We start from the raw sequence: 56,425 nt of genomic DNA on the forward strand, positions 1-56,425 counted from the left end.
TGGGATCGGTCAGTGCGTCGATGATGATGTCATTGCCCATCCAGTCCACGCCGACCTTGCCGACCACTTCGGCGCGGGCAGGAACGAAACCAGACCCAGATAAAGCGATAAATGCGGCAAAGGTGGCTGCAAGGCGGGCAATCGGGTGCATGGCGGGCTCCAGTCGGGCAATCGTGATCAGCAGATAGGCACGCCCCGCATGATTGCAAGCTGCGCGGGACAGACCTTGACCTGCCGCAAAAGAAAAGACAGTGTCACCTCCATGATCAATCGCGCCACCCAGCTTGTGATGACCCACACCCTTCGCCCGGCAGGGTGCGTGGACCGTCGGCATATGGCCTGATCATTTCCCCGCAACCCTGCCAGGACGGCAGGGTTGGCGACAGTCTTCTCTGCCTCGGCTTCTCCGAAGGACAGATGACATGACGCAAGACCGTTTTCCGATCGCTTCCGATGCGCGATGGCCTGAGGGCCTGATCATCCGCGTCCGCACGCCCGTCGATGCGGAGGGCATTGCCGCGCTGCACAACCTTCCCGGATACCGCTTCGGTACGCTGCGCACGCCCTATCACAGCGCCGACGACATCCGCAAAGGCATCGAAGGGCAGCCCGCCACCGTCACGGCGCTGGTGGCCATTCTTGGCGAGCAGATTGTCGGCGATATCGGCCTCACGCGTTTTGCCAGCCGGCGCGCGCATGCCGGCAGCATTGGCATGGGGGTGCATGATCGCTTTACGGGGCGCGGCATCGGCCGCGCGCTGCTCGGCGAAATCGTTTCCATCGCCGACAACTGGCTGAATCTCCGGCGGCTGGAACTCACAGTCTACACCGACAACGCGCCGGCTGTCGCGCTCTACCGGCGCTTCGGATTTGCGGTGGAAGGCACGCTTCAGGATTTTGCCTTTCGCGACGGCGCCTTCGTCGATGCCCACACCATGGCGCGGGTGAGACGCTGAACACCAGCGGGAGCCGCCGGACAGCCCCGTCAGCCTCACAGAGCCCCACCCGGCACCAATCAGCCTGCGGCAGGCCTTCATCCTGTCGCGCTGTCTTCGCTATCAACACAGACACATCGTTACGCGATGCGTCCGGGTGTCGTTATTCACTCTTGCCGGAAATCTAGTGGATGGGACGGGCGAGCGGCACCGGCACCGAGCCGGTGGAGATGAAATCGTCGCCGCGGAGCGTCTGGTTGTTGGCGACCCGCTGCGGCAGGGGCTGACGCGCGCCGCGCGGCACGTCGACCACGGTGGGCGCACCGGTCGACTCGACAGATTTCGCGACCTGATCAGGTGCCTTGTCCTCGGAAAGCTGGCTGTCGAGGAACTGGAAGGCGACGCGGGCCCCTTCCTTGGCGCGGAAGCCAAGTGCCGTCAGCGTTTCGCTACCCTTCTGACAGACATCCGGCTTTTCGACACAGATCGCGCTGAGATAGGAATAAGCTTCCGTTGCCGCGTTGATGGCATCCGAAACCTGGAACGTTTTTTCTCCGGCAGTCACGGGATTCGGGTTCGTGCTGAAATAGGACAGCACGACCAGACCCATCGCAAAGAAAACGCTACCCTTGATCAGAAACCACATCTGCTTTCACCCGCCTGACCGGCACTTCCTCAGACCCTTGTCCGAGGCACAACACCGAGCCTAGAGGCACTGGAAAAACGCGCTATTACAGCAACTGCTCAACTTCTTCTCGAATTTAAATCGCATTCTAACGATCATCCCCGGCGGAAGGTTCCATACCCGTTCCGTTCGCTTTTTAACGGATGACGTTAACCTTCATTACCGCGCCTCCCCGGGAAAACAAAGCGAAACTTTCAGGCCACCTGCATCAAAACCTAACATTTTTGCTAAAATAAGGCCTGTTCTGGCGCTTACGGCACGTTAACCACAACGATAGATGCCTCAAAGCGAAACATCTAAAACGGCAAATTGCGCCGTGCGGTGCCCTCCAGCCGCGGGATTTTTATCCTTTCCTTAAGCCACTGCCGCCTATGGTCGGGCCATCAAGAGTTCGCGGTAAGGTACAGGCGTGCGCGTATTCCATTCCATTGGCAGCAGAGCCATTCAGGTGCTGGATCACCTGGGCGGCCGCTGGCTGCAGCAGCTGGGTGACCGGGAGGTGGCACATGCCACTGACAGGACGGCCCTGCGTCTGCTGATGCTGGGTGCGCTCACCGCTCTCGTGCTGGTACCGTCCGTCCTGTCGATGATCGCCAGCCCGGCGATTGCCCTGCCGCTCGGCGTTTCCCTGGTGCTCGTCTGCCTGCTTTCTGTCTCCGCCGCCGCCGTCACGCTGTCGCGGACTGGTCGCACGGACACGGTCGAATGCAACAGCGCCGATCTCGCCTTTGATGCCTGCCCCGGCCTGGTGCTGCTCTGCGATCCGCAGGGGATGATCCAGCGGACCGGTGGCCGCGAGCGCGACCTGCTGCCGTCTTCCCTGCGCGACCGCGAGGGACTGGCGCTGGCCGAAATTGCCCACGTCTCCGATCGGATCGCCGTGCTGCAGGCGCTGGACGCGCTGCGCCAGGGTGCAGCGAGCGCCAGCGTCGATCTGCGCATCGAGCAGGGTTTTACCGTGCAGGGCGGCCGCCAGTTCCTTGGCGTCCGCGTCGAACTCAGTGCGGTCGCCGATCAGAGCGGCGAGCTGCGCCAGGTGTTTGTGCAGATCCGCGACATCACGCAGGAACAGTGCCTGCGCGACGAGGTGGAGGCCTGCGCTGCCGAAGTGCGCGCCGCCAACGAGGCGAAATCCCGTTTCCTCGCCGCCGTAAGCCATGAGCTGCGCACGCCGCTGAACGCCATCCTCGGCTTCTCCGACGTGCTGGCCGGCGAATATTTCGGGCGTCTGGAGAGCGAGCGGCAGAAGGAATATGTCGGCCTGATCCGCCAGTCCGGCGCACATCTTCTTTCCGTCGTCAACACCATGCTGGACATGAGCCGGCTGGAAGCCGGGCGCTATGCGCTGGTCACCGAACCCTTCCGCATCGGCGATGCAGTGGAGGCCTGCCGCGCCATGCTGGATCTCCAGGCCCGCAACAAAGGCGTGACGCTGACGACCCGTGTGACCCGCGGGCTTGCCGACCTCAACGCCGACCGCCGGGCCGTGCAGCAGATCCTGATCAACCTTGCCTGCAATGCCATCAAGTTCACACCGGCCGGCGGCGTCGTGACCATTGATGCGGTGGCAGCCGAGAGCGGTGTCACGCTTATCGTCAGCGATACCGGCATCGGCATTGCCGCTGACAAGCTGTCGCTGGTCGGCCAGCCCTTCATGCAGGTAGACGATGCCTATAACCGTGCCTACGAAGGCACCGGCCTTGGTCTTGCGCTGGTCAAGGGCCTCGTGGCCCTGCACGGTGGACAGTTCCAGATCGAAAGTCGCCTTGGCGAGGGAACCGTGGTAACGGTGACCCTGCCGGCTGCGGGACAGGAGGCGGAAGCGCTTACGCCGGACGCCAGCGAACCGCTTGAATTCCCGCCGCGCCTGGCCCATCTTGCCATGGGGTCCGTAACGAGTAGACAGGGATTGGCGCATGACGGCGCGAAAGCGAAAATCGCCTGACCGCAGAAAGGCTTCGGCTCGCAGGCCGAGCCTTGTGGTCCAGGTCTTTTCGGCAGCCGGCAGCCAGATCGCCCGCTATCCCCGCACTGTCTTCGGCACGCTCGGTCTTTGCGTCGTCTTCTCCTTCGTTGCCGGCAATGCGCTTTGGTACCAGCCGCGCAGCCACCCCTCGCCGTTTCTCGCGACGCGGGATCCCGGCGACATGGAGGCGATCGCCGGCTATCGCCCCAATCGCTTCCCCGCACAGGGGGATGTGACGACCTTCCACATTGCCCGCGCGCCGGAACAGCCGGATCAGGCGGCTGCCGCCACAGAACCCCCGGCACGACCCATCGCGGCACCGGTGGCTGCGGTTCAGCAGGTGATCCCGCAGACGGGCGCCACACCGGTCGCAGGCGATTCGACGCCGGCCGTCATTCCCCACGTCGTTCCGCAGCCGCGGCCTTTGCTGAAGGCGCAGGCGGAGGATCCGGTGGCAGCTGCCATTCGCGCCGCCAGCGACCTGCAGGCCCCGGTTGCCCCACCACCACGACCGCCTGCCGATATCGCTTCGGTTTCACGCGCCAAGCAGGTCGTGCAGGATCCCCTGAAGCCGGTTCCGGTTTCCGCCAGCGCGGAAGTGCAGCGTGTGCTCGAGATCCAGCGCGGACTGCAGAACATCGCCTATCGTGACGTGACCGTTGATGGCGTGGTCGGCGACACGACAAAGGCCGCCATCCGGCATTTCCAGAAGCATTACCGCTTGCCGGTCACCGGCGAGCCGTCACAGGCGGTTCTCGACAAGCTGAAATCGATCGGCGCACTCTAGGTTTTTCACCCGCCACGCTGCGAACCACCTCCGTCAAAGCCAAGCGGCGCGGCAACAGAGCCTCACTTCGGATGTTCCTGGGCAAAGACGAGCATCATCCAGGACACCGGCCCGAGAACGGGATGGGTGTGATGATCGCGCGGCAGCGCCTGTCCCTTGCCGACCGCCACCTCGTCGCCGCAGGTCTTGCAGCGGTAGATGCCGGAATTGAGCGGCACCTGTCCGGGCTGCCACTCCTTGTCGAAGGCCGGCACATTGGACGAAACCAGATGCTGCTGGTATTTGTATTTCGCCATTTCCCCTCCTGTGCATGACCGGGCGGTCGCTTCTGCCGCTCACGATGATGCTGATAGAGGCTCAAGCTTGCGCGAAAGCCACGAGGATGCTGCAGCGCAATCGATAAGATATGCTGAAGACCGCCGCATGACTGTCCCGGCTCCCGCCCATGAAGCGCATGCGATGCCCGTGCGCGTATCAAGCGTGTCGATGCGCCAATCGCCGGTCGCTGGCTTGTATTGCCGGTGACGTTGGCGCAGAAGGCTCACAAATTCCGGTCCATGACAGCGAGGGCAGCATGCGTCTCCGATCCGATATCTTCGTGTCCGCCCTGCTCAGGCGGGTGTTTTCCGCCGGCGGCTTTGCGGCGGTGGAACAGCGCGGCGCCGAACAGGCCGGCGCCATCTTCATCCGCCACCGGTTCCGGGACGGCACGGAAGACCTCTACGGTCCGGCACCGCAGATGCTCGCCGACGACGACGGGGAGCGTCGCTTCGAACGCCGCCTTCAGCGGGTGGAGGCCCCGGACGTGGACACGCTCATCGCACGCGAACGCCGGTTCGACAGCGATCTCTGGCTGATCGAACTGGACACGGAGACGATCGAAGGGCTTTTTGGCGTGGTGAACGCCGACTGACCGACCGCGCCCGCGATCCGCCGGATGGCAGGCCATCGGCCCCGGATCAGGGTCGCAGCCGAACCATCATCCGCCGATCAGTGCCAGCCACTCGTCTTCGTCCAGCGTCTGGATACCGAGTTCACGGGCCTTGTCGAGCTTTGAGCCGGCGCCCGGCCCGGCCACGAGAATATCAGTCTTCTTCGACACCGACCCGGCCACCTTGGCTCCCAGGCTTTCGGCGCGCGCCTTGGCCTCGTCACGCGTGAACTTTTCCAGCGAGCCGGTGAAGACGACGGTCTTGCCGGCCACCGGGCTGCCGGTCGCCACCACCTGTTCCATGGCTTGCGGCGTGACCTCCTGAAGCAGGCGAGAGATCACCTCGACATTGCGTGGCTCCTTGAAGAATTCGACGATGGCGCGCGCCATCACCTCGCCGATGCCCTCGATGGCATTCAACTCCTCCCAGGCGTCGCCGGAGAAGGAGGCGGACTGCTGCATGGCGCTTTCAAAGGCTGCATAAGTGCCATAGGCGCGCGCCAGAAGCTTCGCCGTGGTCTCCCCCACATGGCGGATGCCGAGCGCAAAGATGAAGCGGTTGAGCGCAATATCGCGGCGATTGTCGATCGCATCGAACAGCTTCTTCACACTCACCTTGCCGAAACCATCGATGTTTTCAAGCTTGGTGAGCGGGGACGCCTCCTGACGCTTCTTCAGCGTGAAAATGTCCGGCGCGGTGCGGATCTGCAGGGCGGGATCCTCCGCCTCGAAAAAGAAATCGATCTGCTTCGAGCCCAGCCCCTCGATGTCATAGGCGTTGCGGGAGACGAAATGTTTCAGATGCTCCACCGCCTGGGCACGGCAGACGAAGCCGCCGGTGCAGCGGGTGACCGAATCGAGGCGTCCGGTCTTCTCGTTTCGCTCGCGCACCGCATGGCTGCCGCAGACCGGGCACTTTTTCGGAAATTCGTAAGCCACGGCATCCGCCGGCCGCTTCTCCAGCACCACATCCAGCACCTGCGGAATGACATCGCCGGCGCGCTGCACGATCACCGTGTCGCCAATGCGGATGTCATGCGCTTCCGGACGGATGCGGTCGCCGGAATTGCCGATGCCCCTGATGTAATCCTCGTTGTGCAGGGTGGCATTCGTCACCACCACGCCGCCGACGGTGACCGGCGTCAGGCGCGCGACGGGCGTCAGCGCGCCGGTGCGCCCCACCTGGATGTCGATATCATCCACCGTCGTAAAAGCCTGCTCGGCCGGGAACTTGTGGGCGGTCGCCCAACGCGGCGAGCGTGAGCGGAAACCGAGCCGCTCCTGCAGCGCCAATTCATCCACCTTGTAGACGACGCCATCGATATCATAATCGAGATCCGGACGTTTCAGGCCGATCTCCCGGTAATGCGCGAGAATGTCCGCCACCGAAGACAGCCGCTTCATCAGCGGATTGACCGGAAAACCCCAGCGCGCAAAGGTTTCGACCATGCCCAGCTGGGTGTCGGCCGGCATCTCCGACATCTCGCCCCAGGCATAGGCGAAGAAGCGCAGCTTGCGGCTTGCCGTCACCTTCGGGTCGAGCTGACGCAGCGAACCGGCGGCCGTGTTGCGCGGGTTGACATAGGTCTGCTTGCCCTCCGCCTCCATCTGGGCATTCAGCGCCAGAAAATCGCTCTTGGCCATGTAGACCTCGCCGCGCACCTCCACCACCGCCGGAACGCCGGCCGGCAGCTGCTGCGGGATTTCTCCGATGGTGCGGATATTGGCGGTGACGTTTTCGCCCGTCGTGCCATCGCCGCGGGTGGCGGCGCTCACCATGCGGCCGTTCTCGTAGCGGATCGACATCGAGAGACCGTCGATCTTCGGTTCGGCGGTGAAGGCAATCGAATCGTCCGGCAGGCGCCCGAGAAATCGATAGACGGAGCCGACGAAATCCTGAACGTCCTCGTCGGAAAACGTGTTGTCGAGCGAGAGCATCGGCCGGGAATGCGTGATCTGGGCGAAGGCCGAAGCCGGGGCAGCGCCGACGCGCTGCGACGGGCTGTCGTCGCGCACGAGCTGCGGGAAGCGGGCCTCTATGGCATCGTTACGGCGCTTCAGCGCATCGTAATCCGCGTCGGAAATCTCCGGCTGATCGCCCTGATGGTAGAGAAGGTCGTGGCGGGCGATCTCGGCGGCAAGCCAGGCAAGCTCCGCCCGCGCCTCGTCTTCGCCGAGCGATTCGACAGATGTGCGATGATCGACCATGGGTTCTTCTCCATCCGCAGGCGTCAGGGGGTTTTAGACGAAAGCGGTCCTTGGCAAAACGGGAAAGGCGCGCGGCAAGGCCTCATCCACATCGTTGCGGTCGTCCGACCGGCAATGACGACAATGTGTCGTGGCGTGTGTGGACAGGCAGGAAAGCGCGGCGCTAACGAGTGCAGTGCACAATTCCTCTCCTGAACTCTTCTCCCGGAGTTTTCCCATGGCGCACTCCCTGCGCGACACCGCCTCCCTCACCCCCTCCTCCGCTCTTGTCGACAATGACCTCACCTATGGCACCGTCACCCGCGTGCTGCACTGGGGCATGGCGCTGCTGTTTGCCTGGCAATTTGTCGGAATGACCTTAAAGCTCGTGCTCGGACGAACGCCGCTGGTTGGCGTCTTCACCGGCACGCATGCCTCGGTCGGCACCATCCTGATGGCGCTTGCGATTCCGCGCGCGCTCTGGGGCATCTCAAATCTGGCCCGCCGCCCGCCGCACGGAACAGGCTTCGTGGCGCTTGCCGCGCGCCTTGGCCATCTCGGGCTCTACGCGCTGATGCTCATCGTGCCGCTGCTGGCACTGCTGCGCGCCTATGGCTCGGGCCGTGGCGTGGCCGTCTTCGGTCTGCCGGTGCTGCCGGGTGCGCCTGAAAAGGTGCAATGGATGGTCGATGCCGGCCATGCCGCCCATGGCCTGCTGGCCTGGACGCTGCTCGCTTTGGTCGCCGGCCATGTGGGCATGGTGATCGTCCACCGCTACATCTGGAAGGATGACGTGCTGCATCGCATGGCAGGGCGCCGCGCCGATGCGTTCTCCGCGAAATGAGGTCTGCGATGCCAAGGTAACAACGGCCCGTCTGGTTGCGACCGGGCGGGCCCCGGCGATCCGGCACCATGCATTGCCGGGCCAAACAGGCGCAAGCCCGCGCCGTGTCAGCCGTTCCCGGCCAGCAGGCGCGCTGCGGCGGCGCGTGCCTCATCCGTGACGGAGGCGCCCGACAGCATGCGGGCGATCTCCTCGGCCCGATGATCCGGCGACATGGTGGCGACGCGGGTGGCGATCTTGTCCGAACCGTCGCTGGCAGGCCCCTTGGAAATCAGGAGATGGGTCGCCGCCCGCGCCGCCACCTGCGGCGCATGGGTGACGGAGAGAACCTGCACCTTGTCCGACAGCCGCTTCAGCCGCTGGCCGATGGCATCGGCCACCGCACCGCCAACGCCGGTGTCGATCTCATCGAAAACGAGCGTCGGCGCAGAGCCTCGGTCGGCAAGCGCCACCTTCAGCGCCAGCAGGAAGCGGGAAAGCTCACCCCCGGAGGCCACCTTCATGATCGGCCCGGGCCGCGTGCCGGGATTGGTCTGCACGTGGAATTCGACGGTATCGATGCCTTCCGCCGCCGCATTGTCCGGATCGGCGGTGACATTGACCATGAAGCGGGCACGCTCCAGCTTCAGCGCCGGCAGTTCGGCCATGACGGCGTCAGCCAGTCCCGTGGCAGCCTTGTGTCGCTCGGCAGACAGCGACCGCGCGGCCCGGTCAAAGGCAGCATGTGCCGCTTCGGCCGTCTTTTCCAGCTGACCCAACCGCTCCTCGCCCGCATCGAGATCGGCGAGATCGGCCACCATCTTTTCCGCCAGCGCCGGCAGGTCGGCCACCGCCACGGAATATTTGCGGCTGGCGGCGCGCAGGGCAAAGAGACGCTCCTCGACACGCTCCAGCTCGCGCGGATCGAATTCGGTGCGGCGAAGGGCGGCCTCCACCTCCATCTGCGCATTGGACAGATTGTCGAGCGCCGAATCGAGCAGTTGTACCGTTTCTTCCAGAAGACCCGGGGCCTCATGGCTCTTGCGCTCGAGCCGGCGCACCAGCGAGGCGATGAGCGGCACGGGCGAACCGTTGCCGTTCAGGAACTCGGAAGCCTCGGCAATGTCACCGGCGATACGTTCGGATTTCTGCATCCGGGCGCGATGCTCGGCAAGCTCGTCCTCCTCGCCGTCGCGGGGGCTCAGCGCCCGCAATTCCTCGACGGAGGCGCGCAGGTAATCGGCCTCGCGGGCTGCGGCTTCAACGCGGGCGCGATGCGTGTTCAGGGCCCGCTCCGCCTCCCGCCACGTGCGATAGAGGACGGATACCTCGCCCACCATCTCGGTCAACCCGGCAAAGGCATCCAGCAGCGTGCGATGGGCGTTGATGTCGACGAGTGCGCGGTCATCATGCTGGCCGTGAATTTCCACCAGCATCTGGCCAGTCTGGCGCATCAGCTGCACGCTGACAGGCTGGTCGTTGATGGAGGCCTTGGTGCGTCCATCGGCCGACTGCACACGACGAAAGATCAGGTCACCCTCGTCATCCAGCCCGTTCTCGCGCAGAAGAAGACGCGCGGGATGATTCGCTGCGATATCGAACACCGCCGTCACCTGGCCCTTGTCCAGGCCATGGCGCACGAGGCCGCCGTCGCCACGGCCACCGAGCGCCAGCGACAGGCTGTCGAGCAGAATGGATTTACCGGCCCCCGTCTCGCCCGTCAGCACGGACAGACCACTTTCAAAGCCGAGGTCCAGCCGCTCGATCAGGACGATATCACGGATCGACAACTGGATAAGCATGGTCTTCCCGTTCAGGCGCCGATCAACTTGGCTCCGGCGCGCGAAATCCACGAACCGCGGTTCTCACGCGGCTCCAGGCCGCCGCCCTTCAGCAGTTTGAAGGAGTCGGTATACCACTGGCTGTCCGGATAGTTGTGCCCCAGCACAGCGGCCGCCGTCTGCGCCTCTTCCGTCACGCCCATGGCATAATAGGACTCGACCAGACGCGCGAGAGCCTCCTCGACCTGGTTGGTATTGCCGTAGTTTTCCACCACGTTGCGGAAGCGGGCGATCGCTGCCAGATATTCCTTGCGCTCGAGATAATAGCGGCCGATCTGCATTTCCTTGCCGGCCAACTGGTCACGCGCAAAGCGGATCTTCGCCTGCGCATCCTCGACATATTCAGACTTCGGATAGTTGTTGACGACCTTCTGCATGGCGTCGATCGTGCTGCGGGCCATCTTCTGGTCCTGTGTCACATCGACGATCTGCTTGGAGTAGGACAGGCCCACCAGATACTGCACGTAGGCCGAATCTTCCGACTGCGGATATTGCTTCATGTAGCGGTTGCCGGTGGTAACCGCATCGTCGTAGCGCGCCAGACGATACTTGGTGAAAGTGCTCATCACCAGCGCCTTGCGCGCCCAGTCGGTGAACGGATTCTGCTTGTCGATCGCGTCGAACTTGCGGCTGGCTTCGGCCAGATTGCCCGCCTTCATGTTCGCCAGGCCCTGGTTGTAGAGCTGCTCCGGCGGATCCACGTTCAGGCCAAGCTTGGTGATGTCGATGTCCGGGTCTGACTGGCAAGCGGTGACCAGGACACTGGTACCGACCAAAAGCAGGGACACCGCAGCAATGCGCGCCGTGTTCCTTATTCCAACAGACTTCGTCTCAGTCATTCGACAGTTCCCGATTGTCACGCGATGTTACATCGTCCGCCCGAGAGGCCTTGTAGCCATAAAGGAAGCGGCAGAGCAACGCAATGATGGCGCTTTGACGCAAATTTATGGCGGCAGGAAGGGCCTGTTTGCAAAAAGAAAGGCCGCCTCGAAGGAGACGGCCAAGCCCTCAACCTGCCCGGAGCTTCTCAGCCGGCCCAGGGTGCAAATTCTGCGGTGCTGACGGCGACAAACTCGCGGGCACGCACCCGCTGGCTACGCATCGGCGCCTCCACGATCTCATAGGCCGAGCGGTCGCTGAGCAACGCCTTCAGCGCGTTGGCGTTCATCTTGTGGCCGCCGCGATAGGAACGGTAGCAGCCAATGAACTGCGCACCGGCGAGAGCCAGATCGCCGACGGCATCAAGCGTCTTGTGGCGGACGAACTCGTCCGCATAACGCAGGCCCTCGACATTGACGACCGTATCGTCGTCGGAAATCACCACGGAATTTTCGAGCGAGGAGCCAAGTGCGAAACCGGCCGCCCACAGGCGCTCCACATCGCGCATGAAGCCAAAGGTCCGCGCGCGCGCCAGCTCGTCACGAAACACCTGCGCTGTCAGTTCGCCCTGCCAGGACTGGCGGCCGATCAGCGGCGAGGCAAAATCGATCTCGACTTCGAAGCGCGTGCCATCATGGGGCCGAAACTCAGACCAGGAAGCGCCCGAATCGATGCGCACCGGCTTCAGCACGCGGATGTAGCGACGCTTTTCACCGAGATTGACGATGCCGGCCTGCTCGATGGCTTCGATGAAGGCGATCGAGGAACCGTCCATGATCGGCATTTCCGCGCCGTCCACTTCCACCACCAGGTTGTCGAGACCAAGCGCATAGAGCGCCGCCATGACATGTTCGATGGTAGCAACGGAACGGCTGAGCGAGGTGCCGAGCACGGTGCAGAGATCGGTATTGCCGACATTCGAGGAAACAGCGCGATATTCGGCCGTGGTGCCATCGGCGAACTGACGGCTGAAGACGATCCCGGTACCTGCTTCTGCAGGCTGGAACGTGATCGAAACCGGGCTTCCCGAGTGAACGCCGATTCCCGAAAGCGTCACGGGAGCGGCGATTGTCGTCTGAAAGCCCAGAAGTCCGATGGTCATGTGTCTTGCCTTTGTCATGCCGCACGCCCAGAAGCCGGGGATGCAGTTTCTTTCCGGTTTCTTAAATCCGCCTGGACGGATGAACCGATCTTTCTCGATTATGTACATACGGCGACCGCACGCCCATTCCAAATCACTGTTTCTTTCGCTCTGTTACGAAGTCACCCGTTTGATTTCACGGAGTTTTTCGCAAGGCATACAGAAAGTGTGAACAGGGATCGGGCTGCACGTCAGACTGTGGCTTGACGATGGCGTCACACTTTAAATACTGTGTAAAAAAGCGTAAAAAACAACGAAAAACACGGAGGAGACGCTCATGCCGACAGCAACCGAGGCGCCATGGCGTCGTTTCAGGCCAAAGCCGCAGATGGCAGCATGTATTTCATCTGCGATATACATAACATTCGCAATTTCCGGCCTCTCCTTGACTTCACCGGCCGTGGCGGCGAGCCCCTGCGGCCTGCGCGTCACCGACGTCGCAATGTCATCACAGCAGCCCGCCGTCAGCGGGCGGGACGACTGTGCCGGCAGCGGCCATGACAGTCTGTTAACCATGTCCGGACTCGATGTGGGTACCTCGACCCCCGCTTATGGCGAGGACGGCTACATCCTGTCTGCACGCGTCGGGCTGCGTCCTTGCGATGACGGCCAGAAATGCATCTTTGCCGCACGCGACCAGCAGAGCAAACGCACCCTCGCCTTTCCCGGCAGCGAGTCGCTGAACTTCAATGTCGCGCTGCAGTCGCAGCAGACATTCCGGGTCAGGTCGCTGAAGATCCGCAATCCGGATCGAACGACACAGTCCATCATGTTCGTCGGCAAGCTCCCCTCCGGGAGCACGACTGCCTATGCCGTGACCGTGCGCGGCAACATGCCGGATCTGCAGACCTTCATCTTTCCCGACAGCTTCGGCGATGTGGTCTCCGTCAGCTGGAGCCCCAAGGGAACCCAGGTCACCGATATCCGCCTCACCCACTGAGCGGACTTTTCAACAGGCCGTGCTTCAACAGAAAATGCCCGGATCGCCGAAGCGGTCCGGGCATTTTCTTCTCAGGCTTGCGAGGCGGAGAGATGTGGCCCGGTTCGTCACCGGGCCTCTGGCCGTCAGGTGGACTGACGGCGCAGGAAAGCCGGAATTTCCAGCTGATCGTCTTCATGATGCGCGCGCGAGGACGGAGCGGCGCGACCATGGTCATCGAGGTTGCCGCGGCGCGGCGCATAGAGGCTTGCCTCCGGCGACAGCGGACGACGCTGCTGCGAGGATGCCGCCGGCGCCGACGTCATTTCACCGACATTGGCTTCGTCGTCTTCGCGGCGGCCGAGCGAGTTGGTGATCCGCTTGAGGAGGCCCATCGGGCCACGCTCTTCGCCGGCAGGCTGAACCGGCTGGCTGCGGTGTTCCATCTCGGCCTTCACGACCGGCGGGAAATCCTCGACGCGCGGCATGCGAACCTGCTCGGGCGCGGTGCGAATGACGGGCGCGGCCTGTTCCATCGGCTGCGGCGCCATACGGGGAGCCGCAGGCATCTGCATCGGCTGCGGCTGCGGCATCATCGGTGCGGGCTGCGGCTGGGCGGCATAGACCGGAGCTGCCTGCTGGACAGGGGCCGGAGCCGGCGCCTGGACGGGACGGTTCATGACCGGCTCGGCCGACTGAAACAGGCGGCTCTGCGGGCGGAATTCATCCTGAGCGGCAACCGGTGCAGGCTGGTGATGAACAGGCTGCGGGGCCGGAGCCGAGGGCTGCAGGCTGGAGATCGACAGTTCGCGTTCCATCTGGGCTTCCGCCTGACGGATCGTTTCGGCAACCGGGTCAACCGGGACGGAACGGGGTGCCTGCGCCATTGCAGGCTGGGCTGCGGCCGGTGCCGAAGCAACGGCCGCGGAGGGACGGATAATCGGCTTCTGCGCAGCGCGCATTTCAGCGGCACGCAGGTCGTTTTCGGTCATGGCGCGGTCGATGCCGGTGGCAACGACGGACACGCGGATCACGCCTTCCAGGGCTTCGTCGAAGGTCGCGCCGAGGATGATGTTGGCGTCCGGATCGACTTCCTCGCGGATGCGGGTGGCCGCTTCGTCGACTTCGAACAGGGTGAGGTCACGACCGCCGGTGATGGAGATCAGGAGGCCCTGCGCACCCTTCATCGAGGTTTCATCGAGCAGCGGGTTGGCAATCGCGGCTTCGGCGGCCTGCATGGCGCGGCCCTGGCCGGAAGCTTCGCCGGTGCCCATCATGGCGCGGCCCATTTCGCGCATCACGGAGCGAACGTCGGCGAAGTCGAGGTTGATGAGACCTTCCTTCACCATCAGGTCGGTGATGCAGGCAACGCCGGAGTAGAGCACCTGGTCGGCCATTGCGAAGGCATCGGCAAAGGTGGTCTTGTCGTTGGCAATGCGGAACAGGTTCTGGTTCGGGATGACGATCAGCGTATCGACCGACTTCTGCAGTTCCTGGATACCCATTTCCGCCAGGCGCATGCGGCGCTGACCTTCGAAGTGGAACGGCTTGGTGACGACGCCGACGGTCAGGATACCCTTGTTGCGGGCGGCCTGGGCCACGACCGGTGCCGCCCCCGTGCCCGTGCCGCCGCCCATGCCGGCGGTGACGAAGCACATATGTGTGCTGCTGAGATGATCGATGATTTCATCGAGGCATTCCTCGGCGGCCGCGCGGCCGACTTCCGGCTGCGAGCCTGCGCCGAGGCCTTCGGTTACCTGCACACCCATCTGGATGATGCGCTCGGCCTTGGACATGGTCAGTGCCTGGGCATCGGTATTGGCGACGACGAAATCGACGCCTTCCAGGCCCGCGGTGATCATGTTGTTGACGGCGTTGCCGCCGCCGCCGCCAACGCCGAAGACGGTGATCCGAGGCTTCAGCTCGGTGATATCCGGCTTTTGCAGATTGATGGGCATGTAACCGTTCCTTCTTTCTCTGGCCGCCTCGCCAAGCGGGCCGATTCTTTCAACTGGGCTGACGCTCTCGCCTGTCCTCAAGCGTCAGAAACTTTCCTTGAGCCACTGCCCCATGCGGGCGATGCGGCTGTTGCCATTGCCTAGCGAAGCCAGAAGCCCGCCCTGCCCGGCATGTGTTTCCATGTCCGCCACCTGCGGATAGATCAGCAGGCCGACCGCGGTAGAAAAGGCCGGACCCTTGGCTGCGGCCGGCAGGCCCGAAACCCCCATCGGGCGGCCGATCCGCACATTGCGGGCCAGGATCCGGCGAGCCGTTTCCGGCAGGCCCGTCAGCTGGCTCGCACCGCCCGTCAACACGACACGCTTGCCGACGATCGGGCTGAAGCCCGACTTCTGGATGCGGTCGCGAATGAGCTCCAGCGTTTCTTCCAGGCGGGCCCGCACGATCCGGGTCACCAGGGATCGCGGCACCTGCGTCGGCAGGTCGCGGTCGTCCTCGCCGATCGGCGGCACGGCAATCATGTCGCGCTCGTCCGCACCGGTACTGATGGCGGAGCCATGCACCACCTTCAGACGTTCGGCATCCTCGATGCGGGTGGACAGCCCGCGTGCGAGGTCCGTTGTCACGTGATGGCCACCAATGCCGATCGCATCGGTATGCACAAGCTTGCCCTCGGCAAAGACCGAGATCGTCGTGGTGCCGCCGCCCATATCGATGGCCGCACAGCCGAGTTCCACTTCATCGTCCACCAGAGCCGCCAGACCGCTGGCATAGGGCGTTGCCACAATGCCTTCGACCGACAGATGCGCGCGGTTGACGCACAGCTCCAGGTTCTTCAGCGCCGCGCGCTCGGCAGCCACCACATGCATGTCGACCCCGAGAAGATCGCCGAACATGCCGAGCGGATCGCGAATGCCGCGCTCGCCGTCCAGAGAAAAGCCCGTCGGCAGCGAATGCAGCACGGCACGCTCCTGACGCAGCGACTGGTGGCTGGCTGCGGCCAGAACCTTGCGCAGGTCGGAGGCTTCCACTTCCTGGCCGCCAAGATCGATCGTCGCCGTATAGACATCGCTGGTGATTCGTCCAGCAGAGACATTGACGATAAGACTGTCGACCGTCAGCCCCGCCATACGCTCGGCAGCATCGACGGCGAGACGTACGACGCTCTCGACCGCATCCAGATCAGCAATCACGCCAGACTTCACGCCGCGCGACCGCTGGTGACCGATACCGATGATTTCAACGCTATGCGTGCGATTCGGCAAGATCTGACTTTCCGCACGCGGCGTCAGACGGCCGATCATGCAGACAACCTTGCTCGAACCGATGTCGAGCACCGACACGACGTGCGAACGCTTCGACGAAAGGGGCTTCAGACGGGGCAGGCCGAAACCGGCAGAACCGAACAGGCTCACGTGTCACCCCCCGTCTTCAGAAGTGCCTTGGTGCGCGCGGCAACGGCGGCGGCACGGCGCTCGGCAGCCCCTTCCGTCAAGCGGACCGTGGTGCGGTCGGGCAAGCGCAGGTCGACTGCGGCGACATCGCGCTCCAGCAGGCCCTGGGAGGCCTGAAACTTTGCCAGCAGCGTCAGCGCCTGCTGCACGTCCGTCTCCGGCAGACTCACCACCACGCCATTGTCGAGATGGAGATCCCAACGGCGGCTGGCAACCCGCACATAGGCGCGGACGCGATGCTTCAGGTCCGGCCATTTCGCCATTTCCTGCTCGAAGTCCGCAGCAGCCGTTTCGGCATCGCGGCCAACGAACAGCGGGAGCGACGCAAACTTGTTGTCTCTCAGCGGCGCAATCACGCTGCCATCCTTCTCGATCAGCGAGAGTTCGGAGCCATGCTGCCAGATGCCGAAGGCGCGCCGCTCGCGCAGCGTCACCTCGATCGTCTTCGGATAGATCTTGCGGACCTCCGCATATTCCACCCAGGGAAGCTCACCGAGACGACGACGGGCGCCCTCCACATCGAGCGACAGAAGCGACGTCGCACCATCGAGACCCAGCATCTGCAGGATGTCGATCTCGGAGGTCTGGACATTGCCGGAGACCATGACCTTTTCGATGGCAAAACCGGCGGCGGACGTCGTGGCCTGCGCCACATCCTGCGTGTGGCCACCCACCGACATGCCGTAAAAGCCGACCGCGCCGAACATCAGAAAAACGGACGCCGTGCCGGTGTGGCGCGGAATATGAATGCGGCCCGTCGCAAGGCTGACACAGAAACGAACGACGCGACGCAGCGGGCGCGGCAGCACCATCCGGTCATCGGCGACCGGGTACTGCGACGGGCGCCCGCGAGATACCGGGGCTTTCTTGTCTCTCAGCGCGAACACGATGCGTCCTCCACCATCCAGCGGACGAGATCACCAAAGGAAAGGCCGGCATGAGCGGCCATTTCGGGCACCAGCGAGGTTGGCGTCATGCCGGGCTGGGTATTCACCTCCAGCCAGACAAGCTCACCATCCCCGGTCGATTGTTCGTTGAAGCGGAAGTCGGACCGACTCACACCGCGACATCCCATCGCCTGATGCGCCTTGAGAGCGAGTGTTTGTACGTTTTGGTAAATATTTGGTGAAATTTCCGCCGGGATGACGTGACGCGAACCGCCGGCGGCATATTTCGCATCATAATCGTAAAAGGCACCAGAGAGCGGCACCACTTCGGTAACCCCCAGCACCGTGTCACCCATGACGCCGCAGGTCAGTTCGCGACCAGCCACATAGCGCTCCACCAGGACGCGATCGCCATAACGCCATTCGGACGAGCCCAGCACCTGAGGCGGATGCGACTGCCCCTCGCGCACGATCACGACACCGAAAGACGACCCTTCGCAGACCGGCTTGACGACGTAAGGCGGCTCCATCGGATGTGCGGAACCGATCTCGTGGCGGTCCAGCACCAGACCGGCTGCGACGGGAACCCCGGCGGCGGCGGCGACAATCTTCGCACGCGCCTTGTCCATGGAAAGAGCCGAGGCCAGAACGCCGGAATGCGTATAGGGAATCTGAAGATATTCGAGAATGCCCTGAATGGTCCCGTCCTCGCCGAACGGACCGTGCAGGGCATTGAACGCCACATCGGGACGCAGATCGGCAAGAACAGCCGCAACATCACTCCCGACATCGATGCGGGTCACGCGGAAACCTTCAGCCTCGAGCGCCGCTGCGCAGGCATTGCCGGACGACAGACTCACGGGGCGCTCGGAGGACAATCCCCCCATCAGAACCGCCACATGCTTGCCACCCATAAATCGCTCCCTGAACGCTGCCGTGATCGCCCGAGAATCATTCCCGCTGCAGCCTTATTAGAGCCTGAACATAGTTAATGAATCGTTTACTTTGGTTAACCCGCGAGGCGGCAGCGGGGGGCGGCACAGGGCTTGCGGTCCCCCTGCATGGCGTCAGAAAAATGCGCAAAAAAAGTTTCATTCGCAGGAAAACTGCTTTATGGCAGCGCAAACCCTTCCTTTTAATGCTCCTGCTCAACCTCATTGGAAATGATGATGACAAATGCGATGCCAAAGGCGTCGCCGGCAGCAGCGCCGTTGACACCTGCTTTGAACTCCCCTGCACGTGTCCTGACGGCGAGCCTTGTCGGCACGACGATCGAATTCTTCGACTTCTATGTCTATGCGACGGCGGCCGTCCTGGTGTTCCCGACGCTGTTCTTTCCGAACAGCGACCCGATGACCGCCCTGCTGGCCTCCTTCGCCACCTTCTCCATTGCCTTCTTCGCGCGCCCCTTCGGCGCCGTGGTGTTCGGCCATTTCGGCGACCGCGTCGGCCGCAAGACCACGCTGGTGGCCGCGCTGCTCACCATGGGCATCTCCACCGTCGTGATCGGCCTGTTGCCCTCCTATGAACAGATCGGCGTTATCGCGCCGCTGCTTCTGGCGCTGTGCCGTTTCGGCCAGGGCTTCGGTCTCGGCGGCGAATGGGGCGGCGCGGTGCTGCTTGCCACCGAAAACGCACCGCCCGGCAAGCGCAGCTGGTATGGCATGTTCCCGCAGCTCGGCGCGCCCGTCGGTCTCTTCCTGTCCTCGGGCATCTTCTGGCTGCTGCTGCACGTCATGCCGCAGGAGGCGCTGCTGAGCTGGGGCTGGCGCGTGCCTTTCCTCGCTTCCATTCTCCTGATTGCCGTCGGCCTCTGGGTTCGCCTGTCGATCACGGAGACGCCGGCCTTCCAGAAGGCGATCGACAAGCATGAGCGCGTCGAGGTACCGGTGGCCGAACTGTTCCGTCACCACAAGCGCAGCCTGCTGCTCGGCACCTTCGTGGCGCTCGCCACCTTCGTGCTGTTCTACATCGGCTCGGCCTATCTGCTGTCCTACAATGTGAAGGTTCTGAAGATTCCCTTCACCGATGCACTCGAAGTGCAGCTGCTGGGCTCGGTGGTGTTCGGCCTGTTCATTCCGCTCGCCGGCAAGCTGGCAGACCGGGTGGGGCGCCGCGAACTGCTGATTGCCGTCACGGTGCTGATCGGACTGTTCTCCTTCCTGCTGCCGACCCTGATGACGAGCGGCGAGACGGCGATCTTCATCTTCTCGGCCGCATCCATGGCGCTGATGGGCGTCACCTACGGCCTGATCGGCACGGCACTCGCAGCGCCGTTCCCGACGGCCGTGCGCTATACCGGCTCGTCCATCACCTTCAACCTGGCCGGCATCTTCGGGGCATCGCTCGCCCCCTACATCGCCACCTGGCTGCAGACGACCTATGGCATGACCTATGTCGGCTATTATCTCGGCCTTTCCGCGGTGATCACGCTTCTTTGCATCCTGCTGTCAGGCAAGGAAGAAGTCTGAGCCACGGCGAAGACCGGATGACAAAAAAGCCCGCGAAGTCTCTGGCTTCGCGGGCTTTTTCGTGGGAAACCTTGAACAGAATTCATTCCCCGGGATGAAGATGCGTCCTCCGCCGTTCCCGCCAACGGTCAAACAGCATCCAGCCCAGCCCAACCACGCAGATCGCGCCTGGCAGTATATAAAGATAGAAGGCTGTCGCAAACGTCATAGGCGGAGCTTCCCCAGCTGTTGCCGTGCCAAGAAATGTAATGTCAACGCTGCAGAAAGCCAAGCAATCGTCGACACGACGATTGCGGCTATGGGGCCGGCCAGCGACACACTGCCCGAAAAGGAAGCCATCGGTGCAATGAGCCCAGCCCCAACCGAGGCAGTAGAAAGGCGGTCGAGCGCATTGGCCGCCAGCTTTCTTCGCTCATTCTGGACGAGAACACGACGCCGCTCTTCCTGAAGACGAAAGTCGGCGTCGCTCATGATCACTCCGTCGTCACACCCTGGAACGGCCGGATCTCGCGGCCCGGCATGAAGATGCCGAGGCGCTTGATTTCCCATTCCAGCTTGATGCCGGAGGTTTCGAACACGCGCTGACGCACGGTTTCGCCGAGATATTCCAGATCGTAACCGGTCGCGTGGCCGATATTGATCATGAAATTGCAATGCAGCGAGGACATCTGCGCGCCGCCATTCATCAGGCCGCGGCAGCCGGCATCGTCGATCAGTTCCCAGGCGGAATGGCCGGGCGGGTTCTTGAACGTCGACCCCCCGGTCTTTTCCTTGACCGGCTGCACCGTCTCGCGGTGCTGGCGCACGGCGTCCATTTCGGCGCGGATCTTGGCGCGGTCGTCCGGATAGCCTTCGAACACGGCATGCGTGAAGATCAGGTCGGCCGCAGCCGTCGAATGGCGGTAGGTGTAGCCCATGTCGGCATTGGTGAGCACGTGCTTCTCGCCCTTGCGATCGACGGCATGCACTTCGACGACGCGTGCGGCGGTCTCACTGCCATTGGCACCGGCATTCATGCGCAGCGCGCCACCGATCGAGCCCGGAATGCCGTAATAGAAGGCAAAGCCGCCGATGCCGTTATCCATGGCCATCGCCGCGATATACTTGTCGGGGCAGATCGCGCCGGCCGTGATCCGGTTGTCGCCGGCAAGCTCCAGCTGGCCAAATCCCTTGGCGGAGAGACGAATCACCACGCCCGGAATGCCACCATCGCGCACCAGAAGGTTGGAGCCGACGCCCACGACCGTCAGTGGCACATCGTCCGGAACCAATTGCAGGAAGGTCACCAGATCGTCCACGTCATGCGGCTGGAACATCAGTTCCGCCAGACCACCGGCCTGGAACCAGGTCACGCGCTCCATCGGCGCGTCGGGCGTCAGCCGGCCTCGCAATGCGCTGACCCCGGACCCGAGAGATTCCAGCAGCTTTTCCCCATTCACCTGTTTCATGCAGACTGTCCCGAAATACTTTCCAATTCCCGTGGCAAGGCCGCCGCCCATTGCGTGATATTGCCAGCCCCAAGAAGAACCACGAAATCACCCGGTTTTGCAATGCCGGCAATCAATCCCGGCAGCGCATCCGGTGTCGGAAGATAGCGGGCATCGCGGTGACCACCCGCGCGGATGCGCGACACAAGCGCTTCGGAATTCGCCCCTTCGATCGCATCTTCTCCCGCCGCATAGACCGGCGCAATCAGGATGCTGTCGGCATCGTTGAAGCAGGTGACGAAATCCTCAAACAGGCTGGAGAGGCGGCTGTAGCGGTGCGGCTGATGCACCGCAATGATACGGCCCTGGCAGCTTTCGCGCGCGGCCTTCAGAACGGCGCGGATTTCCACCGGATGATGCCCGTAATCGTCGAACACGGACACGCCGTTCCAGGTGCCGGTCAGCGTGAAGCGGCGCTTGACGCCGCCGAAGGCGGCAAGGCCCTTGCGGATATCCGCTTCGGAAATGCCGAGACGGTTGGCCACGGCCACCGCCGCCGTGGCGTTGGAAATGTTGTGACGGCCAGGCATCGGCAAGGCCAGATCCTTGAACTGGAAGACGCGACCGGTGCGACGGCGGCGGATCTCGATATCGAAGATCGAGCGCGTTCCTTCCATGCGCACGTTGGAGAAGCGCGCATCGGCCTGCGGGTTCTCGCCATAGGTGACGATCTTGCGATCCTCGATCTTGCCGACCAGCTGCTGCACTTCCGGATGGTCGATGCACAGCACGCCGAAGCCGTAGAAGGGCACGTTTTCCACGAACTGGCGGAAGGCGGCGCGCACGGCATCAAAGTTGCCATAATGGTCGAGATGCTCGGGATCGATATTGGTGACGACGGCCACATCGGCCGGCAGTTTCAGGAAGGTGCCATCCGATTCGTCGGCCTCCACCACCATCCACTCGCCCTCGCCCATGCGGGCGTTGGTGCCATAGGCATTGATGATGCCGCCGTTGATCACGGTCGGATCAAGCGAACCGGCTTCCAGCAGGGCGGCGACCATCGAGGTGGTCGTGGTCTTGCCATGCGTGCCGCCGATGGCGATTGCATTGCGGAAACGCATCAGTTCCGCCAGCATTTCGGCACGACGCACGATCGGCAGGGATTTTTCGCGCGCGGCGACCAGTTCCGGGTTGTTCTTGCGGATGGCGGTGGACACGACCACCACCTCGGCATCTCCCAGATTATCGGCCTGATGGCCGACAAAGACGGGAATGCCCTTGTCGCGCAGGCGCTGGACATTGGCGCCATCCGACTGGTCGGATCCTTGCACGCGGTGACCGAGATTGTGCAGCACTTCGGCAATGCCGCTCATGCCGATGCCACCGATCCCGATGAAATGGACCAGCCCGATCGCCTTCGGCATCTTCATGCGCGTACTCCCCTGAATTTCGAAACATCCTGTCCGTCGGCAATACCGACAACCAGATCGGCGAGCAAGCTTGCCGCATCCGGGTGTCCCACCTTGCGGGCCGCAGCCGCCATCTGCGCCATTCGCTCCGGTTCACGCATGGCAGCCGTGATCATGCCCGCCAGTTTTTCCGGCGAAAGTTCCGCCTGCAGCACGACGTCCGCGCCCCCTGCCCGCACCAGCGCCGCGGCATTGGCGGCCTGGTCGTGGTCAAGCGCATAAGGATAGGGCACGAGGATTGCCGGGCGGCCGATCACGGAAATTTCCGAGACGGTGGATGCGCCGGAACGGCTGATCACCAGATGGGCTGCGCCGATTCGCTCGGCCATGTCGCCGAAGAAGGGCGAGATATCGGCCGCCATCGCAAGCTTGCCCATGCAGCCTTCCACCTGCTGGCGGTCTTCGGGGCGTGCCTGCTGGGTCAGCCGGATACGTTTGCGCAGGCTTTCCGGCAGAAGCGCCAGCGCGGTCGGCACGGCCCCGGAGAAGAACTGGGCTCCCTGGCTGCCGCCAAAGACGACCAGATGAAACGGATCATCGCCCACGGACGGCACATAGGCCTGCTGGGCGGCGACCAGAACCGCCGGCCGCACCGGATTGCCGGTCGTGACCGTCTTCGCGGCATGGCTGCCCTCGCCCTGCGGCAGAAAGCCGCCGGCGATCGCCCGCACGCGGGCGGCAAGCGCCTTGTTGGCGCGCCCCATGACCGCGTTCTGTTCGTGAATGATCGAGGGGATGCCAAGCCCGGTGGAGGCCAGCAGCGGCGGCACGGTGGGATAGCCACCGAAGCCGACGACGGCGCGCGGCTTCAGCTTCCCCATCAGCCGCCGCGCCGAGCGCAGCCCCTTCCAGAGCGTCAGCAGCGCCTTTGCCACCGCAACCGGATTCTTGGACCCGAAGGTCGCCGATGGTACCACATGGATCTCGTCGGCCGGAAAGGTGCCGGCAAACCGCTCGGCCCGCTTGTCGGTCACCAGATGCACGCTGTAGCCGCGTCGCCTCAACTCATGGCCCAAGGCCTCGGCCGGAAAAAGATGGCCGCCGGTCCCGCCGGCGGCAAGCAGAATGATGCCCTTGCTCATGCTGTCCCTTACTCTGCGGGTACGCCGTGCGAAACGCGGAAGAGACTGCGCTCCTGCGCCCGCTTCTCGGGGCGATGGCGCGTGAGCGCCAGAATGAAACCGGCCGTCACGCAGATGGCGACCATGGACGAACCACCATAGGAAATCAGCGGCAGCGTCATGCCCTTGGCCGGCATGAGTTCGAGATTGACGCCGACATTGATCATCGACTGCACGCCGATCTGCAGCACAAGCCCGGCCACCGCAAAGCGGTTGAACTCGTTGCGCTCGCGATAGGCATGGGAAAGGCCGCGTACGACGATGAAGGCGAAGATCGCGACCAGCACCATGCAGAAGATGATGCCGAACTCTTCGGCTGCCACCGAGAAGATGAAGTCTGTATGGCTGTCCGGCAGGATGCGCTTCACGATGCCCTCACCAGGACCACGGCCGAACCAGTCGCCACGGATGATCGCCTCGCGGGCGGTATCCACCTGGAAGGTATCGCCCTCACCGGTCATGAAGCGGTCGATACGGCCGGCGACGTGCGGAAAAATATGATAGGCGGCAAAGATGCCGCCGACGCCGAGGCCACCGAGCAGGAAGATCCACAGCCAGGGCATGCCGGCCATGAAGAACATGGCACCCCAGACGGTGCTGGTCAAAATCGTCTGGCCAAGGTCGGGCTGGGCGATCAGAAGAGCCGCCACGATGCCGTAGAGGATCATCGCAAACAGATTGCCCGGAATGTCCGGCTGGCGCGAATGCTCGGCAAACAGCCAGGCGCAGACCACCACGAAGGCGGGTTTCAGAAACTCCGAGGGCTGGATGGAGAGCGGCCCGACCGAGAACCAGCGCCGCGCGCCCTTGATCTCGACACCGAAGAACAGGGCCAGCACCATCATCGCGATTGCGAGGATCAGAATGATCACGGCGGTACGGCGGACCTGCCGCGGCGAGAGGAAGGAGAGCCCGATCATCACCGCGAGCGAGGGCAGCAGGAAGGCCGCGTGGCGTTCCACGAAGTGGAAACTCGGCAGGCCGATGCGTTCGGCAACCGGCGGCGAGGCCGCAAAGGACAGCATGAAGCCGATCCCCATCAGCAGGATGAACGTCGCCAGAAAAAAGCGATCGATCGTCCAGAACCAGTCTGCGAGCGGCCCTCGGTCTGCGCGGCTTACCATCTCACGTCCCCTTGTTCGGCTCGACCAGCATGGACACGCCGTCAAGCTCTGCCACGAGGGAGACGAAGGTCTCACCCCGGATCTCGAAATTCTTGAACTGGTCGAAGCTCGCACAGGCGGGCGACAGCATCACCGCCGAAGGCGCGCCATCCTGAATGGCATCATGCGCAGCATGGGCGACGGCCCGGTCCAGCGTGCCGGAAATCTCGTACGGCACCGCCTCCCCCAGCGTGGCGGCAAATTCTGCCGCAGCTTCGCCGATCAGATAGGCTTTCACGATATGACCGAAGAGTGGTGCTAGGCTTGTGATGCCACCGGCTTTCGGAAGGCCGCCGGCAATCCAGAAAATGCGCTCGTAGCTCGACAGTGCCGGTGCCGCAGCCTCCGCGTTCGTGGCCTTGGAATCATTGACGAAGACGATCGGCCCCTGGCGTCCCACCGGCTGCATACGATGCTTGAGGCCGGGAAAACTCTTCAACCCTGCCCGAACCTCCTCGACCGTCAGGCCGACCGAAAGGCAGGCGGCAATGGCGGCAGCCGCATTCTGCGCGTTGTGCGCGCCCTTGAGGGTGTCGATTCCGGCCAGATCGGCAACGATGGTGGTCGCACCGCCCTTTGCCTGGATGATGCAGCCAGCCTCGGCATAAAAGCCATCGGCGAGAACGCTGCGACGGGAAATCCGGCGGACCCCGACTCCGGCGCGCTCGATCCGTTCGGCAATCAGGCTGCAATAGCTGTCGTCAATGCCGACGATCGCCGTACGGCTGCCGGCCACCAGCCGCTCCTTCACCTCGGCATAATGCTGCATGGTGCCATGGCGGTCGAGGTGGTCGGGTGTGAGGTTCAGCAGGATGCCGGCCGTCGGGTCGATGGTCGGGGCAAGGTCGATCTGGTAGGAGGAGCATTCCACCACGTAGAAGCGCCCGGCCTTCGGGGGATCCAGCGTCAGGATGGCCGTGCCAATATTGCCACCAAGCTGGGTGTCGCGACCGCTGACACGCAGAATATGCGCAATCAGTGCGGTCGTGGTTGACTTGCCGTTGGTGCCGGTGATCGCGATGAACGGGCAGTCAGGCGCCTGCGCCCGCCGCTCGCGCACGAAAAGCTCGATGTCACCGATGATCTCGACGCCTGCCGCATGGGCAAGATCCACGCTCCAGTGCGGCTTGGGATGGGTGAGCGGCACACCGGGCGACAAAACGAGGGCAGCCTGTGCCGCCCAGTCGATGCCGCGCAGATCAGCCGTCACCAGTCCTGCCGCAGCTGCCTTTTCCACGCTGTCCGGATTGTCGTCCCAGACCGTTACCTCGGCGCCCCCCGCCACCAGCGCATGCGCGGTGGCAAGGCCCGAGCCGCCGAGACCGAAAAGAGCAACCTTCCTGCCGGAAAATGTGGTGACGGGGATCATGGTCTCACCGCAGCTTCAGGGTGGAGAGACCGAGGATGGCAAGGCCGACGGCGATGATCCAGAAGCGGATCACGACCTGGCTTTCCGTCCAGCCGAGCTTTTCGAAATGATGGTGGATCGGCGCCATCAGGAAGACGCGCCGCCCGGTCATCTTGAAGAAACCAACCTGGATGATCACCGACAGCGTTTCCATGACGAAGAGGCCGCCGATGATCGCCATGACGATCTCGTGCTTGGTGGCAACCGCTACGGAGCCGATCAGGCCACCGAGCGACAGTGATCCGGTATCCCCCATGAAGATGGCGGCCGGCGGCGCGTTGAACCACAGGAAGCCGAGCCCTGCCCCGATCACTGCCCCCAGGATAACGGCGAGTTCGCCGGTACCGGGCACGAAGTTGATCTGCAGGTAATTGGCGAAGATCGCATTGCCGGCCAGATAGGCAATCACGCCGAAGGAGGCCGCCGCAATCATGACAGGAACGATCGCCAGGCCATCCAGACCGTCCGTCAGGTTCACGGCATTGCCGGCCGAGACGATGACGAAACCGCCGAACAGCACGAAGAAGATGCCGAGATTGAGGGTCAGTTCCTTGAAGAACGGAAATGCCACCGACGTGCCAAGCGTCGAGCCGGCCGGGCTGTTGGCAATCGAGGTGCGCATCATGAAATAGACGGCAATCGCGGCGATCAGGAATTCGAGACCGAGGCGGGCGCGGCCGGAAAAGCCCTTGTCCGTCTGCTTGGTCACCTTGAGATAATCGTCATAGAAGCCGATGGCGCCGAAACCGAGCGTGACGAGCAGCGTGGCCACCACATAGATGTTGGAAAGATCCGCCCACAGCAGGGAGCCGCCGACAATTCCGGTCAGGATCATCAGGCCGCCCATGGTGGGCGTGCCGGCCTTCTTGAAATGCGTCTGCGGGCCATCGGCGCGAATCGGCTGCCCCTTGCCCTGCCGGATGCGAAGCGAGGCAATCATCTGCGGACCGAACATGAAGACGATCAGGGCCGCCGTCAGCATCGCCGCGCCGGTGCGGAAGGTGATGTATCGAAACAGGTTGAAGATTTGAAAGGTGCCCGCAAGCTCCACAAGCCAGATCAGCATTTGAGGTCTTTCTTGATGCCGGTCAAAGTTGGCGCTCCGTGTCAGGCAATGCCGGGTAGTTGTCAATAAGTGCGGAAACGATCTTCCCGAAGCCGAGGCCGAGGGAGGATTTCACCATCAGCACGTCACCGGGAATCACATTGCGCACCACGAAGTCGGAAAGTTCGGCGGTTGTGGGGCAATGCTGCACATGAACGCTGTCGGGCAGCGCATCGCGCAGCGCCGTCATCTCCGGGCCGGCAAGCCACACATGTTCAATGCCGGCCGCCAGCAGCGGCCCTGCCAGCTCCTCGTGAACCTTGGCGGAAAACTCGCCCATTTCCAGCATGTCGCCAAGAACGGCGATGCGGCGTCCGGACTCGTCCGGCTCGGTGGCCGCCAGGATCGAAATCGCTGCCCGCATGGAGGCGGGATTGGCATTGTAGCTCTCGTCGATCAGCGTCAGGCGCCCATCGCCAAGCTGAAGGCGATGGCGCTGGCCGCGCCCCTTGACGGCGCGAATGCCGGCAAGCGCATCGCGCGCCGCTTCGAGATCGGCACCGAACAATGCGGCGACGCCGAGCGCAATCATCGCGTTTTCCGCAATGTGCCGGCCGGGTGCGCCGATATGCACTTCCATCGTCTCGCCGTTGACGACTGCCCAGATGGTCGACCCCTCGCCGGTGCCCTCGAAATCCGCCAGACGGAAATCGGCCTTGGCATGCTGGCCAAAGGAGAGGACATTGGTCACACCATTCGCATGCGCCATCTGCTCCAGATAGCTGAAATACTTGTTGTCCCGATTGAGAAGCGCAACCCCGTTCGGCTCAACGCCTTCGAGAATTTCCGCCTTGGCAGCAGCGATCTCGTCGAGGCTCTTGAAATTGCCGAGATGGGCCGGCGCGATCGTGGTGATGACGGAAACATGCGGCCGCACCATCTTCACCAGCGGGCGGATCTCATCCGGATGGTTCATGCCGATCTCGAACACGCCGTAATCGGTGTCCGCCGGCATGCGGGCCAGCGTCAGCGGCACGCCCCAGTGATTGTTGAAGGAGGCGACGGCAGCATGCACCCTGCCGGACGGCGCCAGTACGTTGCGCAGCATTTCCTTGGTCGTCGTCTTGCCGACGGAACCGGTGACGGCAACGATCTGCGCACGGCTGCGGACACGCGCGGCCACCGCCAGCTTGCCAAGCGCTGCCAGCACATCCTCCACCACGATCATCGGCGTGGTAAGACGGCCGAGCGCCGGCAGCTTCGCTTCGCTGACGACGATCAGCGAGGCGCCGTTGGCGACGGCCAGCGTCGCATAATCATGGCCATCCACCCGCTCGCCCTTGATGGCGAAGAAGGCTTCACCGGGTGTGATAGAGCGGCTGTCGATGGAAATGCCGGTTACGCCGGCGGGGCCGGAGCCCACGGGGCGGCCGCCCATCACAGCCATCATCTCAGCGGTGTTCCACAACCAGGTCACGTTTTCAGCTCCTCCATTGCCTTTCGGATTTCGACGTGATCGGAAAACGGCAGAACCACCGAACCGATCTTCTGCCCCTCCTCATGTCCCTTGCCAGCCACGATCAGCGTGTCACCGGCACCCAGCAGCGAGACGGCATGGCGAATGGCCTCGGCGCGGTCACCGATCTCGACGGCGCCGGGTGCCGCTGCCATAATCTCTGCCCGGATTGTCACCGGATCCTCGGACCGCGGATTGTCGTCGGTGACAATCGCGATATCGGCAAGCCGGGTGGCAATCTCGCCCATGATCGGGCGCTTGCCCTTGTCGCGGTCCCCGCCGCAGCCGAAGACGACGATCAGACGGCCGCTGGTGAAGGGGCGCACAGACTGCAGCACATTGGCAAGCGCATCCGGCTTGTGGGCATAGTCGACATAGGCAAGCGCACCCGCCTTCGTCTGACCTACCAGTTCAAGACGCCCGGCCGCACCGACCAGCGTTTCGAGCGCAGCCATCGCCACCGCTGCCGGCGTGCCCGTGGCCATGGCGAGGCCGGCAGCCACCAGCGCATTCGCCACCTGGAAATCACCGGCCAGCGGAATGTCGATTTCGAAGATCTCGCCCTCGGCATGCACCTCGATGCGCTGCTTGTGGCGGAAATGCTCTACCCGCTTCAGCGCGAGATAGGTGCCAGCGCGCCCCACGGTCAGCACGCGCTGCCCTGCCGCGTTCGCCGCCCGGATCGCCTCGCCCGACCAGGGATCGTCGGCAAAGATCACCGCCGGGCTTCCCTTCGGCAGCACGCGGTCGAACAGGTGCATCTTCGCGGCCATGTAATCTTCCATGGTCGGATGGTAGTCGAGATGATCCCGTCCGAGATTGGTGAACGCTGCCGCAGCAAGCCGAACGCCATCCACGCGGAACTGGTCAAGACCGTGGCTGGAGGCCTCGATCGCGGCATGGGTCACACCGTCTGCCACAAGGGTGGCCAGCAGGGCATGCAGCGCCACCGGATCGGGCGTCGTCAGCGCCCCTTCCTCGATGCGCCTCGGGGAGATGACGCCGGTCGTGCCGATCTGGGCAGCGGCAAGGCCTGCATGCGCCCAGATCTGGCGGGTGAAGGACGCAACGGAGGTCTTGCCGGCCGTGCCGGTGACGGCCACCATGGTTTCGGGCTGGCGGCCATGGAAACGGGAAGCAGCCAGCGCCAGAAATCGACGGGGCTCGGACACCACCAGAACGGGAACCGGCGCTTCGACCGGATGGGCGGAAACGACCGCCACGGCACCACGCGATACCGCGTCCGCGACATAGGCTGCGCCGTCACCTTTGGTCCCGGCGACCGCGACGAAGACGGAACCGGGCGCTACGGTCCGGCTGTCGGCAGAAAGGCCGGTCACATCCAATGCGCCAGCCTCACCCTTCAGAATCTCGTTAATCTCCGGAAAATCCCCCCCGGAGAGTGCATTCAGCTTCATAGGTACCCTCTCTCACCTGCGCCCCCTCGGGAGCCGCGAATCGTGGGGTCCATTCATTATGGCCTAATAGGACACAAGCATGGCGGTGCCATCCTCGCCGAAGCGCGGTTTTACACCGAGAATTGCAGCAGAGCGGCTGATGATCTCCTTGACCATGGGAGCCGCGCTGTTGCCGGCCAGCACCGCATGATCGGTTTCACTGCGCGGATCATCGATGAAGGTCAGCACCACATATTGCGGATCGTAGATCGGAAACGCCGCGAGAAAGGCGTTGAAATTGTGGTCGTGGTTGTAGCGGCCGTTGATCACCTTGTCGGCCGTGCCGGTCTTGCCGCCGACGTTGAAGCCCTCGACCAGCGCGTTCTTGCCCGACCCCTTCACACCGTTCCAGCGAAACAGCCAGCGCATGTTGGCACTGGTCTGCGGCTTGATGACGGTCTTGGCCACCTCCTCGGCCTGCTCGCGCGTCCGCGGCAGGAAGGTCGGCTCGATCAGCTTGCCGCCGTTGACAAGGGCCGCCCCGGCAACGGCAGTCTGCAAGGGTGTCGTGGACACGCCATGGCCGAAGGAGATGGTGATGGAGTTGATCTTCTTCCACTCGCGCGGCTGGCCGGGCATGGCCACTTCGGGCAGTTCGGTCTGCATCTTGGTGAGAAGGCCAAGCTTGGTCAGGAAGTCCTTGTGCCCGTCGATGCCAACGACATCGGCGATCTTGGCGGTGCCGATGTTGGAGGAATACTGGAAGATTTCCGGAATGCTGAGCATGCGGCCCTGGCCGTGAAAATCCTTGATGGTGTAGCCGCCGATGCGGATCGGGTAGCGGGCGTCGAACATGTCATTCATGTTCACCTTGCCGCTATCGAGACCCATGGCCAGCGTGAAGGACTTGAAGGTTGAGCCCATTTCGAACGTGCCGTTCGACATCCGGTTCAGCCAGCCATCCTCACCGCCGGCAGCCGGATCGTTCGGATCGAAATCGGGGGCCGATGCCATGCCGAGGACTTCGCCGGTGTGCACGTCGAGCACAACGGCGCCGGCGCCCTTGGCGCGAAACTTGGTGATGCTTTCCATCAGCACGTCGCGCAGGATCGACTGTACGCGCAGATCGATGGACAGTCGCACCGGCTCCAGCGGCTGGCCGCTGGTCATGCCGACGGCAGCGAGATCGGCCAGTCCCTGCGTATCGACATAGCGTTCCATGCCGGCCACGCCGCGGTTGTCGATGTTGACGAAGCCCACGATGTGGGATGCCGTCGGACCACCCGGATAGAAGCGGCGCTTTTCCGGACGGAAGCCGATTCCAGGGATGCCGAGCGCCAGGATCTGGCTCTGCTGCTTCGGCGTCAGCTGGCGACGCAGCCACTGGAATCGCGACTTCGACGACAGCTTGTTGTACATCTGCCTGGTATCGAGATCCGGCAGCACGGTGCGCAGCTTCTCGATCACCTCGTCCGGATCGACGATCTTGTGTGGCTCGGCAAACAGCGAGACGGTGCGGATGTCGGTCGCCAGCACTTCGCCATTGCGGTCGAGAAGATCCGGGCGCGAGGCCATCAGGCGGTCAGCGGGCATGATGCTCGCGGTCGATTCCGGATCCAGCATCCCATAATAGGCAAGTTTGGCGCCGATGGCGCAGTAGCAGACGGCAAAGCCGGCAATGATCAGCCCGACGCGCACGCGCGTCTGGCCGGACTTTCGCTTGCGGGCGCTTTCAAACGTACCGCCGCGCAGGGATGTGCCGACACCTCGACCGCCGGCCGAAATATGCGCCCTGCTCTTGAGAACCATGACACGGGACAGAAAGGACATCAGTCGTTCACCGCTCCGGTTGAAATCACGTCGATCCCGGCCGTCCCGCGCGGCTTGGGCACGGGCACCGGTGCCGCAGGACGCTTGGCCTTGGCGGCGTCAACGCCGGCAATGGCGGCGGCCACCGCCGGATCGCTGCCGGCGATCAGCTTTTCAATGGTCGTTTCGGGTTGTGGCAGCTGCGATTTTGGCATCGGCAGCTCTTTTGGCATGGCAAGCTGGGTCGGGGCTGTCGGCTGAAGATCGAGTTCATCCTGATAGACCTTGATCAGTCGCTGCAGACGGTTCGGCTGCGTCAGCAGCGCCCAGTCGGCCTTCAGAAGATCGATCGTGTCGTATTCCAGCTTGATCTCCTGCTCCAGACGATGGACTTCCTCAAGCTTCAGTTCGGCCCTGTGCTTGATGCTGTAGGTCACGACCGCGGTTGCGGTCATTGCACCGATCAGCACCAGATCGAAGCTTCTCAACATCGTTCAGGCTCCCAACTTGTCGAGGCTGGCGAGATCAGGAAGATCAAAGATGGAAAGGTCCGCGCTGCCGGCAAGAGCCGTCGTGCGGATGGCAGCCCGCAATTTTGCCGAACGGGCCCGGGGATTGACATCGGCCTCGGCTTTCGAGGCGGACATCATGCCCTTGCCGAGCGGTTCGAACACGGCCGGGCGATCCTCGACCATCGGCAGATGGCGCGAACCGGCCGCACGTCCGGAGCGGTCAGCCAGGAAGCGCTTGACCATGCGGTCTTCCAGCGAATGGAAACTGACGATGACGAGCCGCCCACCGGGCTTCAGGGCGCGTTCGGCCGCAAACAGCGCCCGCGCCAGTTCGCCCAGTTCGTCATTGACGAAGATGCGCAGCGCCTGGAAAACGCGGGTGGCCGGATGGATCTTGTCCTTGGTCTTGCGCGGATTGACGCCCTCGATGAGGTTGGCGAGATCGCGGGTGGTGACGAAAGGCTCGCTCGCGCGGCGCTTCTCGATGGCGCGCGCAATGCGGCCCGCCTGCTTTTCCTCACCGAGAAAACCGAAGATGCGGGCCAGATCACCCGCCTTGGCGCGATTGACCACATCGGCCGCCGAGACGCCCGACGCCGACATGCGCATGTCGAGCGGTCCGTTTCTCTGGAAGGAGAAGCCGCGATCGGCCTCATCGATCTGCATGGAGGAAACGCCGATATCCAGCACAACACCGTCGAGTCCGCCGACCGGCGCATGATCGGCAAGCAGGGAAAAGCGCGAGGGGATGAGCGTCAGATGTCCGTTCGATTCGGCCAGCAGCGCCTGGCCGCCGGCGATGGCGTTCGGATCGCGGTCGAGCGCGATCACGTCGGCGCCCGCTGCAAGAAGGGCGCGGGTGTACCCACCCGCGCCGAAGGTGCCATCGAGAACAACCCTACCGGGGGCTGGAGCAAGCGCCTCGAGCACCTCCTCCAGCATCACCGGAATGTGGCGTACCGGTCCGCCATCGGCCTCGGTGTGTCCGTCGCCAAGATAAGCCGCCATTCCGCTCCCCTGTATCAGGCGGGCCGCACCCCGAAGGTCGCACGCCCCGCTCTCGCCGCCACCTGCGCCTCGTGAAACGCCTGCGGCTGCCAAAGCTGAAAATGATCGGATCGACCGACGAAGGTAACCTCCGTCGTGATGCCGGTGAAGTCGCGGATGAAATCCGTGACCATCAGCCGGCCCTCCGCATCGAGCCGCATGTAGACGCCGCCGCCGTGAACGAGAAGCGACATCGCATTGGCCTCCGGCGAAAAGGGATCCGCCGAGGCGATCTGCCGCTCGTACCGCTCGAGCAGGTCCGGACCGCCGACGCTGATCGCCGGAAACACGAGGTCCTGGAGACAATAAAGCTCCTGGACATTCCGCTGCGCGAGGACCGCACGAAAGGGCGCCGGCACGGAGACCCGCCCCTTCGTATCGATCCTGTTCGTCGCATTGGACAAGAAGCGGTTCATCACGCCATACACCCGCCCCGGAACGGCGCGAAGCGCGCAAACGCCCCGCAAGACGCGAGCCAAAGGACAGAATCATCACACCCGGACGGAATACATCCCGCCCGTTTCTTCCCTGAAGAAGCGCTCCAATCCTGTCCGATGAATGGGCAATGTGATGCCCTCTCGCAGTGTGAATTTGGGATAACATGGGACCATATGGGCGTCAATGGGAAGCGGCCACACAGACGTGCGGCAACCTGAAATATTTATAACCTGTTAAGTTTAACAAAGGGTTAGCAACGGCTGGCGGAAGGCCCGCACATGAAAGCAACCGGAAAGACGGAGGCTCGTCGCTAAGTCCTTGGGGGCACGACAACAATCGCATCCTGCCCCTGAAAAGACGCCGCCGTCACTGCAATCATGAGGCGCAATCAGATTGCATTGCGCTGCAACATTAGCGTGAAAGCGCTGCAAAAAGCAGCACAAAGGCATCCCGCGATTCGTCTGGAGGTAAAAATGCCAGTTGGCCTGTAAGCCGGGTTCTGTATGGCCCCGATGCGAGCATCGGAACGTGGCAGCCATTCATCTGGGACGGCGCTTGCACGCCGCCTCACGCAACCCACCCGGATGACTGGCCCGGAAACAGGCTGTGGCACCGCAAGCGGCACCCGCGTCATCCCTATTCGGTCTTGCTCCCGGTGGGGTTTACCGTGCCGGTCCTGTTGCCAGTCCCGCGGTGGGCTCTTACCCCACCCTTTCACCCTTACCCCGCCAACTCTCCGCTCGCTGAACCGAGCGGAGAGCAGGCGGGGCGGTTTGCTTTCTGTGGCACTATCCCTGAGGTCGCCCCCGCCGGACGTTATCCGGCACCGTGTTTCCGTGGAGCCCGGACTTTCCTCACCCTACCGCCTTTCGGCATTGGTAAAGCGCGGCTGCCCGGCCAACTGGCGGGCGGGTCATAGCCTCTTTACCGTGAAAAGGCCACAGCAAATCCGCGCACGGGAAAAATGCGGGTTCAGTCCCGCCAGAACGGCTTGCGCACCTCGCGCTCGGCCTCTTCGCGCGTCGTGCCGGCATCCTCGAACATGGCCTCGTTGAAGCTCCGCATATCGCGCGCCATCTGGCGGCGCATGCACCGGCGGGATTGCCAGAGCACCAGCGTCTCGACCAGGGCCTCGAACGGAACGAAGACCGTGTGTCTCTGGCGCAGACGGCCTGTCAACTGTTCCGGTTCGTAACGGATATAAGGCATCTCGATCGTGTGGCGCATGGCGCTTCTCCTTTGTCGGGATCAGAATTTATCTCCTTTCGATCATCGGAAAAATTGAGTAATGAGAACAAACTATGTGAGAAAAACTCCAACAGATGAATTCCCGCCATGGACAAGCTGCCGCCGCTGACCTCGCTCTCGGCACTGGAAGCATTCTTCCGCACCGGCTCGGTCGGCGGTGCGGCCGAGATGCTCGGCCGCACGCACAGCGCCGTCAGCAAGCAGCTGCACCAGTTGCAGGATCACTCGGGCACCGAACTGTTCGTCAAGCGCGGCCTGCAACTGGAGCTGACGAGTGACGGTCGCCTGCTGGCGGAGACAGTGGCGCGCAGCATGGACGAGATGCGAAGGACCTATACGGCGGTTACCGGCGGCGGGCGCGCATCGGTCACGGTGGCCGCCAGCTCCACCTTTGCCCGCCAATGGATGATCCCGACGATTGCCCGCTTCAATGTCGAATATCCCGACATCGACGTGTTGATCCGGGTGGTCGGCCCGCAAGGCAGCCGGCGGACGGAAGGCCCGGTCGATCTCGTCATCTCCTGGGACCGGCTGAAGCATCTCGACGTCGAGCATCCGCTGGCGGTCTCGCTTGGCGATGTCCATATCGGCGTGGTGCTTGCCCCCACCTATCCCTTCGAGATGACCGCCACCACGCTGCGGATTCAGACGATCCTGCAACGGCGGGAAGCAGAAAACTCCTGGGAGCACTGGTCACGGCTTGCGGACATTACCGTCATCCGGCAACGAGAACTGACCTTCGACCTCTCCTCGCTCGCCTTCGAGGCGGCGGAACGCGGCATGGGGGCGACGATCGCCCCGAAATTCCTGATCGAGAAGGAGCTGAAATCCGGCAGCCTGATCGCACCGGCCGGCTTTCTGACATTCAGGGACGGTTTGCTGGTCTACCCGGCCACGGAACGGCCGAAGCTTTCAAAACCCGCACGGCTGCTGCGGGACTGGCTTGTCGCTCACGCCCAGTTGGACGCTGACGGCTTCATCGCCGATCCCGTCACCCCGCAATGGCCGTTCACGTCAGCGGGCGTCGACTGGTGAGAAGTCGAAATCGAAGGAACTGATGCTGCCCGTCTGGAGAAGTTCCGCACCGAGACGGCCGATCTCGTCAGAGCTCTTGGCGGCCGTGCCGCAGCCGCCGGTCAGGAGGGCGATACGCGGCGACGACGTATAGGCGATGATCGGATAGCCGGAGGGCGTCTTGGACACGACGCAGGCGCCCATGGACACCCGCGTGCGGTCGATCTCCGGCACCAGCGTTTCCATGAAGGCAGCATGATGATCCCGCACGCTCTCGCGCCCGCCGGAGCGGAACCAGGCCCGCAGTTCCGCATCGCTGCGCAGGATCAGATCGTCCGGGTCGCCACCGATCTTGAGATAGACCTTGCCATCCGGATAGCGCACCGGCGGCAGTATATAGATGTGGCGGCTCGGATCGCGCGGCTCGTAGATCAGCGAGGGCATGCCGGCAAAGCGGGCAAGCTCCGCCTCCGGGATCTCGAAGAAGGTGACCGTGCGGCCATAGACCGACATGGCGGGCGGCTGCGGCAGCAGTCCCTCGGCAATGCTGAAGCCGCCGGCGGCGACCAGCGCCTTCTCCGCCGTATAGCGACCGCCCTCGGCAGTCCTGACCACCGCTAGACCGTCCTCGTCGCGCACGGAGACCACCGTTTCAGCCACAAGCCTTGCCCCCTGCCCGGCCGCCACGACGGACTGCGCCTTCACCAGCGCGCGCGGATTGACATAGCCGGCACGGCGAGCCTCGAACACGCCCTCGCAGTGCGGCTCGAAGCCGAAATAGCCGAAGCGGTCTTTCAGCGCCGCTTCGCCGAACAGATCGGTCGTCACGCCAAGGCCTTCGGCAGCGTCCAGAATGCCGCGAAGATAGGCATGGCCGGTGCGGCGGTCGGGCGCCACCATCAGGCAGCCGACCTCATGATAGAAGGTGACGCCACTCAGCGCCTCGATCTCGCCGTAACGGGCAATGGAGCGATTGGCGAGGAGGGCCCAGACCGGATCGGGATCGATGGTGCGGGTGATGCGCGCCTCGTCGTAATGGCTGGCAAACACGCCCTGATGTGTGCGGGCATCCGCCGGCTCGTCAGGCCCGATCAACGCCACGCCATCCGTGACCGCACTCAGATGCCGGGCGGCAGCCGCCCCCATCATGCCGCGTCCGATGACGATGAACTGGAAATCGGCTGTCATGCGGACGGCTCCTGAAGAAAGGTGAAAGTCTCTCGGGTTTAGCCAGCCGCAACCTCCACGTCCAGAGGCGCGCTGTCGCAGGCAGATACCGCCGCGCGGCGCGCTTTCGGAGGCCTCAATTGGTGCCCTGGAAGCGTGGCAGTTCCGTCAGCAGACGGTGCAGGGTGTCGATGGTCGACATATCAGCAATGCCATCGACGCGGGCCGGTCGAAAATGCCGCTGAAAGGCCTCGACCGCCCCTTCCGTCTGGTCGCAGAAGGTGCCGGAAAGCGGCACGTTATAGCCATAGAGCGCCAGCATGCCCTGCAACGCTTCCACCGGCTGGCCACTTTCGCCGCGCTGGAAGAAGCGGCCGCTACGAATGGGACCGGGCTCCACCCAATGACCGATGCCGGCCCGAAACAGACGCTCCCACGGAAAAAGCTCGCCCGGATCGACCTTGCGCCGTGGTGCGACATCCGAATGGGCGAGGATGCGCTCGGGCCGGATCGACCAGCGCTCGGCACAGTCGCGGCAGAGCGCGATCACCGCCTCGATCTGCGCGTCCGGAAAAGGCGGCAGGCCGCCCGGATGACCGGCATTGGCGATCTCGATGCCGATCGAGCGGGAGTTGATGTCCGTCTCGCCGTCCCAGAAGCTTTTGCCCGCATGCCAGGCGCGGCGCGCTTCCGGCACCAGTTGCACCACGCGCCCGTCCGGCCAGACGAAATAATGGCTGGACACTTCACTTTCGATGTTCTTCAGCCAGGACAGCGCCTGCCCGTGATCGGCCATGCCCGTATAGTGCAGAAGAATGATGTCCGGCGCCACGCCGCCCACGCGCTCGCCATGGTTCGGCGACGGCTCGACGCGCGCGCCCGCAAAATCCGGCTCAAGCTTCATGCAGCCTTGTGTTCCCTGGCAATCGCCGCATAGGCAGCGTTGAGAGCCGCCATGCGCTCGTTGGCGGCCGCATGCAAGGCTTCCGGCACGCCGCGGGCAATCAGCTTGTCCGGGTGATGTTCGGACACCAGATGGCGGTAGCGCTTGCGAATGGCGGAGAAATCATCCTTCGGCGAAACGCCGAGCACCATATAGGGATCGACGCCTTCCAGATGCATGTGGCGTGCCTGGATGCGCCGGAAATGGTCTTCGTCGATGCGAAAGATTTCGGCAATGCGGGCGAGAAAGGCCATTTCCTTCTCGTGCACCATGCCGTCAGCCTTGGCGATGTGGAACAGGCCGTCGATCACGTTTTCCAGCATCGGGCAGTTCTGGTCACCGGAGCCGCAGAGGCCGGCCAGCTTTTCCGCATAGGCCTCGTAGCCGGCCACATCCTGCCGGGCGAGATTGTAGAGGCGGGCAACGTTGCGCGCCTCCTCCTCGGGAAAATCGAAGATCTGGCGGAAGGCCTCGACCTCGGAGGCCACCACGGCGCCATCGGCCTTTGCCATCTTGGCGGAGAGCGCGATGATGGCAACGGAAAAGGACACGCGACGGCGCGTTTCCGGATCGCCCTCGAACAGCGTGCGGATCGCCTCCACCACGCGTGACAGCGCATTATGGGCGGCGTCGCCGACGCTGCCGAGCAGCCGCTCCCACAAAGAACTCACATTCAGGCAAAGGAAATCGAAGATCATGGCTCACCTGACCAAATTCCCGCCGCCTTGGCAAGCAGCCGCAGGCGACCGGCGGGATTAAATTCTCGTCATGCTACGGTATTTCGAACGGCCCGGATCTGCCTTGAACGATACGGCCACGCTCTTTCGAAGCGCTTGGTTGACGCTCTGTCCACAGAGGGGCAGACGCGCGGAATGGCATCTGCGGATTTGAACCGATTGAAAACACAACTGTTCCGAAAGCGCCGCGAAATAGCGGATTTTCTTGAGAAATTCACTTTACAGCTGCGATCTCCTGTCGCAGACCTTCTGCGGTCAAAAGGCAAGGCGCGCAGGCGCAGAAGGAGGTTCGATGGCGAAGCGGAAAGTGGCGTTGCTGACGGCGGGTGGGCTTGCACCCTGTCTTTCGTCCGCGGTCGGAGGATTGATCGAACGCTACACGGATATTGCTCCCGAACTGGATATCGTCGCCTATCGCTCGGGCTATCAGGGCCTGCTGCTCGGGGATCGAATCGAGATCACCGCCAACATGCGCGAGCGTGCCCATCTGTTGCATCGTTACGGCGGCTCGCCGATCGGCAACAGCCGCGTGAAGCTGACCAATGTCGCGGACTGCGTGAAGCGCGGCCTCGTCAAGGAAGGGGAGAACCCGCTGAAGGTGGCCGCAGACCGGCTGGCCTCCGATGGGGTGACCATTCTCCACACGATCGGTGGCGACGATACCAACACCACCGCCGCCGACCTGGCCGCCTATCTTGGCGCACACGGCTACGACCTGACGGTGGTTGGCCTGCCGAAAACGGTGGACAACGACGTCGTGCCGATCCGCCAGTCGCTCGGCGCCTGGACGGCCGCCGAAGTCGGCGCGCACTTCTTCGACCACGTCAGCAACGAACAGAGTGCCGCCCCCCGCACCCTGGTCATCCACGAGGTGATGGGCCGTCATTGCGGCTGGCTGACGGCCGCGACCGCCCGCGCCTACATCCAGGACACCAGGGACAATGAATATGTCGAGGGCCTGATGATGAACACCCAGATGAAGAACATCGACGGCCTTTACCTGCCGGAAATGCACTTCGATCTGGAGGCGGAAGCCGAGCGGCTGAGGGCCATCATGGACAGCTGCGGCTTCGTGACGCTGTTCGTCTCGGAAGGGGCGGGCCTTGACACCATCGTCGCCGAGCGCGAGGCGGCCGGCGAGACCGTGAAACGGGATGCCTTCGGCCATGTGAAGATCGACACCATCAATGTCGGCTCCTGGTTCCAGAAACACTTTGCGGCCCTGCTGAAGGCCGAACGCTCCATGGTGCAGAAGTCCGGCTATTATGCCCGCTCGGCGCCGGCCAATGGCGACGATCTGCGCCTGATCCAGAGCATGGTCGATCTGGCTGTGGAAAGCGCGCTGAATGGCGTCTCCGGCGTGACCGGTCACGACGAGGACCAGAATGGGAAATTGCGCACGATCGAATTCCCGCGTATCAAGGGCGGCAAACATTTCGATCTCACCGCACCCTGGTTCGGCGAAGTCATGGACTTCATCGGGCAGCCCTTCCGGCCGGTGTGATCGGCTCCTGCCACGGCCACCCGAAAATGGCCGGGCGGCCTTGATTTCGTGCTGGAGGAAGCGATGAGCCTCGGGGATCTGCTGGTTTTTTCAATCCTGTGCCTGCTGATCCTGGATCTGCCGTCGGCCTCTGGCCGCATCATGCTGGATTACAGCCTCGCCCGTGGCAAGACGCGGGCGATGGCCCTCATCCCCGCGATCCTGCTGGGGTCGCTTCTGTGCTTTGCAGCCGCGTTCGCCATTTATGTCTGGCTGTCGGACTCGCTGCGCACCATGCGCGACCTTCTCTCATGGTCGGCGCTTGCCTATCTCGCCATCCATGTCCTGCGTGGTCTCCAGATACGCCAGCGCCTTCGGCTGGCCGACAACGACAACCTCCGCGAGAAGACGCTGTTCTCAACGCTGTCCCGCGGCTTTCTTAGCCAGATTCGACCTGGGCTGGCGGTGGCCATCGCCGCCCTGCTTCTCCAGACCGTCGATTCGCCGCAGGATCTGGCGGAGCTTGGACTGCATGCCGCGCTCGCTTTTACCGTTGCCGGCGTCGGCGCACCGCTTATCCAGCTTCTTTTTGCACGCCAGCGTGCCGCCCGTCTGAAGCGCGCAAGCCTTGGAAAACCGGGCGCGCCGAAGCCCCGAACCCGCTTCATCGCCCGCCGTGCCGTCAGCGCCGGCTACCGCCGGATTGCCGCCTGATCGCCATGGTCTTGCCGGTCGGCGCCCAATGCGTTAAGAATTCGTAAGATTTGAAAGACACGCACGGGCTGGGAAACACAACTTCGTGAAAGTGAGACAATGGCGATAACCCGATTTTTCGGTTGCAACGCAGTTGTAGCGGTGGCCATTTGCGGCGCCGTTTCGGGTTGCTCAAGCGTTGACTCGGCATCGAATACGGCGGCGGAGGGCAAGAAGGGTCAGACCCAGGAGGTTGCCCAGGCCGGTACGCCGGCAGCCGCGGACGCCACGACCCAGGTGGCCGATGCGCATGCGGCGACACCCAAAAGCGGACGTATCTCCATTGAAGCCGCCGCGGCAGCGGCAACTGCCTCGGCGCAAGGCCCGATTGCGGCCCCGGCCGGTTCGACAACCGTCGTCGCCGAGAAGGGTGGCCGCGTGACGCATCAGGTCGCACTGCCTGTCGGCACCTGGGCACTCGCACGCCAGAATGAATCGGTCCGCGCCGCACTGGCGGCTCAGGCGTCCGGCACGCAGCCGGTCCTTGGCCTTGCACCGACGCCGCTCGACACCACCGGCGCCATGCAGGCAATCAACGTGGCCACCGCATCGCATGTGATGAGTGCGCCGGCCGAACCGCAGCCGCTGCAGCCCGCCAATGCCGCCTCAGCGGCAGCTGCGCCTGCTCAGATGGCCAGCACCGCCGCACCCGGCCATGTCGCCATTCCCCAGCCCAAGCCGCTGTTTGGCGCGCAGGCGAAGACTGTGGTCGCAGCCGCCGCGCCCGCACCGCAACAGGTCAATGCCATTCCCGATGAATTGCGCGGCAGCATTGTCGCCATCCCGACGCCGCGGCCGAAGCTGCAGCAGGCGGGCACGTCCTCCATGCTGGCCTATGCCTCCGCGTCGCAGCCGGTTTCCGCACTGGCCGCGGATTTCTTCCCGCCAGCGCCCGGCGCCCCCATTCCGGAAACGGCCGGTGCCAGCACTCCGGAACTCAACAATCTCATCAAGCGCTATGCCGGGCTTTACGGCGTGCCGGAATCCCTCGTTCATCGCGTCGTCCATCGCGAGAGCAAGTACAATCCGAAGGCCTATAACCGGAACGGCTATTTCGGCCTGATGCAGATCCGCTACTCCACGGCGAAGGCCATGGGCTATCAAGGCCGTCCGGAAGGACTTCTCGATGCGGAAACCAATCTGAAATACGCGATCAAGTATCTGCGCGGCGCCTGGCTGGTGGCCGACAACGAGGCGGACGACGCGATCGGCCTTTATGCGCGTGGCTACTACTACGATGCCAAGCGCAAGGATCTTCTCCACGTCATGCATTGACGGCGAACTTGTGCGGACAGGCGCTCAGTCGAGCGCCTTTGCCAGTTCCCGCACCAGATTGCCCGGACGGTAAGCCGTCCAGGCGGGCGACAGACCAAGCCGCACAATGACCAGGCCTTTCGACGGGATCACCGTGACGGACTGACCGTCATGCCCCTGTAGCGCAAACATGTCGCCCGGCAGTCGCTCTCCCCCCTCCCCTCTTGGCGGCAGCCATGTCTGCATCAGAGAATAGCGACCATTCGAATGGCGGTTCGGGGTATGCATCAGCGTCACCAGATCAGCCGGCAGCACCACCTTGCCGTTCCACACTCCCTTCTGTGCGAGAAGCAGGCCGAAGCGCGCCCAGTCCCGCGCCGTGGCATACATGTAGGAACTGCCGGCGAAGGTGCCAGCCTCATCTACCTCCAGAACCGCACTTCGCATGCCGAGCGGCCCGAACAGGGCCTGACGGGGATAGGCAAGTGCGGAGGCGGGATCACCGAACCGGTCCTGCCAGATGCGCGAGAGAAGCAGCGCCGTGCCCGAGGAATAGCTGAAGGCGCTGCCCGGCGCCTTCGCGAGAGGCAGCGCCTCGGTAAAGCGCGCCATGTCCGGCTCGAGATAGAGCATGCGCGTGACATCGGCGACCGAACCGTAATCCTCGTTGAAGACAAGCCCGCTTTCCATCGAAAGCATCTGGCCAAGCGTGATGCGGGCACGCTCATCCTGACGCCAGGCCGGAATAAGGCCGACATCGCCAATCGACATGCGCCCGTCGCGAATGAGGGTCGCAACCAGCGCAGCATTCACCGTCTTCGTCATGGACCAGCCCAGCAACGGCGTGTCCGGCGTAAAGCCTTCGCCGTAGCGTTCACCGACGATACGACCGTCCTTGACCACCACGACCGCCCGCATCCCCACGCCCACCAGATCCTCGCGGGCCAGCAGGCGCGCCACAGCCTCGGACGATGAGGCGACAGTCTCGCCCTGCGGCCACGGCAGGGACGCATTTACCGGGCCATCCTGCACAACGGCAGGCGCCACCATCCGGGCCGGCGCCATGTCATCGCCCAGCACGCTGCAACCGAGCCCCGGTCGATAGACGGCCTCGCGCGGTGCGATGCCGCCCAGCAGCGCTGCCCGCACCCGCATCTCCTGCGGCTTCACCTCGACCCGCATCAGCCGCAGAAGCGGGTGCCCCGGCGCCTGCACGTCATCCGCCAGCACTTCCGCCGCATCGCGATGGGCGATGAACACATTGGAGCACACGATCTTGGCTGCATAACCGCTGCCGACCCTCAGCAGGGCCGGCGGAACGGCGTAAAGCCATACGACCGCGCCAATGATGGCAAGCACCAGCAGCACGAGAAGCAGTTTCGCAAGACGGATGAGCATGCGCATGTCGTCACTCCCTTTGGACGCGGCATGCAAGCAGGAAACCCCGGCAATGTGAAGGCCGACCAGCGCCTGCATTCAGAACTGGGGCAAAGCGCGGCGGCGGTTTGCCACGTCATCAAACTGTAGCACCAGACGGCTAGACGCTTGCGAAACTCATGACGGGGACAAGGTGCAGCGCATGGCAGAGATCGTACCGGACGTCGGCTTCCTCAAGAACGGCAAGCTGAAGACTGCGCTCTTGCAACACAAGGCCCTGTCGAAGAGCGGGCTGTCAGAACGGCTGTTCGGCCTGATGTTTTCCGGCCTCGTCTATCCGCAAATCTGGGAGGATCCGGATGTCGACATGGCCGGCATGGAGCTGCGCGAAGGTCACAGCATCGTCACCATCGGTTCGGGTGGCTGCAACATGCTGGCCTATCTCTCCTGCCAGCCGGCCTCGATCGACGTCGTTGATCTCAATCCTCACCACATCGCGCTCAACCGCTTGAAACTGGCTGCTTTTTCGGCACTCCCGAACCACAGCGACGTGGTGCGGCTGCTGGCGTCTGAAAACACGCGTACCAATACCAAGGCCTATGACAACTTCATCGCACCGAAGCTCGATGCCGCGACCCGCGCCTATTGGGACAAGCGCACGCTGAGCGGCCGCCGCCGCATCTCGGTGTTCGACCGCAACATCTACCGCACCGGCCTGCTCGGCCGCTTCATCGCGGCCGGCCACCTGCTGGCGCGGCTGCATGGCGTCGACCTCACCGAAATGGCCAATGCCCGCTCGCTGCGCGAACAGCGCCAGTTCTTCGAAAGCCACATCGCGCCGCTGTTCGACAAGCCGCTGATTCGCTGGCTGACCAGCCGGAAGAGCTCACTGTTCGGCCTCGGCATTCCCCCGCAGCAGTATGACGAACTGGCAAGTCTTGCCGCCGAAGGCTCGATCGCACCGGTGCTGCGCCAGCGTCTGGAAAAGCTCGCCTGCCATTTTCCGTTGCGCGACAACTATTTCGCCTGGCAGGCCTTCGTCCGCCGCTACGCCAGGCCGCATGAAGGCCAGCTGCCGACCTATCTGAAGCCGGAACACTATCGTCAGATCCGCAACAATGTCTCGCGTGTGAAAGTGCATCACGCCACCTTCACCGAGCTTCTCTCGGAAAAGGCAGCCGGCACGGTAGATCGCTACGTCCTGCTTGATGCACAGGACTGGATGAACGACCGCCAGCTGAACGACCTCTGGGCCGAGATCACCCGCACGGCCGCGCCCGGCGCCCGCGTGATCTTCCGCACCGCTGCCGAGAAGAGCATCATCGAGGACCGCCTGTCGCCGGCCATTCGCGGCCAGTGGACCTATCTCGCCGGGCGTTCGCAGGAGCTGAACCTGCAGGACCGCTCGGCGATCTACGGCGGCTTCCATATCTACACGAGGACGGCGTGATGAGCCTGGACGGCGCCGGTTCGGCGGCAGCCGTGGAGCACGCGGCTCGGATGGACCGGATGTACCGCTACCAGCGGCACATCTACGACATCACCCGCAAATACTACCTGCTCGGCCGCGACCGCGCGATCCGCGAGCTGCAGGTGCCGAAGAGCGGCACGCTTCTGGAAGTCGGCTGCGGCACGGGCCGCAACCTTCTGCTTGCCCATCGCATCTTCCCGACCGCTCATCTCTACGGGCTGGACATTTCCGCAGAGATGCTGGCGACGACCCGTGCGAATTTCCGCGGCAAAGCCGTGACGCCGCAGGTGAAGGTGGCCGATGCCACGACCTTTCAGGCGGAGGAATTCGGCGTTGCAGGCTTCGACCGCATCCTGATCTCCTATGCCCTCTCGATGATCCCGGACTGGGAGAAGGCGATCGAGGCAGCCCTTGGCGCACTCAAGCCCGGCGGCTCTCTGCACATTGTCGACTTCGGTCAGCAGGAACAACTGCCCGGCTGGTTCCGCACCGCGTTGAGGGCCTGGCTTGCCCGTTTCCACGTCACGCCACGCGCAACACTCGCCGAAGCCATCGAGTCCAGGCTTTCACCATTCGGGGCGGACATGATGTTCCAGCCGCTCTATGGCGGCTATGCCTGGCGGGCGATCATACGCCGACGGGACGATCCGGCCGGACGCAATTGACGGATCGTTGCGCGACAACATCAGAATTCCCTGATATACACCGCTGAGGCAAGCGGATTCTAACCAATCGTTTACCACGATGGGGCTATTCATAGATCCTCATGCCTCGCGCGTCACCGCTCGCATGGCGCCCTCATCTCTTTTCGCATGGATCGACGAATGCCCCGGCTGCTTGCTGTCCTTCTTGCCACATCGCTGCTGGCCACCGGATGCAGCTCGGTCGGCTATGACTTCATGTCCACGGGGTCGATCCGCAAGACAAAATTCCACGACACCGATCCGCAGGATTTTGGCCGCAACCATCCGGACCGTCATCCGGTGCATGGCATCGACATCTCCAAGTGGAATGGCGACATCGACTGGCAGACCGTCAAGCGCTCGGACGTCTCCTTCGTCTTCATCAAGGCGACCGAGGGCAAGGACGTGATCGATCCCGCCTTCGAGACCAACTGGCGCTCCGCCGCGGCTGTCGGCCTGCCCTACGCGCCCTATCACTTCTACTATTTCTGCTCGAGCGCCGACGAACAGGCGGACTGGTTCATCGCCAATGTGCCGAAGGCGGCAAGCTTCCTGCCGCCGGTGGTTGACGTCGAGTGGAACCATACCTCCAAGACCTGCCGCACGCGCCCGCCGGCAGCAACCGTGCGCATCGAACTGAAGCGCTTCATGGATCGGCTGGAGGCCTATTACGGCAAGCGGCCGATCATCTACACCTCCGTCGATTTCCACCGCGACAATCTCGTCGGCACCTTCGAGGACCGCCCCTTCTGGGTGCGCTCCGTCGCCGCCCATCCGGACAAGACCTATCAGGGCCGGCGCTGGTCGTTCTGGCAGTATACGTCGACGGGCGTCATCCCCGGCATCAAGGGCGGCACCGACATCAACGTGTTTGCCGGCTCCAAGAAGGAGTGGCAGGACTGGCTTGCAGCGCTCAACGAGGTAAACGCTGCCGGCACCACCATCGCAAGCCGCTAACCACGTCGCATATCGGAGCTTGCCGAAAGCCGGCTGTCGCCCATCTTCCGTCACAAAGCTCGCCGAGAGCTTGCGCTCGACCGAATGAGGATTGTCCGATGCCGTTTGCCCTTGCCCGCCCCGCCTGCCTTGCGCTTGGCCTTGCCGCCCTTCTCGCCACCTCCGCCAATGCGGAGAGCGCGGCCTGTGGTGGCGACCTTGCGTCCTTCCTGCAGGGGGTGAAGACGGAAGCCGTTACCATCGGAATTCCGGCGGCGGCGGCCGACAAGGCGCTGGCTGGCGCCGTCATCGACCAGAAGGTGCTGTCGCGCGACCGCGCGCAGGGCGTGTTCCGGCAGACCTTCCTCGAATTCTCGCAGCGCACGGTCAGTCAGGGGCGCCTGGACATCGGCCGGCAGAAAATGAAACAGTATGCGGACGTCTTTGCCCGCGCCGAAAAAGAGTTCGGCGTGCCGGCCGGCGTGATCGCCGCCTTCTGGGCGATGGAAACCGATTTCGGTGCCGTGCAGGGTGATTTCAACACGCGCAATGCGCTGGTCACGCTGGCGCATGACTGCCGCCGCCCGGAGCTCTTCCGTCCGCAACTCATCGCGCTCATCCAGATGGTGCAGCATGGCGACCTTGACCCCGCCACCAATACCGGCGCCTGGGCGGGCGAGATCGGCCAGGTCCAGATGCTGCCGAAGGACATCATCGCGCATGGCGTCGACGGCGATGGCGACGGCCACATCAACGTCAAGACCAGTGCGCCGGACGCAATCCTGACCGCAGCCTCCTTCATCAAGAGCCTCGGCTTCCGCGCCGGCCAGCCCTGGATCCAGGAGGTCGAGGTGCCGGAGAACCTGCCCTGGGAAAAGAGCGGGCTCGGCAACGAGATTCCCGCCTCGGAATGGTTCCGCCTCGGCGTGAAACCCCGCGACGGAAACACAACGTTCGGCAGCCTGCCGGCCGCGCTGATCCTGCCGCAGGGCCGCAAGGGGCCGGCCTTCCTCACCTACCCGAACTTTTCGATCTATCTGGAGTGGAACAAGTCGTTCATCTACACGACATCGGCCGCCTATTTCGCGACCCGTCTTTCCGGCGCGCCAGCCTATGCCAAGGGCAATCCCGAGCAGGGCCTCAGCGTGGAGGAAATGAAGGTGCTGCAGACGAAGCTCGACGGCGTCGGTCATGATGTGGGCGATATCGACGGCATTCTGGGGTCCGGCACGCGCATTGCGGTACAGAAGGCCCAGCAGCGCCTTGGCATGCCAGCCGACGGCTGGCCGACGCCGGCCCTGCTGAACGCTCTCTGAGGGCGTCCAGACGTCACGCGCCGGCTCCATCGGAGCGTCGCATAGTGCATGCACATCATCGGGAGTGGGTGTGGGCCGATCCGGCCGCCATCCGCTCCCTTTTGCTTGTGGTGCCCGGGCACCCGCCGCCTCAGGAATCGGCAGCACACTGCCCTTGCCGGGGCACGCCCGTGCTGCAGCGCAACAGCCGATTTCCACCAAGCCCGGACGTCGCAAAGCGCGACATGCATCGCCTCGCAGGCAGCGATTCCTCACGAAATGTGACGCGCGTTAACGACGCGCAGAGTTTTCTACACTCTTTATTTACCAGGACCGTTAATTGAAAAGACGTTTATGTTCAATGACTTGAACATAGGCCGAACACAACTGTGGCGAAAACGTGCCGCAATGCAGCACATTATTTTCTTTTCAAGTCTCGCAAAATGCACTTACATTCTGTGTGTTAACGCAAGGAGGCAGACATGGGACGCACGCATTCCTTCAATGTCCTTCTCGTCGGTGCAGCATTTCTGTTCGTTGCATCCATGCTCTTTGTTTGAGCAGACAGCTTCCCGGAGGAGGGAAGCAGGCCATGGTCAGGGCTGGTGAGCTGACCGATACCGATTGAAAGATGAACAACCGCGACCGGGCGAGAGTCACTCGCCCCGCGCCTGACGATGGCTCAGGCCGCCGCCCCGGCCTGGGCCGCTTCCACCGGCAGAATGCCGAGACGATGCAGCACGCCCGCCACCAGCGGCGTGCGGTTCATCGTATAGAGATGGACATCGAAAATACCACGCCGCATCAGATCCTCGATCTGCTCGGCCGCGACATCGGCCGCGACCTTCGCACGATCCTCAGGCTTGTCATCCAGCCCCTCGAAACGCGCGTCGAGGAAAGCCGGCACCGTGGAACCGCAGCGGCTGGCGAAACGCTTCAGCTGCGTGAGATTCTGGATCGGCATGATGCCCGGAATGACCGGAATGGTGATGCCGGCCGCCCGCACCTGATCCAGGTAGCGCTCGAACACGTCATTGTCGAAGAAGAACTGGGTGAGCGCCCGATCGGCGCCCGCATCCGCCTTGCGCTTCAGCATGGCGATATCGGCCGAGACGTCGGCACTTTCCGGATGCTTTTCCGGATAGGCGGAAACCGAGATCTCGAAGCCACCGATCTCCTTGAGTCCCGCCACCAGCTCGGCGGCATTGGCATAGCCCTGTGGATGCGGCTGGTAGGCGGTGCCGATGCCGCTGGCGGGATCACCGCGCAGCGCCACGATGTGGCGAACGCCAAGCTTGCGCAGGTCCGCGATCACCTGATGGGTCTCGGCCTTGTCGGCATCGACGCAGGTCAGGTGCGAGGCCGTCGGCAGGCGCATCTCACCGATCATCCGCTCCACGGTGGAGAAGGTCGGCGCCTTCGTGGTGCCGCCGGCGCCATAGGTGACGGAAACGAAATCCGGATTGTAGCGGGCAAGCTCACACACCGTCTGCCAGAGCTGCTGCTCCATGTCAGGCGATTTCGGCGGGAAGAACTCGAAGGATACCCGCAGGGCCGATTCGGAACGGGGTGCTTTGGCAACAGGGTTCATGACACGACTTCCGACAGAAGAGAGTGAACGGGATAAGGCCTTGCCGGCACTGCAGCCTCGGCGGGCGCATGGGCAAGCCAGATGGTGACGGTCAATGCCGAAGCCGCCTCCTTTTGCTTCGGCGGAAGGTCGATCACGTCGGATACGGTCAGACCGACCTTTTCGAGCCACTCGGCCACCGTCTGGTGGGAGAAGCCCAGGCGCAGATGCGCATGTTCATCGCGCAGGTAATCAAAAGCATGCGGGGCAAGATCAACGACCACCAGGCGTCCGCCGGGACGCAGCACCCGGGCCGCCTCGGTGATGGCCCGTTCCGGCTCGTCCAGGAAGTGCAGCACCTGGTGAATGGTGATCAGATCGAAATCGCCTGCTTCGAGCGGCAGGTTGAAGATATCGCCATGGCGCACGCTCGCCTTGACAATGCCGTCCTTGTCGAGATTGGCACGGGCCACCGCCAGCATGTCGCGGCTGGCATCGATACCGACGGCGCGGCGATAGGAGGCCTCCAGCATTTTCAGAACAAGACCGGTGCCGGTGCCGAGATCGAGCAGCGCGTCGACCGGCTCCTCGCCCAGCACTTGCAGCAGGGCGGCTTCGACATCGGTGTCGCTGACATGCAGGCGGCGCAGTGCATCCCATTCGGAAGCATTGCGGCTGAAATAGGCCTGGGCCCGTTCGGCCCGGGTCCGCTTGACCGCCTGCAGACGCTCGTTGTCCCGCGCCAGAACCGGATCGCCTGCATCGACGGAATGCAGCAGGTTGCGCGCCAGAATGGCGGCATCGCCCTCCTGCCTGAGGCGAAAATAGGCCCAGGCGCCTTCCTGGTAGCGCTCGATAAGCCCTTCCTCGGCCAGCAGCTTCAGATGGCGGGAGATACGCGGCTGCGACTGGCCGAGAATATCGGTCAGGTCACTCACCGTCAGATCGCCACCCGCGAGAAGCGCGATCAGACGGAACCGGGTGGGTTCCCCGGCCGTCTTCAGAATTCCAACGAGGCTATCCAGCGACAAGCTCATCGCGCGACCCAATCTCAATCAACATATAAAGATATCTTTATGTGATTTAGATCAACAAGGCAAGCTGGATTCGACCAGGCCGGACAAAATTGAAAAGGGCGACCCGATGGCCGCCCCTTTTGCCTGTGCGCTTCGGCAAGAGCAAGCGCTCAAAACTCTTCCCAGTCCTTGGAGGCGGCCAGGGCAGCATTGCCCTGCACACGCGGTGCCGGAGCAGAGGCGCGAGCCGCCGATACAGGGCGGGATGACGCGGCAGAAGATGCCGCCCGCATCTGCGCGCCCGTCGCCCGCAGCTGCTGCGTCGCGGAACCCAGCTGGAAGTGCGACAGAAGCTCGCTCAGCTTGTAGCTTTCCTGGGCAAGGCCGGCGCCGGCCGCGTTCATCTCTTCCACCATCGCCGCATTCTGCTGCGTCGCCTGGTCCATGTGGTTGACGGCGGTGTTGACCTCGGCGAGGCCCGAGGACTGTTCCTGCGCGGCGGTCGCAATCGCGTCCATATGGGCGTTGATCGTCTGCACAAGTTGCTCGATGGCGCTGAGCCCCTGCCCCGTATCGCTGACCAGCTTCACACCTTCGGAAACGGCTGCCGTCGAATTGCCGATCAGCGCTTTGATCTCCTTGGCGGCATTGGCCGAGCGCTGGGCGAGTTCGCGCACCTCCTGGGCAACCACGGCAAAGCCCTTGCCCGCCTCGCCGGCACGCGCCGCCTCGACGCCGGCATTGAGCGCCAGCAGGTTGGTCTGGAAGGCAATCTCGTCGATGACGGAAATGATCTGGTTGATCTGGCGCGAGGCTTCCTCAATGCGCTCCATGGCAACGACGGCGTTGCGCACCACGCCGCCGGACTGGTCCGCCCGGCTGCGGGCCTCGCGCACAACGTCACGCGCTTCGGCAGAACGCTTTGAGGTGGCGATCACATTCGCGGTGATCTCCTCAAGGGCGGCAGCGGTTTCCTCCAGCGAGGCGGCCTGCTGCTCGGTGCGCTTCGACAGGTTGTCGGACGCGTCGGAGATTTCCCGTGAACCGTCGGTGACGGTGGAGACAGAATGGCCGACACTGAGCAGTGCCTCACGCAGCTGGCGAACCGAGGTGTTGAAGTCGGCACGCAGCGCCTCGAACTGGGTCGACATCGGCGTGTCGATCTCGCAGAGCATATCGCCCTGCGCCAGACGACGAAGACTGGTCGCGAAGGTGCGGGTCGTCTGGCCGAGGCGCTCCTCGGCCTCAGCTTCGGCCCGCGCCTGCATTTCAGCGCGCTCCACTTCGGCCCGGGAGCGGCCTGCCGCCGCGTCAGCCTCCAGCTGTGCATTGCGGATTGCTGCCTGACGGAACACTTCCACAGACTGCGCCATGTCGCCGATCTCGTCAGAGCGGTCGGTATAGGGAATGCTGCTGGCGGTATCGCCATCCGCCAGACCGGTCATCGAGCGTGCGATGCGGCGGATTGAAGAGGAAAGGCTGCGCGTGATAGCCGCGCCAAAGGCGACGACCATGAGCACGAAGATCGTGAGGCCTCCCATGATCAGCATCATGGATGTCCGTGCAGACTCCAGACGGGCCTCGGCGTTCTGAATAAGCTTGCCACCATTTTCGCGCAGGAGGCCGGCCACATAGTCGCGCCGCTTGTTCATCGCCTCGACAAAGGGGCTGAACTCTTCTGGTTTGCCCTTGAAATCCTCCAGGCTTTCCATGGCCTTGATCATGTTGGTGATAAGCCCGCCCTCAGGCGTCATGAAGAAGGCATCATAGCGCGTCAGCAGATCAGGGGCGATGAGTTCACGAAAGGCGGGTTCGAAATTGCGGATCTGGTTGATCGCGCCATCGAAACGCGCCTGCTCGCTTTTCCCGAACCTGCCGTTCTTGATGTAGAACTGGGCCATTCGGTTCAGGACGAGATAGCCTTCGTTGACCTTCATCCAGGCGTGGTAGCCGCGAATGTCACGCGCAAGTGCCACGTCATCGGTCAGGCTTCCGGCGCGCGAGGCCAGCGCCAGAGCAGCCGAGGCCATTGGCTGCGCATAACGCAGGGGCAGCAGAGGATTGGTGTCGCCGGCATCCAGCAGCTGGCGGAATTCGGGAATGCGGGCATAGTTCGCTTCAAGGTCCGCCACCAGCTTCTGGGTGAACGGGTCCGCATAACCGAGTTCCTTCAGGTGGCCGAGTTGTGCAGTCATGTCCTTGTAGATCTGATCGGTCGTGGCACGGATCGCCGGACGTTCTGCGGGAGATGCCGAGGCATCCATCGGCATGATCATCATCATCTCGCCGCCGCCGCGCGCGAGCATTGCCATCGCATGCGCGCGCTCAAGCTTGTCGTAGTTTTCATAACTCTTCCAACCAACCGCGGCACCGAGGCCGACGACGGCAGCGAGCGGAACGAAGCTGAGGAGCGAAAGCGCCTTGCGAAACGGAATTCTGCCAAATGAAATCAATAGATTATCCCCCTCTCGTCAACTGCAGCCCCATGTGCTCTGCAGTGACCTCATGATCAATCCTGCCCGGGCCCAGGCTAAGATCAGTAGACAACGAAGTCTGGTTGAGGATCAGTTTATGGGCGATGCAAAGAAATAACCGATGGTTCCTTGCAGTCGGAGAACCAAAGGGCTTTGGACAGGCAAACCCGCCGGATCATCTTCAGGTTTCGTCTGCCTCGCCGGCATGCGCCGCACGGCCGAAGGTGCGGCTGGTCTCCGTGCAGATGCGGGCAGGCCGGCACCCGTGGCGCCGCCCCTCCTCACCGCTTCCGCCTCAGTCACGGAGGGCGGAAGAGACCTTGTCCGCCAAGCGAAAACGTGATGGCCGGCCATGCCTGTCAGCAGGGCCGGCGGCTCCTTGCATCATGCAGCGCGACGGCCGCCCTGGGCCGGTGCTGACACCGGCAGGGAGAACGGGCTGATCCGGAAGCCCTGGAGCAGGGCCGACAACTGCATCGCCTCCTGTGCCAGGCCGGCACTGGCAGCGCTCATCTGCTCCACCATCGCCGCATTCTGCTGGGTCACCTGGTCCATCTGGTTGACGGCGGTGTTCACTTCACGAAGGCCGGAAGACTGCTCCTGTGCGGCGGATGCAATGGCGTCCATGTGAGTGTTGATCGCCATGACAAGCCCGGCAATCATGCCAAGCCCCTCGCCCGTGGCATTGACCAGCCTGACCCCTTCGGACACCGCAACTTCGGAATTGCCGATCAGGGTCTTGATCTCCTTGGCGGCATTGGCTGAGCGCTGGGCAAGCTCGCGCACTTCCTGGGCAACGACCGCAAAGCCCTTGCCGGCGTCCCCGGCGCGTGCCGCCTCCACACCCGCATTGAGCGCCAGAAGATTGGTCTGGAAGGCAATTTCATCGATGACACTGATGATCTGGCCGATCTGGTGCGAAGCCGTCTCGATCCGCTCCATCGCGGCAACGGCATTGCCAACCACAACGCCGGATTGCTCCGCCTGGCTGCTGGCGGCGCGCACGAGATCGCGTGCCTCTCCGCTGCGCGCCGAGGTGGACTGCACGTTGGCGGTGATTTCTTCCAGTGCCGCGGCCGTCTCTTCCAGCGAAGATGCCTGACCTTCCGTGCGGCGGGACAGCTCCTCCGTCGCACCGGCAACCTCGCCGCTGCCGCTCGTCACGGCCGTCACCGCATGCCCCACCGACAGCAGCGTCGATCGGAGCTGCGCAACGGAGCGGTTAAAGTCGAGGCGCAGGGCTTCGAACTGCGGTGCGAAGGCCTCGTCGATCTCGCAGAGCATGTCACCGGAGGCCAGACGCTGCAACCCGGCGGCCAGCGCGCGGGTAGCGGCATTGAGTCGCGCATCAGCGTCCCTCTCCGCCAGACGCTGGATTTCCACGCGCTCGGCCTCCGCGCTGCGCCGGCTTTCCTCGGCCTCGGCCTCCAGCTCCGCATTGCGGATGGCCGCCTGTCGAAAGACCTCGACTGAACGGGCCATGCCACCGATTTCATCCTTGCGCGACAGATCGGGAACACCGATGGCGTGGTTCCCCTGCGCCAATGCATCCATGCAGTCGGTGAGACGGCCGATGGGACGCGCCACGCGCAGCACGATGATGGCCATGCCAGCGGCGGCGAACACAAGCGTGGCGATGAACAGCAGCGCATAGGACACGGCACGGCCGAGTGCGTCAGACTTCGTCGCCTCGGCCCGCTGCAGCAGCACCTGACGGGAGACGGAAGCCACTTCGGCCACGGAGGCCAGCGACGCCTTGTTGCCGGCGCGCCATTCATCGGTCCCCATGGCCGGAGCCTTGCCCTGATGCAGGCTGTCAATCAGCTGCTTGCGGCGGGTCGCGAAATCGCTGGTGAAGAAATCCGCATTGCCCTTGGCATAGGCGGCCTTCAGCTCCGGTGCCGTGGCCGGATGTGCCACGAGCGCGCCAACGATCTGCCAGAGGGCGCTGATGCGTGCCTCGCCGACGATGATGCGGGCATATTCATCCTCGCTGAAGCCACGATGGCTGGCGACGGGCTCGTTGATGACGAGCGAGACATTGCCGGCGGCCACACGGGCATTCCAGGAGGACGAGGCAATCTGGCTGACCGGCACCATGGCCGGATCCAAGGCCCGGATGCGCTCGCCAACCAGGCCGGAAGCGTTCTCCATGCTGTTGAGGAACTTCTGGGTCTCATTCATCCAGAGCGTGCCGAAAGCCTTGTCGCGGCTGTCGAGCGGCAGGGTGAGCATCTGATCGAGACGATCCCGGGCGCTCTCCACCATCCGATAGTCCACAGCGACCGACCGCAGCGGCTCCTCCAGAATGTTAGCGCTAACATAAGGCCGGGAGAACAGGACATCCGCCCAAGCCTGCACCGTGTCGGCGCGGTCCTTTCGCAACTGGCTGATCGCACCATCGGCCTTGTCGGACGGAAGCGCCAGAGCTGGCGGCCCGTCGCCGCGCTCGTTGCGGAAGGCCAGCAGGGTGTTGAACAGGGCCTTGTCCAACGCCGCCAGCCGCACGATTTCGTCATAGCGGCGATAATCGCCGATGGAAGACAGGAAGGCTGAGCCGACCAGCACGCTGACAAGCAAACTGAGCGCTGCGAAAATGCCGACCAAGATGGACTTGAGCGAGAGTGTCATGGCAATCCCATTTGTGTTGCAATGCACAATGGTTAAAGGATGCCATCCCAAATTTGGGTTAAAAAACCGCCTAAAATATGAGAGACCCCGCACTGCGTTGCGGTGCGGGGCCTTGTGTTTCTTGATCGATTTCTTTCGTAGCGCTACGAAACA

The 56,425-nt window shown here is 63.4% G+C and carries 49 protein-coding genes and 1 other RNA gene (1 of these 50 running past the window's edge); 15 read left to right on the plus strand and 35 right to left on the minus strand.

The genetic code is table 11. The features are described 5' to 3' along the window. On the minus strand, positions 1-151 hold the start of the coding sequence (locus FNA46_RS15340) for a CreA family protein (RefSeq protein WP_143126084.1). Its footprint begins 353 nt before the window's first position; only the first 151 of its 504 coding nucleotides appear in the window; its start codon is at positions 149-151; the stop codon falls past the left edge of the window. Positions 152-422: 271 nt separating this feature from the next. On the opposite strand from FNA46_RS15340, the gene FNA46_RS15345 reads away from it, so the two are divergent. Further along, positions 423-956 (plus strand): GNAT family N-acetyltransferase, encoded by a 534-nt coding sequence (locus FNA46_RS15345; RefSeq protein WP_143126085.1) that lies wholly within the window; start codon positions 423-425, stop codon positions 954-956. 163 nt (positions 957-1,119) lie between these two features. Here FNA46_RS15345 and FNA46_RS15350 read toward each other — a convergent pair whose 3' ends face one another. Next, entirely contained in the window at positions 1,120-1,581 is a 462-nt protein-coding gene (locus tag FNA46_RS15350) for a DUF5330 domain-containing protein (RefSeq protein WP_143126086.1), read from the minus strand. Between the two features lie 487 nt (positions 1,582-2,068). Between FNA46_RS15350 and FNA46_RS15355 the strand changes: the two genes are divergently transcribed. Then, a complete protein-coding gene (locus FNA46_RS15355; protein WP_185969873.1) occupies positions 2,069-3,565 on the plus strand; it encodes a sensor histidine kinase in 1,497 nt (498 codons plus the stop codon). A gap of 34 nt (positions 3,566-3,599) precedes the next feature. Beyond that, positions 3,600-4,373: a peptidoglycan-binding domain-containing protein gene (locus FNA46_RS15360; protein ID WP_342782393.1), complete on the plus strand. Its 774-nt coding sequence runs from the start codon at positions 3,600-3,602 to the stop codon at positions 4,371-4,373. Between the two features lie 62 nt (positions 4,374-4,435). On the opposite strand, the gene FNA46_RS15365 is transcribed toward FNA46_RS15360, so the two are convergent. Then, entirely contained in the window at positions 4,436-4,669 is a 234-nt protein-coding gene (locus tag FNA46_RS15365) for a hypothetical protein (RefSeq protein WP_143126088.1), read from the minus strand. 278 nt (positions 4,670-4,947) lie between these two features. Here FNA46_RS15365 and FNA46_RS15370 point away from each other — a divergent pair, with 278 nt between their 5' ends. Then, a complete protein-coding gene (locus FNA46_RS15370) occupies positions 4,948-5,286 on the plus strand; it encodes a DUF1491 family protein (protein WP_143126089.1) in 339 nt (112 codons plus the stop codon). Positions 5,287-5,352: 66 nt separating this feature from the next. Here FNA46_RS15370 and ligA read toward each other — a convergent pair whose 3' ends face one another. Next, positions 5,353-7,512: an NAD-dependent DNA ligase LigA gene (gene ligA, locus FNA46_RS15375; protein ID WP_143126090.1), complete on the minus strand. Its 2,160-nt coding sequence runs from the start codon at positions 7,510-7,512 to the stop codon at positions 5,353-5,355. A gap of 217 nt (positions 7,513-7,729) precedes the next feature. On the opposite strand from ligA, the gene FNA46_RS15380 reads away from it, so the two are divergent. After that, positions 7,730-8,335 carry a cytochrome b gene (locus tag FNA46_RS15380; RefSeq protein WP_143126091.1) on the plus strand — a complete coding sequence of 202 codons (606 nt, stop codon included), beginning with the start codon at positions 7,730-7,732 and terminating at the stop codon, positions 8,333-8,335. A gap of 107 nt (positions 8,336-8,442) precedes the next feature. Here the strand turns inward: FNA46_RS15380 and recN are convergent, their stop codons facing one another. From recN to FNA46_RS15400, 4 genes are all read right to left on the minus strand, one after another. Continuing rightward, the gene (gene recN, locus FNA46_RS15385) at positions 8,443-10,116 is read right to left on the minus strand and encodes a DNA repair protein RecN (protein WP_143126092.1); all 1,674 of its coding nucleotides are present in this window, start codon (positions 10,114-10,116) and stop codon (positions 8,443-8,445) included. 11 nt (positions 10,117-10,127) lie between these two features. After that, the gene (locus FNA46_RS15390) at positions 10,128-10,994 is read right to left on the minus strand and encodes an outer membrane protein assembly factor BamD (protein ID WP_143126093.1); all 867 of its coding nucleotides are present in this window, start codon (positions 10,992-10,994) and stop codon (positions 10,128-10,130) included. A 188-nt stretch (positions 10,995-11,182) separates the two neighbouring features. Beyond that, entirely contained in the window at positions 11,183-12,136 is a 954-nt protein-coding gene (gene lpxC / locus FNA46_RS15395) for a UDP-3-O-acyl-N-acetylglucosamine deacetylase (protein ID WP_143126094.1), read from the minus strand. A 261-nt stretch (positions 12,137-12,397) separates the two neighbouring features. Beyond that, positions 12,398-12,691 (minus strand): hypothetical protein, encoded by a 294-nt coding sequence (locus tag FNA46_RS15400; protein ID WP_143126095.1) that lies wholly within the window; start codon positions 12,689-12,691, stop codon positions 12,398-12,400. Here FNA46_RS15400 and FNA46_RS15405 point away from each other — a divergent pair. After that, positions 12,690-13,115 (plus strand): hypothetical protein, encoded by a 426-nt coding sequence (locus FNA46_RS15405; protein WP_143126096.1) that lies wholly within the window; start codon positions 12,690-12,692, stop codon positions 13,113-13,115. The genes FNA46_RS15400 and FNA46_RS15405 overlap by 2 nt on opposite strands. Positions 13,116-13,240: 125 nt before the next feature. On the opposite strand, the gene ftsZ is transcribed toward FNA46_RS15405, so the two are convergent. The 4 genes from ftsZ to FNA46_RS15425 form a co-directional block, all read right to left on the minus strand. Then, positions 13,241-15,052: a cell division protein FtsZ gene (ftsZ, locus tag FNA46_RS15410; RefSeq protein ID WP_143126097.1), complete on the minus strand. Its 1,812-nt coding sequence runs from the start codon at positions 15,050-15,052 to the stop codon at positions 13,241-13,243. An 84-nt stretch (positions 15,053-15,136) separates the two neighbouring features. Then, positions 15,137-16,468, minus strand: a complete 1,332-nt coding sequence (ftsA, locus tag FNA46_RS15415) for a cell division protein FtsA (RefSeq protein ID WP_143126098.1) — start codon at positions 16,466-16,468, stop codon at positions 15,137-15,139. Further along, positions 16,465-17,394, minus strand: a complete 930-nt coding sequence (locus FNA46_RS15420) for a cell division protein FtsQ/DivIB (protein ID WP_425468764.1) — start codon at positions 17,392-17,394, stop codon at positions 16,465-16,467. Before FNA46_RS15420 ends, ftsA begins: the two co-directional genes overlap by 4 nt. Beyond that, positions 17,382-18,308, minus strand: a complete 927-nt coding sequence (locus tag FNA46_RS15425) for a D-alanine--D-alanine ligase (RefSeq protein WP_143126099.1) — start codon at positions 18,306-18,308, stop codon at positions 17,382-17,384. The genes FNA46_RS15420 and FNA46_RS15425 overlap by 13 nt, the downstream gene beginning before the upstream one ends. A gap of 255 nt (positions 18,309-18,563) precedes the next feature. Between FNA46_RS15425 and FNA46_RS15430 the strand changes: the two genes are divergently transcribed. Then, the gene (locus tag FNA46_RS15430) at positions 18,564-19,865 is read left to right on the plus strand and encodes an MFS transporter (RefSeq protein ID WP_143126100.1); all 1,302 of its coding nucleotides are present in this window, start codon (positions 18,564-18,566) and stop codon (positions 19,863-19,865) included. Between the two features lie 204 nt (positions 19,866-20,069). Here FNA46_RS15430 and FNA46_RS15435 read toward each other — a convergent pair whose 3' ends face one another. From FNA46_RS15435 to FNA46_RS15505, 15 genes are all read right to left on the minus strand, one after another. Beyond that, positions 20,070-20,336: a hypothetical protein gene (locus FNA46_RS15435; RefSeq protein ID WP_143126101.1), complete on the minus strand. Its 267-nt coding sequence runs from the start codon at positions 20,334-20,336 to the stop codon at positions 20,070-20,072. A 2-nt stretch (positions 20,337-20,338) separates the two neighbouring features. Beyond that, on the minus strand, positions 20,339-21,313 hold the full coding sequence (murB, locus tag FNA46_RS15440; RefSeq protein ID WP_143126102.1) for a UDP-N-acetylmuramate dehydrogenase: 975 nt from the start codon (positions 21,311-21,313) through the stop codon (positions 20,339-20,341). After that, complete coding sequence (gene murC, locus FNA46_RS15445) at positions 21,310-22,725, minus strand: UDP-N-acetylmuramate--L-alanine ligase (protein ID WP_143126103.1); 1,416 nt, start codon at positions 22,723-22,725, stop codon at positions 21,310-21,312. Before murC ends, murB begins: the two co-directional genes overlap by 4 nt. Next, entirely contained in the window at positions 22,722-23,846 is a 1,125-nt protein-coding gene (gene murG / locus FNA46_RS15450) for an undecaprenyldiphospho-muramoylpentapeptide beta-N-acetylglucosaminyltransferase (protein ID WP_143126104.1), read from the minus strand. Before murG ends, murC begins: the two co-directional genes overlap by 4 nt. 8 nt (positions 23,847-23,854) lie before the next feature. Beyond that, a complete protein-coding gene (gene ftsW, locus FNA46_RS15455) occupies positions 23,855-25,009 on the minus strand; it encodes a putative lipid II flippase FtsW (protein WP_143126105.1) in 1,155 nt (384 codons plus the stop codon). A gap of 1 nt (position 25,010) precedes the next feature. Beyond that, positions 25,011-26,417, minus strand: coding sequence for a UDP-N-acetylmuramoyl-L-alanine--D-glutamate ligase (gene murD / locus FNA46_RS15460; RefSeq protein WP_143126106.1), 1,407 nt, complete (start codon positions 26,415-26,417; stop codon positions 25,011-25,013). A gap of 4 nt (positions 26,418-26,421) precedes the next feature. Further along, positions 26,422-27,522, minus strand: coding sequence for a phospho-N-acetylmuramoyl-pentapeptide-transferase (gene mraY / locus FNA46_RS15465; protein WP_143126107.1), 1,101 nt, complete (start codon positions 27,520-27,522; stop codon positions 26,422-26,424). A 22-nt stretch (positions 27,523-27,544) separates the two neighbouring features. Beyond that, on the minus strand, positions 27,545-28,978 hold the full coding sequence (locus tag FNA46_RS15470; RefSeq protein WP_143126108.1) for a UDP-N-acetylmuramoylalanyl-D-glutamyl-2,6-diaminopimelate--D-alanyl-D-alanine ligase: 1,434 nt from the start codon (positions 28,976-28,978) through the stop codon (positions 27,545-27,547). Next, the gene (locus FNA46_RS15475; protein ID WP_143126109.1) at positions 28,975-30,435 is read right to left on the minus strand and encodes a UDP-N-acetylmuramoyl-L-alanyl-D-glutamate--2,6-diaminopimelate ligase; all 1,461 of its coding nucleotides are present in this window, start codon (positions 30,433-30,435) and stop codon (positions 28,975-28,977) included. The genes FNA46_RS15470 and FNA46_RS15475 overlap by 4 nt, the downstream gene beginning before the upstream one ends. Before the next feature lie 63 nt (positions 30,436-30,498). Further along, positions 30,499-32,244, minus strand: coding sequence for a peptidoglycan D,D-transpeptidase FtsI family protein (locus FNA46_RS15480; RefSeq protein ID WP_143126110.1), 1,746 nt, complete (start codon positions 32,242-32,244; stop codon positions 30,499-30,501). Then, positions 32,244-32,714, minus strand: a complete 471-nt coding sequence (ftsL, locus tag FNA46_RS15485; RefSeq protein WP_143126111.1) for a cell division protein FtsL — start codon at positions 32,712-32,714, stop codon at positions 32,244-32,246. The genes FNA46_RS15480 and ftsL overlap by 1 nt, the downstream gene beginning before the upstream one ends. 3 nt (positions 32,715-32,717) lie before the next feature. Continuing rightward, complete coding sequence (gene rsmH, locus FNA46_RS15490) at positions 32,718-33,743, minus strand: 16S rRNA (cytosine(1402)-N(4))-methyltransferase RsmH (RefSeq protein WP_143126112.1); 1,026 nt, start codon at positions 33,741-33,743, stop codon at positions 32,718-32,720. Positions 33,744-33,757: 14 nt separating this feature from the next. After that, entirely contained in the window at positions 33,758-34,198 is a 441-nt protein-coding gene (mraZ, locus tag FNA46_RS15495; protein WP_143126113.1) for a division/cell wall cluster transcriptional repressor MraZ, read from the minus strand. 494 nt (positions 34,199-34,692) lie between these two features. Beyond that, positions 34,693-35,125: RNase P RNA component class A (gene rnpB, locus FNA46_RS15500), an RNA gene on the minus strand. Positions 35,126-35,192: 67 nt separating this feature from the next. Next, entirely contained in the window at positions 35,193-35,447 is a 255-nt protein-coding gene (locus tag FNA46_RS15505; protein ID WP_143126114.1) for a DUF1127 domain-containing protein, read from the minus strand. Positions 35,448-35,555: 108 nt separating this feature from the next. Between FNA46_RS15505 and FNA46_RS15510 the strand changes: the two genes are divergently transcribed. Beyond that, positions 35,556-36,503 carry a LysR family transcriptional regulator gene (locus FNA46_RS15510; protein ID WP_143126115.1) on the plus strand — a complete coding sequence of 316 codons (948 nt, stop codon included), beginning with the start codon at positions 35,556-35,558 and terminating at the stop codon, positions 36,501-36,503. Here FNA46_RS15510 and FNA46_RS15515 read toward each other — a convergent pair. The 3 genes from FNA46_RS15515 to FNA46_RS15525 form a co-directional block, all read right to left on the minus strand. Continuing rightward, entirely contained in the window at positions 36,483-37,670 is a 1,188-nt protein-coding gene (locus FNA46_RS15515; protein ID WP_143126116.1) for an NAD(P)/FAD-dependent oxidoreductase, read from the minus strand. The two genes, FNA46_RS15510 and FNA46_RS15515, sit on opposite strands and share 21 nt — an antisense overlap. 115 nt (positions 37,671-37,785) lie before the next feature. Beyond that, positions 37,786-38,553 carry an N-acetylmuramoyl-L-alanine amidase gene (locus FNA46_RS15520; protein ID WP_143126117.1) on the minus strand — a complete coding sequence of 256 codons (768 nt, stop codon included), beginning with the start codon at positions 38,551-38,553 and terminating at the stop codon, positions 37,786-37,788. Next, on the minus strand, positions 38,550-39,290 hold the full coding sequence (locus FNA46_RS15525; protein WP_185969874.1) for a J domain-containing protein: 741 nt from the start codon (positions 39,288-39,290) through the stop codon (positions 38,550-38,552). The genes FNA46_RS15520 and FNA46_RS15525 overlap by 4 nt, the downstream gene beginning before the upstream one ends. A 331-nt stretch (positions 39,291-39,621) precedes the next feature. On the opposite strand from FNA46_RS15525, the gene FNA46_RS15530 reads away from it, so the two are divergent. The 3 genes from FNA46_RS15530 (at position 39,622) to FNA46_RS26390 (ending at position 42,840) form a co-directional block, all read left to right on the plus strand. Beyond that, positions 39,622-40,833, plus strand: a complete 1,212-nt coding sequence (locus FNA46_RS15530; protein ID WP_143126118.1) for a pyrophosphate--fructose-6-phosphate 1-phosphotransferase — start codon at positions 39,622-39,624, stop codon at positions 40,831-40,833. A gap of 63 nt (positions 40,834-40,896) precedes the next feature. After that, entirely contained in the window at positions 40,897-41,526 is a 630-nt protein-coding gene (locus tag FNA46_RS15535) for a hypothetical protein (RefSeq protein ID WP_143126119.1), read from the plus strand. Between the two features lie 141 nt (positions 41,527-41,667). Beyond that, a complete protein-coding gene (locus tag FNA46_RS26390; protein ID WP_246103124.1) occupies positions 41,668-42,840 on the plus strand; it encodes a lytic transglycosylase domain-containing protein in 1,173 nt (390 codons plus the stop codon). 24 nt (positions 42,841-42,864) lie between these two features. Here the strand turns inward: FNA46_RS26390 and FNA46_RS15545 are convergent, their stop codons facing one another. Continuing rightward, positions 42,865-44,223 (minus strand): serine hydrolase domain-containing protein, encoded by a 1,359-nt coding sequence (locus tag FNA46_RS15545; RefSeq protein ID WP_143126120.1) that lies wholly within the window; start codon positions 44,221-44,223, stop codon positions 42,865-42,867. Positions 44,224-44,398: 175 nt separating this feature from the next. On the opposite strand from FNA46_RS15545, the gene FNA46_RS15550 reads away from it, so the two are divergent. The 4 genes from FNA46_RS15550 (at position 44,399) to FNA46_RS15565 (ending at position 48,602) form a co-directional block, all read left to right on the plus strand. Continuing rightward, the gene (locus FNA46_RS15550; RefSeq protein ID WP_143126121.1) at positions 44,399-45,646 is read left to right on the plus strand and encodes a BtaA family protein; all 1,248 of its coding nucleotides are present in this window, start codon (positions 44,399-44,401) and stop codon (positions 45,644-45,646) included. Further along, positions 45,646-46,332 carry a class I SAM-dependent methyltransferase gene (locus FNA46_RS15555; RefSeq protein ID WP_143126122.1) on the plus strand — a complete coding sequence of 229 codons (687 nt, stop codon included), beginning with the start codon at positions 45,646-45,648 and terminating at the stop codon, positions 46,330-46,332. Before FNA46_RS15550 ends, FNA46_RS15555 begins: the two co-directional genes overlap by 1 nt. Before the next feature lie 159 nt (positions 46,333-46,491). Beyond that, the gene (locus FNA46_RS15560) at positions 46,492-47,307 is read left to right on the plus strand and encodes a glycoside hydrolase family 25 protein (protein ID WP_143126123.1); all 816 of its coding nucleotides are present in this window, start codon (positions 46,492-46,494) and stop codon (positions 47,305-47,307) included. Positions 47,308-47,405: 98 nt separating this feature from the next. Next, entirely contained in the window at positions 47,406-48,602 is a 1,197-nt protein-coding gene (locus FNA46_RS15565) for a lytic murein transglycosylase (RefSeq protein ID WP_143126124.1), read from the plus strand. 661 nt (positions 48,603-49,263) lie between these two features. Here FNA46_RS15565 and metF read toward each other — a convergent pair. From metF to FNA46_RS15585, 4 genes are all read right to left on the minus strand, one after another. Continuing rightward, positions 49,264-50,172, minus strand: coding sequence for a methylenetetrahydrofolate reductase [NAD(P)H] (metF, locus tag FNA46_RS15570; RefSeq protein WP_143126125.1), 909 nt, complete (start codon positions 50,170-50,172; stop codon positions 49,264-49,266). Beyond that, entirely contained in the window at positions 50,169-51,200 is a 1,032-nt protein-coding gene (locus FNA46_RS15575) for an ArsR/SmtB family transcription factor (protein ID WP_425468766.1), read from the minus strand. The genes metF and FNA46_RS15575 overlap by 4 nt, the downstream gene beginning before the upstream one ends. A 137-nt stretch (positions 51,201-51,337) precedes the next feature. Beyond that, complete coding sequence (locus tag FNA46_RS15580; RefSeq protein WP_246103126.1) at positions 51,338-53,620, minus strand: methyl-accepting chemotaxis protein; 2,283 nt, start codon at positions 53,618-53,620, stop codon at positions 51,338-51,340. A 405-nt stretch (positions 53,621-54,025) separates the two neighbouring features. Further along, on the minus strand, positions 54,026-56,272 hold the full coding sequence (locus FNA46_RS15585) for a methyl-accepting chemotaxis protein (RefSeq protein ID WP_143126127.1): 2,247 nt from the start codon (positions 56,270-56,272) through the stop codon (positions 54,026-54,028). Positions 56,273-56,425: the final 153 nt, after the last annotated feature.

Source organism: Affinirhizobium straminoryzae, assembly GCF_007004135.1.
Taxonomy (GTDB): domain Bacteria; phylum Pseudomonadota; class Alphaproteobacteria; order Rhizobiales; family Rhizobiaceae; genus Neorhizobium; species Neorhizobium straminoryzae.

Bases quoted from the DNA above. Each gene is read 5' to 3' on its own strand.
- FNA46_RS15345 (WP_143126085.1), top strand. From the start codon at position 423: ATGACGCAAGACCGTTTTCCGATCGCTTCCGATGCGCGATGGCCTGAG.
- FNA46_RS15350 (WP_143126086.1), bottom strand. From the start codon at position 1,581: ATGTGGTTTCTGATCAAGGGTAGCGTTTTCTTTGCGATGGGTCTGGTC.
- FNA46_RS15365 (WP_143126088.1), bottom strand. From the start codon at position 4,669: ATGGCGAAATACAAATACCAGCAGCATCTGGTTTCGTCCAATGTGCCG.
- FNA46_RS15370 (WP_143126089.1), top strand. From the start codon at position 4,948: ATGCGTCTCCGATCCGATATCTTCGTGTCCGCCCTGCTCAGGCGGGTG.
- ligA (WP_143126090.1), bottom strand. From the start codon at position 7,512: ATGGTCGATCATCGCACATCTGTCGAATCGCTCGGCGAAGACGAGGCG.
- FNA46_RS15380 (WP_143126091.1), top strand. From the start codon at position 7,730: ATGGCGCACTCCCTGCGCGACACCGCCTCCCTCACCCCCTCCTCCGCT.
- recN (WP_143126092.1), bottom strand. From the start codon at position 10,116: ATGCTTATCCAGTTGTCGATCCGTGATATCGTCCTGATCGAGCGGCTG.
- FNA46_RS15390 (WP_143126093.1), bottom strand. From the start codon at position 10,994: ATGACTGAGACGAAGTCTGTTGGAATAAGGAACACGGCGCGCATTGCT.
- lpxC (WP_143126094.1), bottom strand. From the start codon at position 12,136: ATGACCATCGGACTTCTGGGCTTTCAGACGACAATCGCCGCTCCCGTG.
- FNA46_RS15405 (WP_143126096.1), top strand. From the start codon at position 12,690: ATGTCCGGACTCGATGTGGGTACCTCGACCCCCGCTTATGGCGAGGAC.
- FNA46_RS15400 (WP_143126095.1), bottom strand. From the start codon at position 12,691: ATGGTTAACAGACTGTCATGGCCGCTGCCGGCACAGTCGTCCCGCCCG.
- ftsZ (WP_143126097.1), bottom strand. From the start codon at position 15,052: ATGCCCATCAATCTGCAAAAGCCGGATATCACCGAGCTGAAGCCTCGG.
- FNA46_RS15425 (WP_143126099.1), bottom strand. From the start codon at position 18,308: ATGGGTGGCAAGCATGTGGCGGTTCTGATGGGGGGATTGTCCTCCGAG.
- FNA46_RS15430 (WP_143126100.1), top strand. From the start codon at position 18,564: ATGACAAATGCGATGCCAAAGGCGTCGCCGGCAGCAGCGCCGTTGACA.
- FNA46_RS15435 (WP_143126101.1), bottom strand. From the start codon at position 20,336: ATGAGCGACGCCGACTTTCGTCTTCAGGAAGAGCGGCGTCGTGTTCTC.
- murB (WP_143126102.1), bottom strand. From the start codon at position 21,313: ATGAAACAGGTGAATGGGGAAAAGCTGCTGGAATCTCTCGGGTCCGGG.
- murC (WP_143126103.1), bottom strand. From the start codon at position 22,725: ATGAAGATGCCGAAGGCGATCGGGCTGGTCCATTTCATCGGGATCGGT.
- murG (WP_143126104.1), bottom strand. From the start codon at position 23,846: ATGAGCAAGGGCATCATTCTGCTTGCCGCCGGCGGGACCGGCGGCCAT.
- ftsW (WP_143126105.1), bottom strand. From the start codon at position 25,009: ATGGTAAGCCGCGCAGACCGAGGGCCGCTCGCAGACTGGTTCTGGACG.
- murD (WP_143126106.1), bottom strand. From the start codon at position 26,417: ATGATCCCCGTCACCACATTTTCCGGCAGGAAGGTTGCTCTTTTCGGT.
- mraY (WP_143126107.1), bottom strand. From the start codon at position 27,522: ATGCTGATCTGGCTTGTGGAGCTTGCGGGCACCTTTCAAATCTTCAAC.
- FNA46_RS15475 (WP_143126109.1), bottom strand. From the start codon at position 30,435: ATGAAGCTGAATGCACTCTCCGGGGGGGATTTTCCGGAGATTAACGAG.
- FNA46_RS15480 (WP_143126110.1), bottom strand. From the start codon at position 32,244: ATGTCCTTTCTGTCCCGTGTCATGGTTCTCAAGAGCAGGGCGCATATT.
- ftsL (WP_143126111.1), bottom strand. From the start codon at position 32,714: ATGTTGAGAAGCTTCGATCTGGTGCTGATCGGTGCAATGACCGCAACC.
- rsmH (WP_143126112.1), bottom strand. From the start codon at position 33,743: ATGGCGGCTTATCTTGGCGACGGACACACCGAGGCCGATGGCGGACCG.
- mraZ (WP_143126113.1), bottom strand. From the start codon at position 34,198: ATGAACCGCTTCTTGTCCAATGCGACGAACAGGATCGATACGAAGGGG.
- FNA46_RS15505 (WP_143126114.1), bottom strand. From the start codon at position 35,447: ATGCGCCACACGATCGAGATGCCTTATATCCGTTACGAACCGGAACAG.
- FNA46_RS15510 (WP_143126115.1), top strand. From the start codon at position 35,556: ATGGACAAGCTGCCGCCGCTGACCTCGCTCTCGGCACTGGAAGCATTC.
- FNA46_RS15515 (WP_143126116.1), bottom strand. From the start codon at position 37,670: ATGACAGCCGATTTCCAGTTCATCGTCATCGGACGCGGCATGATGGGG.
- FNA46_RS15520 (WP_143126117.1), bottom strand. From the start codon at position 38,553: ATGAAGCTTGAGCCGGATTTTGCGGGCGCGCGCGTCGAGCCGTCGCCG.
- FNA46_RS15525 (WP_185969874.1), bottom strand. From the start codon at position 39,290: ATGATCTTCGATTTCCTTTGCCTGAATGTGAGTTCTTTGTGGGAGCGG.
- FNA46_RS15530 (WP_143126118.1), top strand. From the start codon at position 39,622: ATGGCGAAGCGGAAAGTGGCGTTGCTGACGGCGGGTGGGCTTGCACCC.
- FNA46_RS15535 (WP_143126119.1), top strand. From the start codon at position 40,897: ATGAGCCTCGGGGATCTGCTGGTTTTTTCAATCCTGTGCCTGCTGATC.
- FNA46_RS15545 (WP_143126120.1), bottom strand. From the start codon at position 44,223: ATGCGCATGCTCATCCGTCTTGCGAAACTGCTTCTCGTGCTGCTGGTG.
- FNA46_RS15550 (WP_143126121.1), top strand. From the start codon at position 44,399: ATGGCAGAGATCGTACCGGACGTCGGCTTCCTCAAGAACGGCAAGCTG.
- FNA46_RS15555 (WP_143126122.1), top strand. From the start codon at position 45,646: ATGAGCCTGGACGGCGCCGGTTCGGCGGCAGCCGTGGAGCACGCGGCT.
- FNA46_RS15560 (WP_143126123.1), top strand. From the start codon at position 46,492: ATGCCCCGGCTGCTTGCTGTCCTTCTTGCCACATCGCTGCTGGCCACC.
- FNA46_RS15565 (WP_143126124.1), top strand. From the start codon at position 47,406: ATGCCGTTTGCCCTTGCCCGCCCCGCCTGCCTTGCGCTTGGCCTTGCC.
- metF (WP_143126125.1), bottom strand. From the start codon at position 50,172: ATGAACCCTGTTGCCAAAGCACCCCGTTCCGAATCGGCCCTGCGGGTA.
- FNA46_RS15585 (WP_143126127.1), bottom strand. From the start codon at position 56,272: ATGACACTCTCGCTCAAGTCCATCTTGGTCGGCATTTTCGCAGCGCTC.